General features: G+C 71.9%; 48 protein-coding genes and 1 pseudogene (1 of these 49 running past the window's edge). 22 read left to right on the plus strand and 27 right to left on the minus strand.

The window, feature by feature from the left end; genetic code table 11:
* Positions 1–132: 132 nt before the first annotated feature.
* On the minus strand, positions 133–966 hold the full coding sequence (locus OFY01_RS02255; protein WP_266595776.1) for a helix-turn-helix transcriptional regulator: 834 nt from the start codon (positions 964–966) through the stop codon (positions 133–135).
* A gap of 150 nt (positions 967–1,116) precedes the next feature.
* On the opposite strand from OFY01_RS02255, the gene OFY01_RS02260 reads away from it, so the two are divergent.
* Positions 1,117–1,998 (plus strand): NAD-dependent epimerase/dehydratase family protein, encoded by an 882-nt coding sequence (locus tag OFY01_RS02260; protein WP_266595778.1) that lies wholly within the window; start codon positions 1,117–1,119, stop codon positions 1,996–1,998.
* A gap of 70 nt (positions 1,999–2,068) precedes the next feature.
* Here OFY01_RS02260 and OFY01_RS02265 read toward each other — a convergent pair whose 3' ends face one another.
* Together OFY01_RS02265 and OFY01_RS02270 are read right to left on the minus strand one after the other, a co-directional pair.
* Positions 2,069–2,338, minus strand: coding sequence for a protealysin inhibitor emfourin (locus tag OFY01_RS02265; protein ID WP_266595780.1), 270 nt, complete (start codon positions 2,336–2,338; stop codon positions 2,069–2,071).
* Between the two features lie 36 nt (positions 2,339–2,374).
* Positions 2,375–3,460 (minus strand): M4 family metallopeptidase, encoded by a 1,086-nt coding sequence (locus tag OFY01_RS02270; RefSeq protein WP_266595782.1) that lies wholly within the window; start codon positions 3,458–3,460, stop codon positions 2,375–2,377.
* Positions 3,461–3,753: 293 nt separating this feature from the next.
* Here OFY01_RS02270 and leuA point away from each other — a divergent pair, with 293 nt between their 5' ends.
* From leuA to OFY01_RS02285, 3 genes are all read left to right on the plus strand, one after another.
* Positions 3,754–5,484: a 2-isopropylmalate synthase gene (leuA, locus tag OFY01_RS02275; RefSeq protein ID WP_266595784.1), complete on the plus strand. Its 1,731-nt coding sequence runs from the start codon at positions 3,754–3,756 to the stop codon at positions 5,482–5,484.
* Between the two features lie 210 nt (positions 5,485–5,694).
* Positions 5,695–6,390 carry a tellurite resistance TerB family protein gene (locus tag OFY01_RS02280; protein WP_266595786.1) on the plus strand — a complete coding sequence of 232 codons (696 nt, stop codon included), beginning with the start codon at positions 5,695–5,697 and terminating at the stop codon, positions 6,388–6,390.
* 2 nt (positions 6,391–6,392) lie between these two features.
* Positions 6,393–6,644 carry a hypothetical protein gene (locus OFY01_RS02285; protein WP_323135465.1) on the plus strand — a complete coding sequence of 84 codons (252 nt, stop codon included), beginning with the start codon at positions 6,393–6,395 and terminating at the stop codon, positions 6,642–6,644.
* A 3-nt stretch (positions 6,645–6,647) separates the two neighbouring features.
* Here OFY01_RS02285 and OFY01_RS02290 read toward each other — a convergent pair whose 3' ends face one another.
* Positions 6,648–6,917, minus strand: coding sequence for a DUF397 domain-containing protein (locus OFY01_RS02290; protein WP_266595788.1), 270 nt, complete (start codon positions 6,915–6,917; stop codon positions 6,648–6,650).
* Positions 6,899–7,756: a helix-turn-helix domain-containing protein gene (locus OFY01_RS02295; RefSeq protein ID WP_266595790.1), complete on the minus strand. Its 858-nt coding sequence runs from the start codon at positions 7,754–7,756 to the stop codon at positions 6,899–6,901. Before OFY01_RS02295 ends, OFY01_RS02290 begins: the two co-directional genes overlap by 19 nt.
* A 354-nt stretch (positions 7,757–8,110) precedes the next feature.
* Between OFY01_RS02295 and OFY01_RS02305 the strand changes: the two genes are divergently transcribed.
* Positions 8,111–8,326 (plus strand): hypothetical protein, encoded by a 216-nt coding sequence (locus OFY01_RS02305; RefSeq protein ID WP_266595794.1) that lies wholly within the window; start codon positions 8,111–8,113, stop codon positions 8,324–8,326.
* Here OFY01_RS02305 and OFY01_RS02310 read toward each other — a convergent pair.
* Positions 8,323–9,525, minus strand: coding sequence for a M23 family metallopeptidase (locus tag OFY01_RS02310; protein ID WP_266595795.1), 1,203 nt, complete (start codon positions 9,523–9,525; stop codon positions 8,323–8,325). The two genes, OFY01_RS02305 and OFY01_RS02310, sit on opposite strands and share 4 nt — an antisense overlap.
* 73 nt (positions 9,526–9,598) lie before the next feature.
* Here OFY01_RS02310 and OFY01_RS02315 point away from each other — a divergent pair.
* The 4 genes and pseudogenes from OFY01_RS02315 to OFY01_RS02330 all read left to right on the plus strand — a co-directional run.
* Positions 9,599–9,901: pseudogene (locus OFY01_RS02315) on the plus strand (RrF2 family transcriptional regulator); the annotation flags it as partial.
* Positions 9,902–9,916: 15 nt separating this feature from the next.
* Positions 9,917–10,666: a DNA repair protein RecO gene (gene recO, locus OFY01_RS02320; RefSeq protein ID WP_266595796.1), complete on the plus strand. Its 750-nt coding sequence runs from the start codon at positions 9,917–9,919 to the stop codon at positions 10,664–10,666.
* A 37-nt stretch (positions 10,667–10,703) separates the two neighbouring features.
* On the plus strand, positions 10,704–11,555 hold the full coding sequence (locus OFY01_RS02325; protein WP_266595798.1) for an isoprenyl transferase: 852 nt from the start codon (positions 10,704–10,706) through the stop codon (positions 11,553–11,555).
* Between the two features lie 51 nt (positions 11,556–11,606).
* Entirely contained in the window at positions 11,607–12,149 is a 543-nt protein-coding gene (locus OFY01_RS02330; protein ID WP_266595800.1) for a YcxB family protein, read from the plus strand.
* 3 nt (positions 12,150–12,152) lie between these two features.
* Here OFY01_RS02330 and OFY01_RS02335 read toward each other — a convergent pair whose 3' ends face one another.
* Genes OFY01_RS02335 through OFY01_RS02350 form a run of 4 tightly spaced genes read right to left on the minus strand, consistent with a single transcriptional unit; the run spans position 12,153 to position 15,422 of the window.
* On the minus strand, positions 12,153–12,593 hold the full coding sequence (locus OFY01_RS02335) for a Fur family transcriptional regulator (RefSeq protein ID WP_266595802.1): 441 nt from the start codon (positions 12,591–12,593) through the stop codon (positions 12,153–12,155).
* 59 nt (positions 12,594–12,652) lie between these two features.
* Positions 12,653–13,561, minus strand: coding sequence for a metal ABC transporter permease (locus tag OFY01_RS02340; protein ID WP_266595803.1), 909 nt, complete (start codon positions 13,559–13,561; stop codon positions 12,653–12,655).
* A gap of 26 nt (positions 13,562–13,587) precedes the next feature.
* Positions 13,588–14,373 carry a metal ABC transporter ATP-binding protein gene (locus OFY01_RS02345; RefSeq protein WP_266595804.1) on the minus strand — a complete coding sequence of 262 codons (786 nt, stop codon included), beginning with the start codon at positions 14,371–14,373 and terminating at the stop codon, positions 13,588–13,590.
* 38 nt (positions 14,374–14,411) lie between these two features.
* Complete coding sequence (locus tag OFY01_RS02350; RefSeq protein WP_407700264.1) at positions 14,412–15,422, minus strand: metal ABC transporter substrate-binding protein; 1,011 nt, start codon at positions 15,420–15,422, stop codon at positions 14,412–14,414.
* A 145-nt stretch (positions 15,423–15,567) separates the two neighbouring features.
* On the opposite strand from OFY01_RS02350, the gene OFY01_RS02355 reads away from it, so the two are divergent.
* Entirely contained in the window at positions 15,568–16,950 is a 1,383-nt protein-coding gene (locus OFY01_RS02355) for a glycine--tRNA ligase (RefSeq protein WP_266595808.1), read from the plus strand.
* A gap of 87 nt (positions 16,951–17,037) precedes the next feature.
* Here OFY01_RS02355 and OFY01_RS02360 read toward each other — a convergent pair whose 3' ends face one another.
* The 5 genes from OFY01_RS02360 to OFY01_RS02380 form a co-directional block, all read right to left on the minus strand.
* Positions 17,038–17,628, minus strand: a complete 591-nt coding sequence (locus OFY01_RS02360; protein WP_266595810.1) for a TetR family transcriptional regulator — start codon at positions 17,626–17,628, stop codon at positions 17,038–17,040.
* Positions 17,629–17,652: 24 nt separating this feature from the next.
* Positions 17,653–18,711 (minus strand): aldo/keto reductase, encoded by a 1,059-nt coding sequence (locus OFY01_RS02365; RefSeq protein WP_266595812.1) that lies wholly within the window; start codon positions 18,709–18,711, stop codon positions 17,653–17,655.
* 119 nt (positions 18,712–18,830) lie between these two features.
* Positions 18,831–19,394 (minus strand): DinB family protein, encoded by a 564-nt coding sequence (locus tag OFY01_RS02370; protein WP_266595814.1) that lies wholly within the window; start codon positions 19,392–19,394, stop codon positions 18,831–18,833.
* 11 nt (positions 19,395–19,405) lie between these two features.
* The gene (locus tag OFY01_RS02375; protein WP_266595816.1) at positions 19,406–20,005 is read right to left on the minus strand and encodes a dihydrofolate reductase family protein; all 600 of its coding nucleotides are present in this window, start codon (positions 20,003–20,005) and stop codon (positions 19,406–19,408) included.
* 173 nt (positions 20,006–20,178) lie between these two features.
* A complete protein-coding gene (locus OFY01_RS02380; protein WP_266595818.1) occupies positions 20,179–21,684 on the minus strand; it encodes an MFS transporter in 1,506 nt (501 codons plus the stop codon).
* Positions 21,685–21,785: 101 nt separating this feature from the next.
* On the opposite strand from OFY01_RS02380, the gene OFY01_RS02385 reads away from it, so the two are divergent.
* Entirely contained in the window at positions 21,786–22,751 is a 966-nt protein-coding gene (locus tag OFY01_RS02385; protein ID WP_266595820.1) for a helix-turn-helix transcriptional regulator, read from the plus strand.
* Positions 22,752–22,787: 36 nt separating this feature from the next.
* On the opposite strand, the gene OFY01_RS02390 is transcribed toward OFY01_RS02385, so the two are convergent.
* Positions 22,788–24,257 (minus strand): MFS transporter, encoded by a 1,470-nt coding sequence (locus OFY01_RS02390; RefSeq protein ID WP_266595822.1) that lies wholly within the window; start codon positions 24,255–24,257, stop codon positions 22,788–22,790.
* A gap of 167 nt (positions 24,258–24,424) precedes the next feature.
* Here OFY01_RS02390 and OFY01_RS02395 point away from each other — a divergent pair, with 167 nt between their 5' ends.
* On the plus strand, positions 24,425–25,342 hold the full coding sequence (locus OFY01_RS02395; protein ID WP_266595824.1) for a helix-turn-helix transcriptional regulator: 918 nt from the start codon (positions 24,425–24,427) through the stop codon (positions 25,340–25,342).
* 50 nt (positions 25,343–25,392) lie between these two features.
* Positions 25,393–26,583: a tRNA dihydrouridine synthase DusB gene (gene dusB, locus OFY01_RS02400; protein WP_266595825.1), complete on the plus strand. Its 1,191-nt coding sequence runs from the start codon at positions 25,393–25,395 to the stop codon at positions 26,581–26,583.
* 163 nt (positions 26,584–26,746) lie between these two features.
* On the opposite strand, the gene OFY01_RS02405 is transcribed toward dusB, so the two are convergent.
* Both OFY01_RS02405 and OFY01_RS02410 read right to left on the minus strand, forming a co-directional pair.
* Positions 26,747–28,843: an amylo-alpha-1,6-glucosidase gene (locus OFY01_RS02405; protein ID WP_266595827.1), complete on the minus strand. Its 2,097-nt coding sequence runs from the start codon at positions 28,841–28,843 to the stop codon at positions 26,747–26,749.
* Positions 28,840–30,267, minus strand: a complete 1,428-nt coding sequence (locus OFY01_RS02410; RefSeq protein WP_266595829.1) for an MGH1-like glycoside hydrolase domain-containing protein — start codon at positions 30,265–30,267, stop codon at positions 28,840–28,842. Before OFY01_RS02410 ends, OFY01_RS02405 begins: the two co-directional genes overlap by 4 nt.
* Positions 30,268–30,437: 170 nt before the next feature.
* On the opposite strand from OFY01_RS02410, the gene OFY01_RS02415 reads away from it, so the two are divergent.
* Together OFY01_RS02415 and ppdK are read left to right on the plus strand one after the other, a co-directional pair.
* On the plus strand, positions 30,438–31,640 hold the full coding sequence (locus OFY01_RS02415; RefSeq protein ID WP_266595830.1) for an ROK family protein: 1,203 nt from the start codon (positions 30,438–30,440) through the stop codon (positions 31,638–31,640).
* 393 nt (positions 31,641–32,033) lie between these two features.
* Positions 32,034–34,769, plus strand: a complete 2,736-nt coding sequence (gene ppdK, locus OFY01_RS02420; protein ID WP_266595831.1) for a pyruvate, phosphate dikinase — start codon at positions 32,034–32,036, stop codon at positions 34,767–34,769.
* Between the two features lie 129 nt (positions 34,770–34,898).
* Here ppdK and OFY01_RS02425 read toward each other — a convergent pair whose 3' ends face one another.
* The 4 genes from OFY01_RS02425 to OFY01_RS02440 all read right to left on the minus strand — a co-directional run bounded on the left by OFY01_RS02425 (position 34,899) and on the right by OFY01_RS02440 (position 40,711).
* Positions 34,899–36,212: an ML domain-containing protein gene (locus OFY01_RS02425; protein WP_266595832.1), complete on the minus strand. Its 1,314-nt coding sequence runs from the start codon at positions 36,210–36,212 to the stop codon at positions 34,899–34,901.
* A 257-nt stretch (positions 36,213–36,469) separates the two neighbouring features.
* A complete protein-coding gene (gene nirD / locus OFY01_RS02430; protein WP_266595833.1) occupies positions 36,470–36,871 on the minus strand; it encodes a nitrite reductase small subunit NirD in 402 nt (133 codons plus the stop codon).
* Positions 36,868–39,438 carry a nitrite reductase large subunit NirB gene (gene nirB / locus OFY01_RS02435; protein ID WP_266595835.1) on the minus strand — a complete coding sequence of 857 codons (2,571 nt, stop codon included), beginning with the start codon at positions 39,436–39,438 and terminating at the stop codon, positions 36,868–36,870. The genes nirD and nirB overlap by 4 nt, the downstream gene beginning before the upstream one ends.
* A gap of 1 nt (position 39,439) precedes the next feature.
* On the minus strand, positions 39,440–40,711 hold the full coding sequence (locus tag OFY01_RS02440; RefSeq protein ID WP_266595837.1) for an NAD(P)/FAD-dependent oxidoreductase: 1,272 nt from the start codon (positions 40,709–40,711) through the stop codon (positions 39,440–39,442).
* 101 nt (positions 40,712–40,812) lie between these two features.
* Here OFY01_RS02440 and OFY01_RS02445 point away from each other — a divergent pair, with 101 nt between their 5' ends.
* A complete protein-coding gene (locus OFY01_RS02445; RefSeq protein ID WP_266595839.1) occupies positions 40,813–41,199 on the plus strand; it encodes a hypothetical protein in 387 nt (128 codons plus the stop codon).
* A gap of 215 nt (positions 41,200–41,414) precedes the next feature.
* On the opposite strand, the gene OFY01_RS02450 is transcribed toward OFY01_RS02445, so the two are convergent.
* A complete protein-coding gene (locus OFY01_RS02450) occupies positions 41,415–41,954 on the minus strand; it encodes a hypothetical protein (RefSeq protein WP_266595841.1) in 540 nt (179 codons plus the stop codon).
* A 222-nt stretch (positions 41,955–42,176) separates the two neighbouring features.
* On the opposite strand from OFY01_RS02450, the gene cutA reads away from it, so the two are divergent.
* Positions 42,177–42,614 carry a divalent-cation tolerance protein CutA gene (gene cutA, locus OFY01_RS02455; RefSeq protein ID WP_266595843.1) on the plus strand — a complete coding sequence of 146 codons (438 nt, stop codon included), beginning with the start codon at positions 42,177–42,179 and terminating at the stop codon, positions 42,612–42,614.
* Between the two features lie 29 nt (positions 42,615–42,643).
* On the opposite strand, the gene OFY01_RS02460 is transcribed toward cutA, so the two are convergent.
* Together OFY01_RS02460 and OFY01_RS02465 are read right to left on the minus strand one after the other, a co-directional pair.
* Positions 42,644–44,986 carry a molybdopterin oxidoreductase family protein gene (locus OFY01_RS02460; protein ID WP_266595844.1) on the minus strand — a complete coding sequence of 781 codons (2,343 nt, stop codon included), beginning with the start codon at positions 44,984–44,986 and terminating at the stop codon, positions 42,644–42,646.
* A 163-nt stretch (positions 44,987–45,149) separates the two neighbouring features.
* Complete coding sequence (locus OFY01_RS02465) at positions 45,150–45,854, minus strand: SanA/YdcF family protein (protein ID WP_266595845.1); 705 nt, start codon at positions 45,852–45,854, stop codon at positions 45,150–45,152.
* Positions 45,855–46,105: 251 nt separating this feature from the next.
* Here OFY01_RS02465 and OFY01_RS02470 point away from each other — a divergent pair, with 251 nt between their 5' ends.
* The 5 genes from OFY01_RS02470 to OFY01_RS02490 all read left to right on the plus strand — a co-directional run bounded on the left by OFY01_RS02470 (position 46,106) and on the right by OFY01_RS02490 (position 53,428).
* A complete protein-coding gene (locus OFY01_RS02470) occupies positions 46,106–47,071 on the plus strand; it encodes a sirohydrochlorin chelatase (protein WP_407700265.1) in 966 nt (321 codons plus the stop codon).
* Positions 47,072–47,201: 130 nt separating this feature from the next.
* The gene (locus OFY01_RS02475; protein WP_266595846.1) at positions 47,202–48,506 is read left to right on the plus strand and encodes a deoxyguanosinetriphosphate triphosphohydrolase; all 1,305 of its coding nucleotides are present in this window, start codon (positions 47,202–47,204) and stop codon (positions 48,504–48,506) included.
* A gap of 151 nt (positions 48,507–48,657) precedes the next feature.
* A complete protein-coding gene (locus OFY01_RS02480) occupies positions 48,658–49,923 on the plus strand; it encodes an NAD(P)/FAD-dependent oxidoreductase (protein ID WP_266595847.1) in 1,266 nt (421 codons plus the stop codon).
* Positions 49,924–49,982: 59 nt separating this feature from the next.
* Positions 49,983–51,902 (plus strand): DNA primase, encoded by a 1,920-nt coding sequence (gene dnaG / locus OFY01_RS02485; protein ID WP_266595848.1) that lies wholly within the window; start codon positions 49,983–49,985, stop codon positions 51,900–51,902.
* A 128-nt stretch (positions 51,903–52,030) separates the two neighbouring features.
* On the plus strand, positions 52,031–53,428 hold the full coding sequence (locus OFY01_RS02490) for an RNA polymerase sigma factor (protein WP_266595850.1): 1,398 nt from the start codon (positions 52,031–52,033) through the stop codon (positions 53,426–53,428).
* Positions 53,429–53,567: 139 nt separating this feature from the next.
* Here the strand turns inward: OFY01_RS02490 and OFY01_RS02495 are convergent, their stop codons facing one another.
* Together OFY01_RS02495 and OFY01_RS02500 are read right to left on the minus strand one after the other, a co-directional pair.
* Complete coding sequence (locus OFY01_RS02495; protein ID WP_266595852.1) at positions 53,568–55,499, minus strand: ABC transporter ATP-binding protein; 1,932 nt, start codon at positions 55,497–55,499, stop codon at positions 53,568–53,570.
* Positions 55,499–57,173, minus strand: the 3' portion of a protein-coding gene (locus tag OFY01_RS02500; RefSeq protein WP_266595853.1) for an ABC transporter ATP-binding protein. The gene runs 65 nt beyond the window's last position; the window shows 1,675 of its 1,740 coding nt (coding positions 66–1,740); its start codon lies off the right edge, out of view — the gene reads right to left on this strand; it ends in the stop codon at positions 55,499–55,501. The genes OFY01_RS02495 and OFY01_RS02500 overlap by 1 nt, the downstream gene beginning before the upstream one ends.

The raw sequence follows: 57,173 nt of genomic DNA on the forward strand, positions 1-57,173 counted from the left end.
TTCACGTACGGCGGATACCAGACCGAGTGATCAAGTTCGACGCAGCATTCGACGTCGGAGGTTAAAGATCAAGCTAGGCCCGTCCAGGCTCGTCCAGGCCCGTCCTGGGCCGTTCAGGCCCATCCGGCCCGTTCAGCCCCGGTCCGGCGTCAGGTCCTGGAGCCCGACGACCCGCAGCAGCTCAAGGCGCTCGTACGTGGGCGTGCCCGGCCGCGCCGAGTGCACCACGAGCTGCTGGCTCTGCCCGTCGCTGAGCAGCACCTCGCAGTCCAGGTCGAGGGTGCCGACGACCGGGTGCAGGAAGCGTTTCGGTGACGGGCGGCGCACCACGACCTCGTGCGAGGCCCACAGCCGCTCGAACTCCGCCGAGCCCGCGCGCAGCTCGGCCACGAGCGCGGCGGGGCCCGGGTCGTCGGGCCGGGCCGCGGTGACCGCGCGCAGGCTCGCCACGTGCGCCCGGCTGTGCGCCTCGTGGTTCTCGGCGGGGAACAGGGCCCTGGCGGCGGGCTCCGTGAACCACCGGCGGATCAGGTTCACGCCGGTGAGGTCGCCGCTCAGCGCCACCGACATGCTGTTCTGCGCCAGCGCCTCGCCCCAGTCGCTGAGCACCGAGGCCGGCAGGTCGTGCAGCCGGTCCAGGATCATCAGCAGCCCCGGCCGGACATGTCCCGACGACCCGCCGGGCCGCGGCGGCTCCTCGCCGGCCAGGTGGAACAGATGGTCGCGCTCGACGTCCGTGAGCCGCAGCGCGCGGGCCAGCGCGGTGAGCATCTGGCGCGAGGGGTGCGAGCCGCGCCGCTGCTCAAGACGTGTGTAGTAGTCGGTCGACATCCCGGCGAGCTGCGCCACCTCCTCGCGGCGAAGCCCCGGCGTGCGGCGGCGCGGGCCCGTGTTCAGGCCCACGTCGGACGGGCTGAGCCGGGCGCGGGACAGGCGCAGGAAGTCGGCGAGTTCGTTTCGGTCCACGCTTCCAGCCTCCCCCGGCCGCGGGTTCTTATCCAGGGAGTGCTGGTCCCTGGACAACCGCGTCTCTCCCGCCGCGCCGCGAGGCCGCGAAGGCTGGGAGTACGCCGTCGAACGCGGCGGAAACCGGAACGACACCGAGGAGTGACCCCCATGCTGACTTTGGTGACAGGCGCGACAGGCCAGGTCGGACGCCGTTTCGTGCCCCGCCTGCTCCAGCAGAAGGAGCCCGGCGACGAGGTACGGGTCCTGGTGCGCGACGCCGAGCGCGGCGAGCCGTTCGCGCGGCTCGGGGCGCAGGTGGTCGTCGGTGATCTGCGGGACACCGAGATCCTCGGCAAGGCGACGGCCGGGGCCGACGCCGTGGTGAACGTCGCGGCCGCCTTCCGCGGCGTGCCGGACGAGGAGGCGGTCGCGGTCAACCGGGACGCGGCCGCCGAACTCGGGCGGGCCGCGGTGGCGTCGGGGGTCCGCCGTTTCGTGCAGGTCAGCACGGGCCTCGTCTACGGCACGGGGCGGGGCAGGCCGCTGGTGGAGGACGACGAGACGCGGCCGGGCGGCCACCTGTGGGGCGCGTACCCGCGGTCCAAGTGGGAGGCGGAGCGGGCGCTGGCCGGGCTCGACGGCCTCGGCGACCTGCGCATCGCACGCCTGCCGTTCGTGTACGGCGACGGCGACCCGCACCTGGCCGACGCGATGCGCTGGGCGCCGAACTGGCCGGCCACCCAGCGCCTGCACATGGGCCATCACGCGGACGTGGCCCAGGGCCTGCGGCGCCTGCTGTACGCCCCCGGCGCCCCCGGCGTGTCCGGCGCTCCCGGCGTGTCCGGTGTGTACAACATCGCCGACGACGCCCCGGTGACGACGGTGGACCTGTTCCAGCTCAACGGCGTCCCCGTACCGGACGCGCTGTACGACAGGACGGACCCGGACCCCTGGTACGGCGTGATGTCCACCGCCCGCATCCGCTCGGAGCTGGGCTTTCGTCCCCTGTTCCCGTCGGTCTGGACGGCACGGGACGCGGGCGCGCTCTGAGCGGTGGCCCTGCGGCCCGGCGGCCCGGCGGCCCGGCGGCCCTGCGGGGCGGGGGAGGGGGCGGGGAGGCTTACGCTCCCTCCCCCAGCACCCGTGAGACCAGTTGCCGCTGCTCGTCCGTGAGGTGCGGGTCCGCGCAGTAGACGGTGCGGTCGTCGTCCACCGTGATCGTGTACTGGAAGCCGTCCGGCACGCCCTTCGGTGGTGTGCCCCGGCCGTCGGCGAGGGCGCGGTCGGCCAGGGCGTGCCACTGGGGGGCGTCGGCGCGGCCCGACGTGTCGACCTCGGCGTGCCGGGAGAGCCCGGCGAATCCGCCGGTGCGGGTGACGTGGATACGCATGGGCCCTGTCTACTCCTTCGCGTTCGCCGGGGCCCGCTACTTCGTGGCGACCCCGACCTGGGACCACGCCTTGAGGACCCCGTCGAGCTCCGCGCCCTCGCCGTAGCGGGCGCGGGCCGCCCGCACGGTCGCCTTGGCGAAGTCGGTGAACTGGGCGTCCCTGGCGAGCTGCCCGCCGGTCAGCGTGTCGTACCAGATCTGCCCGGCCCGCTCCCAGGCGTTGCCGCCGAGCGCCTCGGCCACCAGGTAGAACGCGTGGTTGGGGATGCCCGAGTTGATGTGCACCCCGCCGTTGTCCCGGTCGGTGTGCACGTAGTGGTCCATGTCGGCGGGCTGCGGGTCCTTGCCGAGCTGGTCGTCGTCGTACGCCGTGCCCGGCGCCTTCATCGAGCGCAGCGCCACGCCCGAGACCCGGGAGGTGAACAGGCCCTCGCCGATCAGCCAGTCGGCCTGCCGGGCGCTCTGGCCCTTGGCGTACTGCTTGACGAGCGAGCCGAAGACATCGGAGAGCGACTCGTTGAGGGCGCCGGACTGGCCGTTGTAGTCGAGGTTCGCCGTGTACTGGGTGACGCCGTGGGTCAGCTCGTGGCCGATGACGTCGAGAGCGATGGTGAAGTCGTTGAACAGCCGTCCGTCGCCGTCGCCGAACACCATCTGCTCGCCGTTCCAGAAGGCGTTGTTGTACTCCTGCGCGTAGTGCACCGAGGCGTTCATGGGCAGCCCGGCGCCGTCGATCGAATACCGCTGGTAGGCCCTCAGGTACAGCTCGAAGGTGGCGCCCAGGCCCGTGTACGCCCGGTTGACCGGGATGTCGTCGACGGCGTCGCCGCCTTCGCCGCGCACCTTCGTGCCGGGCAGGCCGTTGCCGTGGTGCGCGTCGTAGATCGTGCGCTGCTGCGGCTTGTCGGTGCCCTCGGGGGAGGGGGCGGGGGCCGCGGTGCGGGTGCCGGGTCCGGCCGTCGTGGCGCGTGCCGTGCGCAGCCGGGCGTCGTGCTCCAGGGTGCGGCGGGCGCGCTCGGCCAGGACGGTGTCGTCGGCGCGGGCGACCCGGTCGAGGATGTGCGGCGGCACGATGGAACAGAAGACAGCGGGGGCGGCGGTGGGGAAGACGTTGGCGGTCATGACAGGCAATGTGGCACTGAGTAGTCGGCTTGTCACTAGCGGCGACGTGTATTAGTGAAATGGAGCTATTTGTCACCCGTTACCCGTTACCTCGCCGTGATCCCGCATACTGATACGGGCCTGTGCATCCGACGGGACTCGGCTATGGTCGTCCACATCATGCGTTTCGGGCTGCTTCTCCTTAGCTGCCGCGGCGAGGGCCTGTAGTCGAGGCCGACCCCCTCCCCGCGGAGTTTGGCGTTGCGCCGTCGGCCGTCCGCAAGGCCACCTTTCCCAGAAGGGCCCCACGCATCATGCCGAACCATCAGCGTCCCACCTCGATGCCGATTCACAAGTACGGTCGCTACGAGCAGGTGGACATCCCGGACCGCACGTGGCCGGAAAACCGGATCACCAAGGCTCCCCGCTGGCTCTCCACCGACCTGCGTGACGGCAACCAGGCGCTGATCGACCCGATGTCCCCCGAGCGCAAGCGCCGGATGTTCGACCAGCTGGTCAAGATGGGCTACAAGGAGATCGAGGTCGGCTTCCCGTCGTCCGGCCAGACCGACTTCGACTTCGTACGCTCGATCATCGAGGACCCGGACGCCATCCCCGACGACGTGACGATCTCCGTGCTGACGCAGGCCCGCGAGGACCTGATCCAGCGCACCGTCGAGTCCCTGGTGGGTGCCAAGCGGGCCACCGTCCACCTGTACAACGCGACCGCGCCGGTCTTCCGTGAGGTCGTCTTCCGCGGCACCAAGGGCGACATCAAGCAGATCGCCGTCGACGGCACGCGCCTGGTCATGGAGTACGCGCAGAAGCTGCTGGACCTGGAGTCCGGCGGTACGGTGTTCGGCTACCAGTACAGCCCCGAGATCTTCACCGACACCGAGCTGGACTTCGCCCTGGAGGTCTGCGAGGCGGTGTGCGACGTCTGGCAGCCGGGCCCCGGCCGCGAGATCATCCTCAACCTGCCCGCCACGGTGGAGCGTTCGACCCCGTCGACGCACGCGGACCGCTTCGAGTGGATGGGCCGCCGCCTGACCCGCCGCGAGCACATCTGCCTGTCCGTCCACCCGCACAACGACCGCGGTACGGCGGTCGCCGCCGCGGAACTGGCGCTGATGGCCGGAGCCGACCGTATCGAGGGCTGCCTGTTCGGCCAGGGCGAGCGCACCGGCAACGTCGACCTGGTCACCCTGGGCATGAACCTGTTCTCGCAGGGCATCGACCCGCAGATCGACTTCTCGGACATCGACGAGGTCCGCCGTATCGCCGAGTACTGCAACCAGATGGAGGTCCACCCGCGCCACCCCTACGCGGGCGACCTGGTCTACACCGCCTTCTCCGGCTCCCACCAGGACGCCATCAAGAAGGGCTTCGAGGCGATGGAGGCCCGCGCCGCGAAGCAGGGCAAGACCGTCGACGACATCGAGTGGGCCGTCCCGTACCTGCCCATCGACCCCAAGGACGTCGGCCGCTCCTACGAGGCCGTCATCCGCGTCAACTCGCAGTCCGGCAAGGGCGGTATCGCCTACGTCCTCAAGAACGACCACAGCCTGGACCTGCCGCGCCGCATGCAGGTCGAGTTCTCCAAGGTCATCCAGGCCAAGACGGACACCGAGGGCGGTGAGGTCACGCCGAAGGCGATCTGGGACGTCTTCCAGGACGAGTACCTGCCCAACCCGGCCAACCCGTGGGGCCGCATCCAGCTCAAGGCCGGGCAGACCACCACCGACACCGACGGCGTCGACACGCTCACCGTCGAGGCCGAGGTGGACGGCGCCGAGCAGGTGCTGGTGGGGACGGGCAACGGCCCGATCTCGGCCTTCTTCCACGCCCTGCAGGGCATCGGCATCGACGCCCGCCTGCTGGACTACCAGGAGCACACGATGAGCGAGGGCGCCTCCGCCGTCGCCGCCTCCTACATCGAGGTCGCCATCGGCGACAAGGTTCTGTGGGGCATCGGCATCGACGCGAATACGACACGTGCGTCGCTGAAGGCCGTCGTCTCCGCGGTCAACCGCTCGGCCCGCTGAGGCGGTTGAGCAGCACTTTCGTGGCCCCGTACGCCTTTTTCGGGCGTACGGGGCCACGTCGTGTACCGGCCAGGAACCGCCCCCTCCGTGACCTCTGCGTGACCGAGGTGCTGACGCCGCATCATCAATGTGGCTAACATCACGCCCACATGGCAACGATGCCGTGGGGGAGTTACGGAGGTGTGCGGCGTGCTGGCGATCTCGGGACGTATGCGGCGAACCGGAATTTCGCGGGTTCTCGGCGTGCACACCACATGGACCACCGTCGGTGACGGCGAGTTCTTCTGCCCCGGCTGCGGCGGCGACCGCAACTACGAGCGGCGCACGGGCCGCCGCCGCCTCACCGTTCTCGGCCTGCCCCTGCTGCCGCGCGGCGCGACCGGCCCGGTCGTCCAGTGCGCGGCCTGCGCCGGCCGCTTCGGGGCGGACGCCCTCGACCACCCGACCACACACCGGTTCTCCGCGATGCTGCGGGACGCCGTGCACACGGTGGTGCTCGCCGTGCTCGCGGCGGGCGGCACCGGAGGGGTCGGCGGACCACCCTCACGTACGTCCCTCGACTGCGCCGTCGCCACATTGCGGCAGGCCGGGTTCGAGGGCTGCTCGGACGTCCAACTCGTCGCGCTCGTCGAGGCGTTGCTGACGGACGCGGGACGGGTCGCCGAACACGCGGGCCCCGCGGTCTCGCTCGCCATCGAACTCCACGAGGCGCTCGACCCGCTCGCCGCGCACCTGGCCCCCGCCGGGCGGGAATCGATCCTGCTGCAAGGGGCCCGGGTCGCCCTGGCCGACGGCCCCTACGTGGCGGCCGAGCGCGAGGTCCTCGGCACGATCGGCGCGGCGCTGACCCTCGCCGCCGACGAGGTCGACCAGGTGCTGGTCGCGGCTTCCCGTACGCCACGGTGAGCTTGACCGCGTCTTCTCGCGCCCACGCGCCGGAGCCGCACATCGGGGTGCCGCCCCCGGCAGCCACGCCCATGCCCCCAGGCGGCGGCGTCTACTGGGGGCACGGCGGCAGCATGACCGGCTACGAGACCCGTGGCGGTGCCACGGACGACGGCCGGGCCGTCAGCATCGCGGTGACGGTCCAGCCGGACCAGGCGACCATGGACGCCATGTCGGTGCTCGTGGACAAGGCGCTGTGCCCTCGCCGGTCCTGACCGCTACCTGACCCCCGCGACGAAGGCATGCCAGGCGGCGGCGCCGATGACGACGATGTCCCCGTCCGCCACCTTGGAGTCGCGGACGGGGACGACGCCGTCGTAGCCGTCGGCGACTTCGAGGCAGTTGCCGCCCTCGCCGTTGCTGTACGTGGACTTGCGCCAGTTGGCGGCGCCGGTGAAGTCGTACGCGACCTCGACGCAGCTGCCACCTTCGCCGTTGCTGTAACTGCTCTTGCGCCAGCGGGCGTTGCTCAGGTCGTACTCGCGCATTGTCTGTGGTCCTCCGCCGCCGATTCGATCAGGGCCAGGGACGCCTCCGGCGACAGCGCGGCGACCCTCAGCAGATCGTATGCGCGCTGGGCCCGCTTCACCACAGCCGGATCGTCCAGCAGCGTTCCCGAGAACGACGTCTCTGTATAGGCGACCGGCGGGGCGTCCTCGAACTCCATGAGCTGCAGCATCCCGCCCATGGAGGCGCAGGCTCCGGCCGCCTGCGGGATCACCGTCACCCACACCACCCGCTCCCGCATCAGCGCCGCCACGTGTTCCAACTGCTCGGCCATGGCGGCCGGGCCGCCCACCGGGCAGCGCAGCAGGTTCTCGTGCAGGACCGCCCAATACTCGGGCCTTGTAGCGTCGTCGAGGATGTGTGCCCGTTCCAGTCGGGCCGACACCTTCTCCTCGACGTACGCGTCCGTGACGAACGGGTTGGCCGCGATCGTGACGGCCCGCGCGTACGCGGCCGTCTGCAACAGGCCGGGCAGCACCGACGGCGCGAACTCACAGATCTTCGTGGCCGTCCGCTCCAGCTCCACGACCGCCGCGAAGTAATCCGCGTACCGCTTGTCGTCGATGAGCTTGCGCCATGTGCGCTCGAAAAAACCATCGGTTTGCAGGACGGTGTCGATCCTCTGGGCGACATCCAGCTGCGGTTTGCGAATTGCCTGTTCGAATTGGCCGATGTAGCCGCCGGAGACGAATACCCGCGCCCCCAGCTCCACCTGTGTGAGACCGGCCTCCTCCCGCTGCCTCTTCAGCTCCGCGCCGAAGAACTCCCACACCGCCTGCCGCGATCCGTTACCCGTGCCGCCGCCCGAAGCATTGGCCATGGCCAACCCCCAAGTTCTGCCCCGTACTTGTAGTGCGCAGACCCCTCCCCACTGTAGTTCGCGCACGTCACCGTGGGGGTCGAAAGCGTGAAATCGAATCGGGAAGGGGAGCCACGTGACGGGCCACGGGAAGCACGCCGAGCAGTGCGTACAGGAAGCGGAGGAAACGGTGGAGAAATTGCGGGCCGCGCTCGCGAGCGCGGGAATTAAGCTGCCCTCGCTCGGACTGGACCTGGGGTCAATCGCTCGTGAGGCCCCGTGTCCATTGGTGGAATTGGGGCGTTGTTCGGTTGACGTGGCGGCGCGGCTCGCCGCCGCACTTCTCGCGCCAGCGGACGACAGGAGCAGCACTCGATGAAACCGCCGATCGGTTCGTACGCAGTCGACACCAGTACGGGGCGGGTCGGTCGGGTGATGGGGCACGAGGGGCCGTACGTACAGCTGCGGCCGTACGGGGGCGGGCGTGAGTGGGAGTGCCCGCCGGAGACCCTGCGTGTGGCCACGACGACGGAGCGGCTGCGGGCGGCGACCGCGTACGAGAACAGAAGGAGCCGCGGGGAGGTGCCTTAGAGGGGTGTGCCGGGGCGGTGGCCGTCGCGGTCTCGGGCCCTGATCCGCCGCCCGCGGTAGAGGCGTCCCGGCACGTCGGTGAAGCGCAGGTCCAGGCCGACGCCGTCGCGTTCGGCGTGGATGTGGAGGTGAGGTTCGGTCGTGTTGCCCGTGTTGCCGACCTCCCCGAGGAGCTGGCCCCGGCGGACCGTGTCGCCGGTGGCCACCGTGAGCGAGCCGGGGCGCAGGTGGGCGAGTTTGACGGTTTCCCGGCCGGTGTCGAGGAACACGTGGTTGCCGTAGGGCGGTTGGTAGCGGATCGTTCCCGGCCGCTGGTCCTGGACCGTGTCGGCGGCGGACGTGACCGTGCCGTCGCAGGGGGAGAGGACCGGGCGGCCGTACGCGGCGTAGGCGGCAAGGGCGCGGCCGGGCCGGGTGCGGGTGCCGTACCGGCCCAGCTGGACCAGGTCGAGCGCGCCGCGCTGTTCGGGTATCCGGGCGTGGTGGTTCAGCAGGCGGCCGCCGCCTTGGGCGATGTACCAGGCGCCCTCCAGGGGGAAGAGGAGCGGCTGTGAGACGGGGGTCTTCCAGCGGTGCAGGCGTACCGCGGCGACCAGCCACGTGGCTGCCGCCAACAGGGCCGCGCCTGCCGCAAGGCCCAGTACGTCGCCGAGGTCCGCGGGCAGGCGGGGCAGCCGCCCCGCCGAGGCGAGCACGGCGACGGCACCGGCCGCGACCGGGCCACGCAGCGCCAGGGGCTGCTGCGCCAGGACGCCGCTGCCCACCACGAGGACGCAGAACGCGGCGAACGTGGCCGTGTCGCCGAGCCAGGCCGTGCGGGCGGGCGCCGTCCAGGCGGTCAGGACGTTCCACGCGGTGACCAGGAGGAGTAGCGCGGCCAGGGCCACCGGCGCGGGCAGGCGCGGGCGCCGTGGTGGCGTGTAGCGGGCGGGTTCGATGCGCAGGGCCGTCAGCGTGCCGTCGTCCGCGGCGAGGGCCCAGGCGCGTACGCGGCCCTTGTCACCGGAGACGATCAGGCCGTCCTCGCCGTCCGTCACGGTCACTCGGCCGCCGGTCCGGGCGAGCGTGGCGCGGACGATCCGCTCCAGGGCGTCCGTGCCGACGGCCTCGGTCACTCGCGGGGCGAGGCGCGGCCACTCGTGCGGGGCGGCGGTGAGGAAGCGACACAAGGCCCGGGCCTCCGAAGGCTGTTGCTGCATCCCATGAACGTAGCGGGCGCGTCGTACGAGTCGGTTTCGGGCTGCCGCCGTCCGCCCGAAGCCGCGCGGCGGGTTCCGGCTCGCGCGGGACCCGGAGGAGATCACCGTGCTCGACGTGGTGGAGGCGGTCGAAGGGGCGGCGCCACCGTTCGTCTGCACCGAGATCCGGCAGCGCGGCGCGTGCGTGGTGCCCGTCGAACCGTGCACGGGGCCGTGCACCGTGACGCAGGTCATGCACGACGCCGACCGCGCCTGGCGCGACTCGCTGCGTGCGGTGACCGTCGCCGACCTGAGCGACCGGCTGCCGCCGACCGTACGGGCCAGGGGCCGGGCATGGCTGGAAGAGCCGGGTGCGCCGCTGCCTCCGTTCTCGTAAGGGCAGAATGGACGCATGAGCCTGTTCCGCGACGACGGCATCGTGCTGCGCACCCAGAAGCTGGGTGAAGCGGACCGCATCATCACGCTGCTCACGCGCGGTCACGGACGCGTACGGACCGTGGCGCGGGGCGTGCGGCGTACGAAGTCGAAGTTCGGGGCGCGGCTCGAACCGTTCTCCCACGTCGACGTGCAGTTCTTCGCGCGCGGCAGCGAACTGGTCGGGCGCGGGCTCCCGCTGTGCACGCAGAGCGAGACCATCGCCGCGTACGGTGGCGCCATCGTGACCGACTACGGCCGCTACACCGCCGGGACGGCGATGCTGGAGACGGCGGAGCGCTTCACCGACCACGAGGGCGAGCCGTCGGTGCAGCAGTATCTGCTGCTCGTCGGCGCGCTGCGCACGCTCGCGCGCGGCGAGCACGAGCCGAACCTCGTCCTCGACGCGTTCCTGCTCCGCTCCCTCGCCGTCAACGGCTACGCGCCCAGCTTCGGCGACTGCGCCAAGTGCGGAATGCCCGGTCCGAACCGGTTCTTCTCGGTGGGCGCGGGCGGCTCGGTCTGCGTCGACTGCCGGGTGCCGGGCAGCGTCGTACCCTCACCACAGGCCCTCGCGCTGCTCGGCGCGCTGCTCACGGGAGACTGGGAGACGGCCGACGCGTGCGAGGCGCGGTACGTCAGGGAGGGCAGCGGGCTCGTGTCGGCGTACCTGCACTGGCACCTGGAGCGCGGACTGCGCTCCTTGCGATACGTAGAGAAAAGCTAGTACAGCTAGTAAAGCTAGTAGGGGAGAGGCCCGGAACATGGCACGTCGCGGATTCCTCGGACGGACGTCACGCCACGAGTACAGCACGCCCGAACCGCACCCGTCGGGCGCGCGTCCGCCGAAGATCCCCGGCGAGCTGGTGCCGGAGCACGTCGCCATCGTGATGGACGGCAACGGGCGGTGGGCGAAGGGGCGCGGCCTGCCGCGCACGGAAGGCCACAAGGTCGGCGCCGAGCGGGTCCTCGACGTGCTTCAGGGTGCCATCGAGATGGGCGTGGGTGCCATCTCCCTCTACGCGTTCTCGACCGAGAACTGGAAGCGCTCGCCCGACGAGGTTCGCTTCCTGATGAACTTCAACCGCGACTTCATCCGCAAGACCCGTGACCAGCTGGACGATTTGGGCGTGCGGGTGCGGTGGGTCGGCCGCATGCCGAAGCTGTGGAAGTCGGTCGCCAGGGAGCTGGAGATCTCCCAGGAGCAGACCAAGGACAACGACAGGCTGACGCTCTACTTCTGCATGAACTACGGCGGCCGTGCCGAGATCGCCGACGCCGCGCAGGCGCTCGCCGAGGACGTGAGGGCGGGGCGCCTCGACCCGTCGAAGGTGAACGAGAAGACCTTCGCCAAGTACATGTACTACCCGGACATGCCGGACGTGGACCTGTTCCTGCGCCCCAGCGGCGAACAGCGCACCTCCAACTACCTGCTGTGGCAGAGCGCGTACGCCGAGATGGTCTTCCAGGACGTCCTGTGGCCGGACTTCGACCGCCGCGACCTGTGGCGCGCCTGCCTCGAATACGCCTCCCGCGACCGCCGCTTCGGCGGGGCGATCCCCAACGAGGAGCTGCTGGCGATGGAGGGGCGCACCTCCGAGGTGCCCGAGCAGTAGCGCGCCGGGCTAACCTCTCCTCGATCATTGGCGAGATCCAGGGGAGGGCCCGTGGAACAGCAGGTTGAACGGACGGCGGAGGACTGCGTCGCGCTGGAGTACCAGCACACGCCCGACGAGACGAGACAGGCGCTCAGAGCGCGGGCGAAGGTGACGGGCGCCGACCGGCGGATGAAGTACATGGCGATCGTGATCTCCGCCGTCTGTGTCGGAACCTTCGCGGTGTCGCTCGCCGGCGGTGAGCGCCTTGCCGTCGACCTCCAGTCGCTGGTGTTCGCCGCCGTGATGTGCCTGGTCGTCTTCGTGGTGAAGCCCCAGGTGCTCACCCGTCAGCTCCACAGGATGGCCACCCGGCACGGCGCCTGCCGGACCCGGGTCGACGACACCGGCGTCGCCGTCACCAACGCGGGCGGCTCCACCCACCTGAACTGGACCGCCGCCCCGCGCTACACCGAGACCGCCGACACCTTCGTCCTGCTCAGCGGCGACAAGAACGCGTCCTGCCTCATCGTGCTGCCCAAGCGCGGTACGGCGGAGCCCGGGGGCGTGGACGCCCTCCGGGCTCTGCTGGACCGGCACATCAGCCGGATCTAGGGCTCAGTTCGCCCGCTCCGCCTTCTCCGCCTTCGCTGTCGTCTCCGACGCCGCGCAGTCCGCGCACGTACCGAAGATCTCCACCGTGTGGCCCACGTTGACGTACCCGTGCTCCGCGGCGATCGACTCGGCCCACCTCTCCACCGCGGGGCCCTCCACCTCCACCGCCTTACCGCAGACGCGGCAGACCAGGTGGTGGTGGTGTTCGCCGGTGGAGCAGCGGCGGTAGACGGACTCGCCGTCCGTGGTCCGCAGGACGTCCACCTCTCCGGCGTCGGCCAGGGACTGAAGCGTGCGGTACACGGTTGTCAGGCCGACCGAGTCGCCCTTGTGCTTGAGCACGTCGTGCAGTTCCTGGGCGCTGCGGAACTCGTCCACCTCGTCGAGCGCCGCCGCCACAGCCGCGCGCTGGCGGGTCGACCTGCCTCGAACCGGGGCTGCCACAAGTTCCTCCTCGCGTCTGTCTCCGTGCCGTCATTGTGCCAGGCGGCGCGGCGGCCGGGTCAGACCTCGGCCGCCGGTTCGGCCACGCGGTCGGCCGTCGGCCTCTCCGGCGTCGTGGCCTGCCGCGGGAGCGTGCATCCCGTGGCCGCCGCCCGCACGCGGCGCCGGGCCAGTGGTGTGGCCAGGGCCGTCAGGGCGATGAACAGGGCGATGGTGAGCAGCACGATCGTGGCCCCCGGGGGCACGTCCTGGTAGTACGAGGTGATCGTGCCGCCCAGCGTCGCCGAGACGCCGATCGCCACCGCGATCACGAACGTCGCCCTGAAGCTGCGGGTCAGTTGCTGCGCCGCCGCCACCGGCACCACCATCAGCGCCGACACCAGGAGCAGGCCCACCACCCGCATCGCCACGGTCACCGTGATCGCCGCGGTGACCGCGACCAGCAGGTTGAGCGCGCGCACCGGAAGTCCGGTGACCCGCGCGAACTCCTCGTCCTGGCTCACCGCGAACAGCTGCCGCCGCAGCCCCACCGTCACCAGGATCACGAACGCGGCGAGCACGCAGATCGCCGTCACGTCCTGCGGCGAGACCGTCGACAGCGAGCCGAACAGGTACGAGTTGAGGTTGGCGTTGGAGCCGCCGGGCGCCAGGTTGATGAACATGACGCCGCCCGCCATACCGCCGTAGAAGAGCATGGCGAGCGCGATGTCGCCGCGCGTCTTGCCGTACCAGCGGATCAGCTCCATCACCACCGAGCCGACGACGCAGACGAGCGTCGCCATCCACACCGGCGACGTGGACAGCAGAAAGCCGAGGCCGACGCCGGTCATGGCCACATGGCCCATGCCGTCGCCCATCAGCGCCTGACGGCGCTGGACCAGGTAGATGCCGACCGCGGGGGCCGTGACGCCGACGAGGACGGCGGCGAGCAGCGCCCGCTGCATGAAGGCGTAGTCGAGGAAGTCCATCACTCTGTCACTCTCTTCTCACGCACTCAGCTCAGCAGGCCCATGCGGAGCGGTTCGGCGTCGGCGGGGGTGTGCGGGTGGACGTGGTCGTGGCCGGGCAGCGCGTGCTGGCCGACGGCCTTCGGCGGCGGGCCGTCGTGCAGGACGCAGCCGTCGCGCAGCACCACCGCGCGGTCGATCAGCGGTTCGAGCGGCCCGAGTTCGTGCAGGACGAGCAGGACCGAGGCGCCCGCCGCGACCTGCTTGCGCAGGGTGTCCGCGAGGACCTCCTGGCTGGCCAGGTCCACGCCCGCCATCGGCTCGTCCATGATCAGCACCTCCGGCTCGGAGGCCAGGGCGCGGGCGATGAGCACGCGTTGGTGCTGCCCGCCGGAGAGGGCGTCGACGGAGTCCTTCGCGTGGTCGGCCATCCCCACCAGGTCGAGCGCGTGGTGCACGGCCGTCCGGTCGGCCTTGCGCAGGAGCCCGAAGCGGGCGCGGGAGAGGCGGCCGGAGGAGACGACCTCGGCCACCGTGGCGGGCACGCCGCCCGCCGCCGTGGTGCGCTGCGGTACGTAACCGACGCGCGCCCACTGCTTGAAGCGGCGGCGCGGGGTGCCCAGGATGTCGATCTCGCCGCCGGTCGGCGGGACCTGCCCGACGATGGTGCGGATCGCCGTGGACTTGCCGGAGCCGTTGGCGCCGAGCAGCGCGACGACCTCGCCGCGGCGCACGGTCAGGTCGATGCCGCGCAGCACGGGCCGCGCGCCGAGCTCGGCGGTGACGCCGCGCAGGGATATGACGGGTTCGGTCAGGTCAGGTTCGTCGTTCATGGCGGGACCGCCCTCTGTGGTCGCTCGGTGCTTCGTGGTCACTTGGCGCCGAGAGCCTTGCGCAGCGCCTTCAGGTTGGACTCCATGACCTGGATGTAGTCCCGGCCCTTGGACTTGGCGGTGATGCCCTCGATGGGGTCGAGCACGTCGGTCCTCAGGTGGGCGTCGTTCGCCAGGGTCTTCGCCGTCTTGTCGCTGACGAGCGTCTCGTAGAAGACGGTGGTGACCCCGTCGGCCTTCGCCAGCTTCTGGAGGTCCTTGACGCGGGCGGCGCTGGGCTCGCTCTCCGGGTCGAGGCCGTTGATGGCCTCCTCGGTGAGGCCGTAGCGCTCGGCGAGGTAACCGAAGGCGGCGTGGGTGGTGATGAAGACTTTGGACTTGGTGTTCCTCAGGCCCTCGCGGTACTCGGTGTCGAGGTCGCCGAGCTTCTTCACCAGGGCCGCGGTGTTCTTCTCGTACGCGGCCGCGTGGCCCGGGTCGGCCTTCTCGAACGCCTTGCCGACGCCCTTGGCGACCTCGGCGAAGCGGACCGGGTCCTGCCAGATGTGCGGGTCGTCGCCCTCGTGCTCGCCGTGCGTGTGGTCGTGCTCCGGGGCGTGGCCGCCGACCTCGTCGCCGTGCTTCTCCATGCTGGTCAGGGAGGCGGCGTCGATCTTCGTCTTCGCTCCGGACTGGCTGATCGCCTCGTCGACGGAGGGCTGGAGGTTCTTCAGGTAGAGGGCGACGTCGGCCTTCTCGATGTCGGTGCGCTGCTTGGCGCTCACTTCGAGGTCGTGCGGCTCCTGGCCGGGCTCGGTGAGGTCGCTCACGGAGACGTGGTCGCCGCCGATCTCCTGGGCGAGGTACTCCAGCGGATAGAAGGAGGCCACGACGTCCAGCTTGCCGTTCTTGCCGTTGCCGGCGTTCTTGCCGTCCGCGGCCGTCATGGACGAGCACGCGGTCAGGGCCGTGAGGCCGAGGAGCGTGGTGGCGGTGACGGCGGCGGTGGATATCAGGCGGCGGCGACCGGGGCGGCGGCGCGAGGCGTGGCACTCGTTCATGACAGTCATTTTCAACGAAAGTGGAAACCATTGTCAACAAGCTTCGGGTGGGAACCGATTTGGTTCGGGGGACGGTCCCGCCGGTAACCTGAGGCATTCGCTCCCGGAGTCCGTATCCAGCGGGCTTCATCGCCGTCGTAATGAAGAGAGCACCGTGGCCGCCGACAAGATCGACACCATCGTCAGCCTCAGCAAGCGCCGTGGCTTCGTCTACCCGTGCAGCGAGATCTACGGCGGCCAGCGCGCCGCCTGGGACTACGGTCCGCTGGGCGTGGAGCTGAAGGAGAACATCAAGCGTCAGTGGTGGCGCTACATGGTCACCGCGCGCGAGGACGTCGTCGGTCTGGACTCGTCCGTGATCCTGGCCACCGAGGTCTGGCAGGCGTCGGGCCACGTCGCCACGTTCACCGACCCGCTCACCGAGTGCACCTCCTGCCACAAGCGGTTCCGCGCGGACCACCTGGAGGAGGCGTTCGAGGAGAAGAAGGGCCGCCTGCCGGAGAACGGCCTGGCCGACATCAACTGCCCCAACTGCGGTACCAAGGGCGCCTTCACCGAGCCCAAGCAGTTCTCGGGTCTGCTCTCCACGCACCTGGGCCCGACGCAGGACAGCGGCTCGGTCGCGTACCTGCGCCCCGAGACCGCGCAGGGCATCTTCACCAACTTCTCCCAGGTCCAGACGACCTCGCGCCGCAAGCCGCCGTTCGGCATCGCCCAGATGGGCAAGAGCTTCCGCAACGAGATCACGCCGGGCAACTTCATCTTCCGTACGCGCGAGTTCGAGCAGATGGAGATGGAGTTCTTCGTCAAGCCGGGCGAGGACGAGAAGTGGCACGAGTACTGGATGGAGCAGCGCTGGAACTGGTACACCGGCCTCGGCATGAGCGAGGAGAACATGCGGTGGTACGAGCACCCGGCGGAGAAGCTCTCCCACTACTCCAAGCGCACGGCTGACATCGAGTACCGGTTCCGCTTCGGCGGCAGCGAGTGGGGCGAGCTGGAGGGTGTCGCCAACCGCACGGACTACGACCTGGGCGCCCACGCGAAGGCGTCCGGCCAGGACCTCTCCTACTTCGACCAGGAGAAGGGCGAGCGGTACACGCCGTACGTCATCGAGCCGGCGGCGGGCGTCGGCCGCACGATGCTGGCCTTCATGCTCGACTCGTACGTCGAGGACGAGGCGCCCAACGCCAAGGGCAAGATGGAGAAGCGCACGGTCATGCGCTTCGACCACCGCATCGCCCCGGTGAAGGTGGCGGTGCTTCCGCTGTCCCGCAACCCGGAGCTGTCGCCGAAGGCGAAGGGCCTCGCGGCGGCGCTGCGGCAGAACTGGAACATCGAGTTCGACGACGCGGGCGCGATCGGGCGCCGCTACCGCCGCCAGGACGAGATCGGTACGCCGTTCTGCGTCACGGTCGACTTCGACACGCTCGACGACAACGCGGTGACCGTGCGCGAGCGGGACTCGATGAAGCAGGAGCGAGTGTCCCTCGACCAGATCGAGGGCTACCTGGCCGCCCGCCTGGTCGGCTGCTGACGGCTCCACCGGTCGTACGTGCCCGGGCCCCGGCCCACCGGATTCCGTCCGGTGGGCCGGGGCCCGGCTGCTTCTGGGGCGTCGGGGTCAGCGGGGCGTCAGGCCCCGCAGGACCAGGGACGTCACCGCGTCGAACGCGGCGGGCGCGTCGGGGCGGGACCACTGCGGCGCGTACACGGGATCGTGGAAATGGGCCGTGGACTCGAAGACCGCGCGGGCCGTCGCCGCGAGGTCACCCACCTCGAACACCCCACGCTCGACGCCCTCTTGGAGGATCGCCGTCAACTGGCCGGTCAGATCGCCGATGTGCGCGTCGACCGCGGCGCTGTTCTCGTTCGTGAGCACCGTGTACGTGTCGAACAGCTCCGGATCGTCACCCGCCTTGTGCCGCTTGGCGTCGAACAGGGCGGCCAGCCAGTGCCGCAGTTTCGCGGCGGGCTCCTCGGAGCCGGAGGTGACGTCCGCGAGCACGGCGGTGGTCCGGTCCAGCCACCTCTTGGTGACGGCCTCGCGCAGCGCCGCCTTCGTGCGGAAGTGCCGGTACACCGTGCCGTGGCTGACCCCGAGCGCGCGTGCCACGTCGACGACGGTCGCCTTCGCGACGCCGTGCCGGCGCAGAACCTCCTCGGTCGCTTCGAGGATGCGTTCGGGGGTCAGGGCTTCGGTGGGTGGTGCCATGCCAGTGACCGTACCCGGCGCTCGTCAGCGCTCGCTGTCGAGGTGCGCCATCTGCCCGGCAGGGTAGCGCTCGCCGGCCGCCGCGTCGGCGGGCACCGCCTCCTCGATCGAGGCGAGGTCACCGGCGTCGAGCGTGACGTCGAGCGCGCCGAGGGCCTCGGCGAGACGGTCCCGGCGGCGGGCGCCGACCAGCGGCACGATGTCGTGGCCGTGCTGCGCGCCGCGCGCGAGCACCCACGCGATGGCGATCTGGGCGACGCTGACGCCCTTCTGCTCGGCGATCTTGCGCAGCCGCTCGACCAGGTCGAGGTTGTGCTGGAGGTTGTCGCCCTGGAAGCGGGGGCTCATGCCGCGGAAGTCGTTCGCGGCGAGCCGCCGGTCACGGGTGAAGTGGCCGGAGATCAGGCCGCGGGAGAGCACTCCGTACGCGGTGACGCCGATGCCGAGTTCGCGGGTGGTCGGCAGGATCGACTCCTCGATGCCGCGTGAGATGAGGGAGTACTCGATCTGCAGGTCGGCGATGGGCGCGGTGGCGGCGGCCCGGCGGATGGTCTCGGCGCCCACCTCGCTCAGGCCGATGTGGCGGACATGGCCCTTCTCGACCAGCTCGGCGATGGCGCCGACGGTCTCCTCGACCGGTACGTCCGGGTCGAGGCGGGCGATCCGGTAGACGTCGATGTGGTCGACGCCCAGGCGCTGGAGGCTGTAGGCGGCGAAGTTCTTCACGGCCGCCGGACGCCCGTCGTAGCCGGACCAGCCGCCGTCCGGGTCGCGGAGCGCGCCGAACTTCACGCTGGTCAGCGCCTTCTCGCGGGCGGCGGCGGGCGCGGTGCGCAGGGCCTCGCCGATCAGCATCTCGTTGTGCCCCATGGCGTAGAAGTCGCCGGTGTCCAGGAGGGTGATGCCCGCGTCGAGCGCGGCGTGGATGGTGGCGATGGACTCGGCGCGGTCGGCGTCGCCGTACAGCGCGGACATGCCCATGCAGCCGAGGCCGAGCGCGGAGACGGCAGGGCCGGTGGTGCCGAGGGGGCGGGTGGGGACGGAGACGGTCGGGTTCTGCGGGGTCTTCTCGTTCTCGGTCATGGCTCCACCATGCCATGACGAATGACAGATTTCAATATCTGTCATTCGTCATCTGTCACCGGGCGCCTCGCCGGCCGCTCTGCAGGCTCACCGCCCTGTTCGCGGGCTCACCTCTCCGTTCACAGGCCCACCGCTCCGTCGATCCGCTCCCGCAGCAGGTCCGCGTGGCCGTTGTGGCGCGCGTACTCCTCGATCATGTGGATCACGACCCAGCGCAGCGACACCCTGCCCCGCCACGTGTCCGTGCCCTCGATGTCCAGGTCCGGCGCGGAGGCGATGAGCTCGTCCGCGAACGCCGTCTCCGCGCGCCAGGCCGTCCACGCCTCGGCCACGGCCCCCGGTCCGGCGTCCCGCGCGCCGTCGAAGTCGCCGTCCGGGTCGTCCGGGGTCGAATAGCGGGGCGGGGCGTCCTGCCCGGCCAGTACCTCGCGGAACCAGCGGCGCTCGACATCGGCCAGATGCCGTACGAGGCCGAGCAGCGACAGCGTCGACGGGGCGGCCGAACGTGTCGCCAACTCGGCCTCCACGCCCTGGCACTTCAGCTCCAGTGTGGCGCGTTGCGCGGCGAGGAACCCGGCCAGCATCCGCCGCTCCTCGCCGACGGCGGGAGCGGCGAAGCGGGCCTTTGAGGCGGGCGCGGTGAAGAGTTCGGCGCGGCGGGACGCCGGAGAGTCGGTTGTCATACGGCAAGACGCTACGACCGCTCCCCGGCCCTGCGGTACGTGCACACCTGGACGCCCTTGTCGCTGGTGGTCGTCGAGGTCAGTTCGAGCGTGCGCAGGGCGCCGTCCGCCGGGAAGATCGACTTTCCGCCGCCGAGCAGCACCGGCATGATCACCAGCGTGAGCTCGTCCGCCAGGTCGGCGCCGATCAGGGCGCGGGCCAGGGTCGGGCTGCCCATCAGGAGCAGGTCGCCGCCCTCGGCATCGCGCAGCTTGCGCAGGTGGGAGACGGCCTCGGCACCCGGGATCAGCGTGGTGTTGTTCCAGGTCAGATCGGACTCGGTGAGCGTGTTCGACACCACGTACTTCTTGATCGCGTTCATCTTGTCGGCGAACGGGTCGCCCGCCCGCTCCGGCCACGCCCCGGCCATCACCGACCAGGTGCGACGCCCGAACAGCAGCGCCTCCGCCGACTCCAGTTGACCCGTGAACGCCCCGCCGACGACCTCCGGGTCGAAGAACTGGTGCGACCAGCCACCGTGGGCGAAGCCGCCGTCCGTGTCCTCGTCGGGGCCGCCGGGCGCCTGCACGACACCGTCCAGGCTCATGAACTCGCTGATGACGATCCGCATGATGGTCTCCTTGTGGGCTGTGAGGGGGGCTATGGGTCCGTCGGTCCGTCGGTCGGCCCGTCGGGTCAGTACACCCGACGTCCGTTCGTAAGTCTGTCGGTTGTGTGGACCGGACCCGGCCCGAGAACTCATCGGTGTCGTCGGCGTGTTTTTCCGCGAGCGCGCCTCGGCGCCTACTTCACCGTCCGGGGCAGCCGCAGGCTCAGCCCCACCGTCAGGGCCACCGCGGCGAGCTGGGCCAGGAGCGTGGCCACCAGAGCGTCGCGCATGCCCATGCCGGGGACCAGCGAGAGGAACAGGGAGCCCAGCGTGGCCACGCCGAGCGCCAACGCCGCCTGCTGCGCCGTCGTCATCACGCCGCCGCCGACACCCGCCCGCTGCGCCGGTACCTCGGAGAGGATGACCCGGAAGAGGATGGGCAGTTGCAGCGCCTGACCCGCACCGGCGAGCGCCGCGCCCGGGAGCAGCTGCACGGTGCCGAGGTCAGGCCAGGTGCGCCACGCGGCGAGCGCGATCAGCGCCACCCCCGCCGCCTGTGCGAGCCCGCCGACCGTGATCACCCGGGTGCCCCACCGGGCCACCAGGCGCGGACCGGCGAGCGACACCGCGAAGAAGACCAGCGCCATGGGCGCGAGTGCCAGGCCCGCGCGGGTCGCGCTCTGCCCCTCGCCCTGCTGCAACGCCACCGCGATCACGAACATGAAGCCGCTGAACCCGACCGAGAACGGCAGCACCATCACGATGCCCCTGCGCAGGGACGTGAGGCGGAAGAGGGACGGCGGGACCAGCGGTGTGCGGCCCGCGCGGTCCGCCCGGCGCTCCACCGCGTAGAAGGCGTACGAGAGCGGTACGAACGCGGCGAGCGACAGCCACGTCCACAGCGGCCACCCCGCCGACCGGCCCTCCGTCAGCGGAGCGAGGAGCGCGAGGAGGGCCAGGGTGAGCAGCACCGTGCCGGGGCCGTCGACCGGCTCCGGGCGCGGCGAGCGGGTCTCGGGGACCGTACGGCCCGTGAGGATCAGGGCGAGCACGACCACGGGCACGTTGACGAGGAACACCGAGCGCCAGCCCGTGCCGAGCACGTCCGCCGAGACCAGGACGCCGCCGAGTACCTGCCCGGTCACCATCGACAGGCCCGCCGTGGCGCCGTACATGCTCATCGCGCGCGCCCGGTGCCGCCCGGTCGTCGTGGCCTGCACGGTCGCCAGGACCTGCGGCAGCATCGCCGCCGCGGCCGCGCCCTGCGCCACCCGCGCCGCGACCAGGGTCCACGCGGTCGGCGCGAGGCCGCAGGCCAGCGAGGTCAGGCCGAATGCCGCCATGCCCCCGAGGAACAGGCGGCGGCGGCCGAGGAGATCGCCGAGGCGGCCGCCCAGGACGAGCAGAACGGCGTACGCGATGCCGTAACCGGCGACGACCAGTTCGAGAACCGGTTCACTCGCCGAGAGGTCGCGGTCGATCGTGGGCAGGGCGACGTTGACGATGAAGAAGTCGATGAGCGGCAGGGCGGCGCCGAGGAGCACGGTGAAGAGGCCAGGGCCGCTGAGCGTGGTCGTGCCGACCGGCGCGGCGGGTGCGACCGGCGGCCGCTGTGTCGAGGGAGCCGATGAAAGCGAGGACGAGGACGAGGAGGAGGGGGACGGCGAGGGCGAGGACGAGGTGGATGTCGAGGTGGACATGGCATCGAGAGTCCACCACCCCTCAAGGTGGTACCAGAGTGTTCTTATCCTGGTAGAAGTCCTACCTGGAAACAGGACCACCGCTTCGGCATGCTGGCAGCATGACCGTCATGACGCACGACGAGTTCGCGGCGAACCAGACGTACCCGGCGCGGCAGACGGGGCAGACGCAGCAGGCGCGGCACGCGCAGCCGGTGGACACGCCCGCCGAGATCCGCCGCCACGAACTGGCCGGGTTTCTGCGCAGCCGCCGCGAGCGCATCGCGCCCGAGGACGTCGGCCTGCCGCGCGGGCGGCGCCGCCGCACGCCCGGCCTGCGCCGCGAGGAGGTCGCACAGCTCTCCGCGGTCGGGGTCACCTGGTACACGTGGCTGGAGCAGGGCCGCGACATCCAGGTCTCGGCGCAGGTGCTCGACGCGCTCGCCCGCACGCTGCGGCTCGACGCCAGCGAGCGCGCCCACCTGTTCGGCCTGGCCGGGGCGATCGACCCGACACCGGCGGCGAGCTGCACCCCGCTCAGCCCCGAACTGGTCGCCATGATGCGGCAGCTGGAGCCGTACCCGGCCTGTGTGCAGAACAGCCGCTACGACATCGTCGCCCACAACCGCACGTACGGGATGCTCCTGTGCGACCTGGACGAGGTCCCGGCCGAGGACCGCAACTGCATGCTCCTCGCCTTCACGCACGACGCCTGGCGCAGCTCGCTCATCGACCGTGACGAGGTGCTCGCCAACATGGCCGCCAAGTTCCGTGCCACGATGGCCGATCACCTCGGGGAGCCCGCCTGGAAGCTGCTCATCAAGCGGCTCACCGACGACTCCGCCGAGTTCCGTGAGGTGTGGGAGCGGCACGAGGTGCGAGGCTCCTTCCCCAGCAAGGTCAAGCACTTCCGCAACGCGCACGTCGGCCGGGTGGACGTCGTCCACACGGACCTGTGGCTCGGCCGGGACGGCGGCGCGCGCCTGGTGACGTACACGCCGCACGACGACGAGACCCGTGCCCGCCTGGAGAAGCTCCACGACCTCGCCCTCGCGCGGGAGGCCGCGCGGGAGGCCCCGCGGGGCTGAGCGGCCGCTCGGCGGCCGCCGTGTCGCCGCGCGGGCTCACGCCCCCGTCGACGCCCGCGTGGCCGCCGCGTCCTTCGGATCCTCCAGGCCCTCCGCCGTCCGCCGGGCCGTCTCGCGCGCCCACCGGCCGCTGGTCAGCGCGCCGAGCAGCAGCACCGCGAGGCCGCACCCGGCGATGATCCACCAGCAGGCCCGGCTCGCCCCGACGAACGCCTTCACGTACGGCGATCCGGCGATGCCCGAGGCGAGCACCGCGCCGATCACGGCGACGCCGAGCGTCGAGCCGACCTGCCGACTGGTCGAGGCGACGGCCGCTGCCACGCCCGCCTGCGCGCGCGGCATGCCGGAGACGGCGGTGTTGGTGATCGGCGCGTTGACGAAGCCGAAGCCCAGGCCGAACAGGACGTAGCCGAGGAACAGGGTGGTGTCCGACGTCTCCGCGTCGAACGCGGCGAACAGCACCCCGCTCGCCGTCATCGCCGCGCCCGCGACCAGCAGCGGTGTCCGCGGACCCCGGCTGCCGACCAGCCGGCCCGAGACCGGCCCGCACACCAGCGTCATCCCCGCCATCGGCAGCATCCACAGACCCGCGTGCAGCGCGTCCAGGCCCCGTACGTCCTGGAGGTACAGCGTGGACACGAACAGGAAACCGCCGAGCGCCGCGAACGCGCCGATCGCGATGACCGTGGCGCCGCTGAACGGTGCCGAGCGGAAGAACCGCAGGTCGATGAGGGGCTCCTCGCGGCGCGGCTCGTAGCCGATGATGCCGGTCAGCGCGGCGAGGGCCACCGCCGCGAAGACCATGATCCGTACCGAGGTCCACCCCGCGTGCGGGCCCTCGATGATCGCGTACGTCAGCGAGCCCAGCAGCGCGATCATGAGCAGCTGCCCGACCGGGTCGGGGCGGCGGGCCTTGGGGGCGCGGGACTCCGGGACGAACCTCCACGTCAGCAGCAGGGCCGCGAGGCCGACGGGCAGATTGACCCAGAAGATCGAGCGCCAGCCGACGGAATCCACGAGCAGCCCGCCCACCAGCGGGCCCGCGGCCATCGAGAGACCGACGACACCGCCCCACACCCCGATGGCGCGAGCGCGCTCGCGCGGGTCGGTGAAGGTGTTCGTGATGATCGACATGGCGACCGGGTTGAGCATCGAACCGCCGATCGCCTGCACCATCCGGAAGGCGACCAGCGCGTTCAGGTTCGGCGCCAGCGAGCAGGCCACCGAGGCGGCCGTGAACAGCGTCAGACCGATCATGAAGATCCTGCGCCGGCCGATCCGGTCGGCGGTCGACCCGGCCAGCATCAGCAGCGAGGCGAGTACCAGGGTGTAGGCGTCGATCGTCCATTGCATGCCCGGCAACGTGGCGCCGAAGTCCTTCGCCATGGACGGGAGGGCGACATTCAGGATGGTGACGTCGAGGCTGACGATCAGCAGGCTCATGCAGCAGATCGCCAGGACGAGCATCCGCCTGCCGTGCGAGAGCGGGACCACTGCATCGGGCATGTATTCGACGGTATCCCGATCCTGTCCAGGCCGGGAACGTGAGGTCGTGGAGGAGCTGGAGGTCATGGCATCGACCATCGCTCCTCACTCAACCGGGTACCAGAGTCAGCTCATCCTGTTACAGGCAGTACCTGGCAACGGGATGGCGCCGGGAGCATCCTGGTGACATGACCGCCACCGCCCCCACAGCGACGACCGCGGCCGCCGCGGACGAGGCCCGCCGCGCCGAACTGGCCGCGTTTCTGCGCAGCCGCCGCGAACGCATCAGCCCCGAGCAGGCGGGTCTGCCGCGCACCGCCCGCCGCCGCACGCCCGGCCTGCGCCGCGAGGAGGTCGCGCACCTCGCCGCGGTCGGTGTGACCTGGTACACGTGGCTGGAGCAGGGCCGCGCCATCAACGTGTCACCGGGCGTGCTCGACGCCGTCGCCCGCGCGCTCCAGATGGACCCGACCGAGCGGTCCCACGCCTTCGCGCTGGCCGGCGTCAGCGACCCGCGGGCCGAGACCGCGTGCACGACCATCACCGCCGCGACGCTGCGCACCATGCACAAGCTGGCGCCCTTCCCGGCCACGGTGAAGAACGCCCGCTACGACATCCTGGCCTGGAACCAGCCCTACGCCGACGTCTTCGGAGACCCCGCCGAGCTCGCCCCCGAGCACCGCAACGGGCTGTGGCTGATGGCCATGAGCGAGCGCTGGCGCACCCAGTGCGTGGAGCGGGACGTGATGCTGCCCGCCATCGTCGCGAAATTCCGCCAGGCCATGACCGAGCACCTCGCCGAGCCCGCGTGGAAGGAGCGGCTCGACATGCTGCTGGCGGCGTCGGAGGAGTTCCGCGCGCTGTGGGAGCTGCACGACGTCGCGCCGATGACCCCGCACGTCAAGCGGTATCTGCACCCCGACCCGGAGATCGGGATGCTCCGCCTGGAACACCGGCACCTGTGGCTGTCGCCGGACCGGAGCGCCAAGCGCCTGGTCGCGTGCGTGCCCGTGGACGACGAGAGCGAGGAACGCCTGGAGAGGCTGGCCGCCCGGACCGGGGCTGCCCGGACCGGGGCTGCCCGCACCGGGACGCTCGCCGGGTGAGCCACAATGGAACCTTGCCCCCTGCCCCGTACGCTCCGGAGAGCCCCGCGATGTCCGTTTCCGCCCTGACCATCGGCCCCCACCAGGTGCGGCCGCCGGTCGTCCTCGCCCCCATGGCCGGGATCACCAACGCGCCGTTCCGGACGCTGTGCCGGGAGTTCAGCGGCGGCAAGGGACTCTTCGTCAGCGAGATGATCACCACCCGCGCCCTGGTCGAGCGCAACGAGAAGACCATGCGGCTCATCCGTTTCGACGCGTCGGAGAAGCCGCGCTCCATCCAGCTGTACGGGGTCGACCCGGCCACCGTCGGCAAGGCCGTCCGCATGATCGCGGAGGAGGACCTCGCCGACCACATCGACCTGAACTTCGGCTGCCCGGTCCCCAAGGTGACCAGGAAGGGCGGCGGCTCCGCCCTCCCCTACAAGCGGAACCTGCTGCGCGCGATCCTGCGCGAAGCCGTGTCAGGGGCGGGTGACCTGCCGGTCACGATGAAGATGCGCAAGGGCATCGACGACGACCACATCACGTACCTCGACGCGGGCCGCATCGCGGTGGAGGAAGGCGTCACGGCGATCGCGCTGCACGGCCGTACCGCGGCCCAGCACTACGGCGGCACGGCCGACTGGGACTCCATCGCTCGCCTGAAGGAACACGTCCCGGAGATCCCGGTCCTCGGCAACGGCGACATCTGGTCGGCGGACGACGCCCTGCGCATGGTCCGCGAGACCGGGTGCGACGGGGTGGTCGTCGGCCGCGGCTGCCTGGGCCGCCCGTGGCTCTTCGCCGACCTCGTCGCCGCGTTCGAGGGCCGCGAGGAGCGGATGCGGCCCACGCTGCGGGTGGTGGCCGACGCGATGGTGCGGCATGCGACGCTGCTCGACGAGTGGCTGGAGAGCGGAGGGGCGGCCCACGGGGCCTCCGCCGAGGGCGATGGTGGGGGACGGGAGGGCGAGTCGCGCGGCGTCGTCGACTTCCGCAAGCACGTCGCCTGGTACCTGAAGGGGTTCTCGGTCGGCTCGGAGATGCGCAAGCGGCTGGCTGTCACGTCGTCGTTGGCCGAACTCCGTTCCGGCCTCGACGAGCTGGACCTCGACCAGCCCTGGCCCGACGGCGCGGCGGACGGCCCGCGCGGGCGGACCTCCGGCAACAATCGGGTGGTGCTGCCGGACGGGTGGCTCCGGGACCCGTACGACTGCGCCGGGGTGTCGTCGGACGCGGAGCTGGACTCGTCCGGGGGGTGAGGGGAGGCCGCCCGCCCGGGAGTGTTTCGCTGCCGGGTGCGGCGGTGGTCGTGGCCGGTCGCGCGGTTCCCCGCCACCCTGAGGGGCGGGGGGCCGCGCCGATATGCGGCTCCGCCGTGTGGGCCCGAGCACGCCACGACGGCGCGGCGGCCGACCCGATCGCTCAACCACCCACGGCGCTCAGCAACGCCAACGGCGCCGCGGCCGACCGCGACTCCCGCGCACACGCGTACGGATGCGGCACCGGCACCGGGTAGGCGGAACGTTCGTACCCGGCCAGAACCTCCGGCAGCCGTCCGCCGCAGGCGACGGATGCCGCCACCACACCCCGCGCCACAACCCTCGCCTCGTCGCGCAGTCCGTAGCGCGCGAGCCCGCTCACGATCAGCGCGTTGTCGTGCGGCCACACCGACCCCCGGTGATACGACAGCGGGTGATACGCGGCCTGCCCGGCCGCGACGGTCCGTACGCCCCACCCCGAGAAGAAGTCCGGCGCGAGGAGCCTGCGGCCCACCGCCTCTCCGTGCTCCTTGTCGAGCAGCCCCGACCACAGCAGATGCCCGGCGTCGGAGGCGAGCGCGTCCACGTGCCGGCCCTCGCCGTCGAGCGCCAGGGCCACGAACTCCTGCTCCGGCATCCAGAAGTCCCGCTGGAACCGGTCCCGCAGATCCGCCGCGGTCTGCTCCAGGAGCGCCGCGTGGACCTCGTCGCCCCACACGGCGCGCGCGAGCCCCGCGGTGCGCACCAGCGCGTCGTACGCGTAGCCCTGCGCGCCCGCCGCCATCACCGGGCCGGTCGGACGGCCGCCGTCCGCGCCGCAGATCGCGCCGGGGGAGTCCTTCCAGTTCTGATTGGCCAGGCCGCCGCGGTCGGCGCGGTAGACGAGATAGCCGCGCGAGGTCAGACCGCCGTGGTCGAGCATCCAGCCGACCGCGGCCCGCGCGTGCGGCTCAAGACGCCGGGCCAGTGACAGGTCACCGGTCTGCTCGGTGTACGCGCCGAGCAGCACCAGGAAGAGCGGGGTCGCGTCGACCGAACCGTAGTAACGCCCGTACGGCACCTGCCCGAAGTGCGCCAGCTCGCCGTGGCGCACCTCGTGCACGATCTTGCCGGGCTGCGCGACGGGCTCGTCCGTCGCCTCGGTCGCCTGCGTCGCGGCGAGCACCGGCAGCGTCGCGGCGGCCAGCTCGGGACGGTACGGCAGGGCGAACAACGAGGTGAGCAGCGCGTCGCGGCCGAGCAGCGTGAGGAACCACGGGACGCCCGCCGCCGGAACCAGGTGGCGCTCACCGTCCGGGCCCGCCGCGGGCACCCGGAGCGCCGCCAGGTCCGCGAGGCCCTGCGCGCAGGCCGCCGTGAGCTCGGGCCACGTGTCGGGCAGCTCGACGTCGGCCACGAACTCCCGTACCCGCGCGGCGATCTCGGCCGACGCGGCGGCCGGGCTCGCGGGAATCCGCACCGCCCGGACGCCGTGCGGGCGGGCGGCCACCCGCAGCGTCAGCCCGGTGTGGCCGTGCGCCGGTACGTCGAGCGTCCACACCAGGCGGCGGGCGCCGGTTCCGGTCTCCTCGACGGCGTCGGGCGCGGGCTCCGCGGTGACGGTCGTCGCGGCCCGCCAGTCGCCGCGCCGGTAGGTGAACTCCACGCCGTCGTCTAGGACTTCACGCCCGCGCACCGCACCCGGTTTCGCGTACGTTCGGTGGTCGTCACGCAGCTCGAACTGATCGGCGAAGTCGGCGTCGACGGTCAGCGCGAGCAGCACCGTCGTGGGCACCGAGTGGTTGGAGGCGACGCGCAGCTCCTCGACGAACGACCCGTCCCCGACGGCCTGTTCACGGAAGAGCGTGTACGCGGGCGGCTCCTGGCGCCCGCCGCGCGGCACCAGCACGCAGCGGGCCACGCCCTCGTCCTCGACGGCCTGCGGGGTGAGCACCTCCGGCGCGGCCCCGTCGACGGTCAGCTGCCAGCGCGACAGGTGCCGGGCGTCGCGTACGAACAGGCCGTCGGGCGAGGCGCCGCCGCGCACGGCGGTCAGCGCGCCGGACGGGTCCGTCGAGACGAACGTGCCGCCCCGTACCAGGAGCCGCCGCCCGTGTCCGTGTCCCTGCCCGTGCCCCTGCACGTACCCGTACCCGTGGCCGTACCCGTACGCGTGGCTGTGCGCCTGTCCGTGCGGCTGTCCGTGTGCTTGTCCGGGCGTCTGCCGGGGTGTCTGTCCGGGTCCGTTCGGCTGGGCGTACACGCGTGCTTCGGTCGTCATCGGGCCCCTGCTCCCGTCTCTTCCGTCTCGTGTTCCGTGTCGTCTCGGGGCGGCGCGCCGGCCTGCGGGCCCGCGGGGTCCAGCAGGTCGAGGGTGAGCGCGGCCGTCCAGCCGAAACCGCGCGCGCCACAGCCCTCGCCGGTGTACGGGTCCACGTACTCCGCGAAGTCCGTCGCGGCGGCCACGTCGAGCAACGCGGCACGCAGCCGCGCCGCCTGTGCGCGCTCGCCGTGCAGCCGCAGGCCGCGTTCGAGCAGCCAGTTGGTGTTGAACCAGGCCGGGCCGCGCCAGTAGCGGTGCGGGTCGAAGGCCGGGCCGCGCAGGTCGTAACTGGGCGCGAGCCGCACCCCGCCGCCGAGGCCGAAGCGCGGGCCGCGAGCGGTACGGACGAGCGCGGCGGCGACCTCGCGCGGCAGCGCCGGGAGGATCAGCGGGATCAGCCCCGAGACGCCGTACTCCGTGACGAGGGCGCGGGAGCCGTCGGGACCCCGCGGATCAAGCGAGTCCGACGCCCGCAGATCCCGGCAGAAGAACATCTCGGCCTCCGGGTCCCACAGCCGTTCCACCAGCGCCGCCGTCAGCCGCTCCGCACGCGCGTGCCGGGCCGTTCCCGCCGCGCCGAGCTCGCGCGCGATGTGGGCGAGAGCGTGCTCGGACGCGGCGAGCAGCGCGTTGAAGGACGGATCCTCGACGGCGAACTCCCGCCGCCCGCACGGCCCGTCCGCGTACCCGCCGTCCCGGTAGTCCGCCGCGAGGCGCACGTACCGCCCGTAGTCCAGGTCCGTCGGCCGGTCGCCCGCCGCGCCGTGTTCCAGGTCGCGGCGGCGGAAGGCTCGGGCCGGGGCGGGGGAGACGCGGGCCAGCGGCGCGTCCCAGCACGGGCTGTTGTCCATCCCCTGTTCCCACGGATGCACCACCGAGACGAGCCCGCCGCCGCCGAGGTCGCGGCGGTGCAGCAGATACCGGTGCCAGGCGGCGAGCGCCGGGTAGACCCGGGAGAGGAACCCCCGTGCGCGGGAGAGCCGGGGGTCCGCCCGATGCACCAGCCACGCGGCGAGCGCGTGCACCGGCGGTTGCACGATCCCGGAGGTCTGCACGCCCGCCGGGGCGCCGGCGCCCCGGCCCGCCGTGGCCGAGCGCCAGAAGGCGGGGCCGGGGAAGTACGCGTCGGAAGGGACGGCGGGGTTGAAGACGATGTGCGGGACGCGGCCGTCGCCCCACTGGGCGGCGAGAAGCGTCTCCAGTTCGGTCTGGGCGCGCAGCGGCGCGACGTGCCGAAGGCCGATCGCGATGAACGCCGAGTCCCACGACCACTGGTGCGGGTACAAGGTGCGTGAGGGCACCGTGGACGTGCCCGTCCAGTTCCGGTCCAGGACCCGGGCGGCGCGCTCCCCCAAGGAGCCGTGCTCGGTCGTGTGCTCCACAAGCTCTCCCGAGGGACGCCGGTTACGCGCACCGAAGCTTAGAGTTACGCCTACTTAACACGCAAAACCTAGAATGTAACGCCTAGTTGACGGGCGCAAGACACAGGCAAAGACATGGGCAAAGATGCAGGCAGAGATGCAGGCAGAGACGAACGCAGGGGAGTTCGGCCATGGCGGGGAACCTGGCGAGCGCCGGAGAGCTGCTGCAACTGGTCCGCAGCGGCAAGGCCACCACGCGGGGAGCGCTCCAGGACGTCACGGGGCTCTCGCGGGCGACGGTCGGGCAGCGCCTGGACCGGCTGTTCCGCGCGGGCTGGTTGCGCGAGGGCGCGGCGGGCCCGGTCAGCTCGCGGCTCGGCGGCCGTCCGTCCGTGCGCCTGGAGTTCGACGACGGGCACGCGCTGGTGCTCGCCGCCGTCCTCGACACCCGGCACGCCCGCGCCGCCGTGCTCACTCTGTCGGGCGAGGTGCTCGCCGAGCACACGGACGCGCTGACCGTCGGGGACGGGCCGGAGGCGGTGCTCGACCGGCTCGGCGTCTGGTTCGGCGATCTGCTCAAGGAGACCGGCCGGGCCGCCGCCGAGGTGTGCGGGATCGGGCTGGCGGTGCCCGGCCCGGTCGACACCGCCACCGGCCGTGTCGTGCAGCCCCCGATCATGCCGGGCTGGGACGGCTACGACATAAGGGGCCGCCTCGCCCGCGCCGCCGCCGAGCACGCGGCGACCGGTCCCGCCGTCCCCGTACTGGTCGACAACGACGCCAACCTCATGGCCTACGGGGAGCAGCGCGCGGCCCACCCGCACTGTGCGGCCTTCGTCCTGGTCAAGGTCTCCACGGGGATCGGCGCGGGCGTCGTCGTGGACGGCGCGATCTACCGGGGCGTCGACGGCGGGGCGGGCGACATCGGGCACATACGGGTGCCGGGAGGAGAGGACGCGCGGTGCCGCTGCGGCTCGTACGGCTGCCTGGCCGCCGTCGCCAGCGGCCGGGCCGTGGCGCGGCGGCTGACCGAGGCGGGGGTGCCCGCGGCCTCCGGGTCGGATGTGCGGGAGTTGCTCGCGGCGGGCCATCCGGAGGCCGTGCGCCTGGCGCGCGAGGCGGGGCGCGGCGTGGGCGAGGTGCTCGCCACGGTCGTGACGCTGCTCAACCCGGGCGTCCTCATGATCTCCGGGGATTTGGCCGGAACGCCCTTCCTGACAGGCGTACGGGAGTTGCTGTACCAGCGGGCGCTGCCTCGCTCGACCGCGCACCTGGAGGTGGTGGCGTCGCGGCTCGGTGAGCGGGCGGCGCTGGCCGGGGCGGGAGCGCTGGTGGTCGAGGAGCTGTACGCGCCCGCGCGGGCGGAGGAACGGCTCGCGGAGCTGGGCGTCTGAGGCGTCCGCATGCTGACACCGGTCCGTCCGATGGCGGTGCGGGAAGGCGTGATTCTCGCCACCCTTGATAGGGGTTGCGCTCAGATGAGCGCAAAATCGGTGACTGCACTTCTCCAAGTCGTGGCACTGAGTGCCTTTGCGCGATCATTTGTGAAGTGAACGCAAGTGAGCCGTGAGTGTGCTCATGTGAGCGATAATCGGGCTCTACGGGGGTTGCGTCTTCAAGAAGTGAAGTCATCTTTGCGGACGGCTTTACTCGCGAGTCACTTTGGATCTCCTGGCGGACGGGTGGTTAAGGCCGCATGACCGCTGAGTGGACGTACCCAGATGCCTTGGATCTGGGTATGTTCCTCGCCGTCAGGGCAGCCACCGAGCCTCGAGGAGTCGAGACCCGTGTCGGAAAACAAAGATCCTCAGGTAGCCAATCAGGGCGCGAAGTTCGTTTACGACTTCACCGAGGGAAACAAGGACCTCAAGGACCTCCTCGGCGGCAAGGGGGCCAACCTCGCCGAGATGACCAACCTGGGTCTCCCCGTCCCTCCGGGCTTCACCATCACCACCGAGGCATGCAAGGTCTACCTCGACAGCGGCGACGAGCCGGTGGCACTCCGTGACGAGGTGACGGCCCACCTCGAAGCCCTTGAGCAGAAGATGGGCAAGAAGCTCGGCCAGCCCGACAACCCCCTTCTGGTGTCGGTGCGTTCGGGCGCCAAGTTCTCCATGCCGGGCATGATGGACACCGTCCTCAACATCGGCCTGTCCGACAAGTCGGTGAAGGGCCTGGCCGACCAGGCCGGCGACGAGCGCTTCGCCTGGGACTCGTACCGGCGCCTCATCCAGATGTTCGGCAAGACCGTCCTCGGCGTCGACGGAGACCTCTTCGAGGACGCCCTGGAGAAGGCCAAGGCCGCCAAGAAGGTCGCGGTCGACACCGACCTGGACGCCGCCGACCTCAAGAAGCTCGTCACCCGCTTCAAGAAGATCGTCAAGACCGAGGCCGGGCGCGACTTCCCGCAGGACCCGCGCGAGCAGATGGACCTCGCCATAAGGGCGGTCTTCGACTCGTGGAACGGCGACCGCGCCAAGCTGTACCGCCGCCAGGAGCGCATCCCGCACGACCTCGGCACCGCCGTCAACATCTGCTCGATGGTCTTCGGCAACCTCGGCCCCGACTCCGGCACCGGCGTAGCCTTCACCCGCGACCCGGCCAGCGGACACCAGGGCGTCTACGGCGACTACCTGCAGAACGCGCAGGGCGAGGACGTCGTCGCGGGCATCCGCAACACGGTCCCGCTCGCGGAGCTTGAGCAGATCGACAAGAACTCGTACGACCAGCTCATGCAGATCATGGAGACCCTTGAGAACCACTACAAGGACCTCTGTGACATCGAGTTCACCATCGAGCGCGGCCAGCTGTGGATGCTCCAGACGCGGGTCGGCAAGCGCACCGCCGGTGCCGCCTTCCGCATCGCCACACAGCTCGTCGACCAGGGCCTGATCGACGAGGCCGAGGCGCTCCAGCGCGTCACCGGCGCCCAGCTCGCCCAGCTGATGTTCCCGCGCTTCGACGACGAGGCGAAAACCGAGCTGCTCGGCCGGGGTATCGCCGCGTCACCCGGTGCCGCGGTCGGCAAGGCGGTCTTCGACTCGTACACCGCCATCAAGTGGTCGCGCTCCGGCGAGAAGGTCATCCTCATCCGCCGCGAGACCAACCCCGACGACCTCGACGGCATGATCGCCGCCGAGGGCATCCTCACCAGCCGCGGCGGCAAGACCTCGCACGCCGCCGTCGTCGCCCGCGGCATGGGCAAGACCTGTGTCTGCGGCGCCGAGGACCTCGTCGTCGACACCAAGCGCCGCCGCCTCACCGCCGGTGACGTGGTCGTCGAGGAGGGCGACGTCGTCTCCATCGACGGCTCCTCCGGCAAGGTCTACCTCGGCGAGGTGCCCGTCGTCCCGTCCCCGGTCGTCGAGTACTTCGAGGGCCGCATGCACGCGGGCGCCGACGACGCCGACGAGCTGGTCGCCGCCGTCCACCGCGTCATGGCCTACGCGGACCGCGTACGCCGCCTGCGCGTACGCGCCAACGCCGACAACGCCGAGGACGCGCTGCGCGCCCGCCGGTTCGGCGCCCAGGGCATCGGCCTGTGCCGCACCGAGCACATGTTCCTCGGCGACCGGCGCGAGATGGTCGAGCGGCTGATCCTCGCCGACACCGACGCCGAGCGCGAGGAGTCCCTCACCTCGCTCCTGCCGCTGCAGAAGCAGGACTTCGTCGAGCTGTTCGAGGCGATGGACGGCCTGCCCGTCACCATCCGGCTCCTCGACCCGCCGCTGCACGAGTTCCTGCCCGACATCACCGAGCTGTCGGTGCGCGTCGCGCTCGCCGAGGCCCGCGAGGACGCCAACGAGAACGACCTGCGCCTGCTCCAGGCCGTGCACCGCCTGCACGAGCAGAACCCGATGCTCGGCCTGCGCGGCGTCCGCCTGGGCCTCGCCATCCCCGGCCTGTTCGCCATGCAGGTACGGGCCATCGCGGAGGCCGCCGCCGAGCGCAAGAACGCCAAGGGCGACCCGCGCGCCGAGATCATGATTCCGCTCGTCGGCACCGTCCAGGAGCTGGAGATCGTCCGCGAGGAGGCCGACCAGATCATCGCCGAGATCGAGGCGCGCACCGGCACCCACCTCAAGCTCGCCATCGGCACGATGATCGAGCTGCCGCGCGCCGCCCTGACCGCCGGTCAGATCGCGGAGGCGGCGGAGTTCTTCTCCTTCGGCACGAACGACCTGACGCAGACGGTGTGGGGCTTCAGCCGGGACGACGTGGAGGCCAGCTTCTTCACCGCGTACCTGGAGAAGGGCATCTTCGGCGTCTCCCCGTTCGAGACGATCGACAAGGACGGTGTCGGCTCGCTCGTGAAGTCCGCCGCCGCGGCGGGCCGCGCCACGCGCCCCGACCTCAAGCTCGGCGTCTGCGGTGAGCACGGCGGCGACCCGGAGTCGGTCCACTTCTTCCACGAGGCCGGACTCGACTACGTCTCCTGCTCCCCGTTCCGCATCCCGGTCGCGCGCCTGGAGGCGGGCCGTGCGGCGTCCGCGTCGAAGGCGTCGGGCAGCGACCACCGCTGACGCCACACAGACTCCGGAGCCGCCGTGGGTCCCCGACCCTCACCGATCCGCGGCGGCTCCGGAACCACGAGAAGGCGGCACCCCTGTGCGGGGGGTGCCGCCTTCTCGGCGTCTTCCTCGCGGCCGGTCCTACGGCCGGGTCACGTCCTCGGTGCTGCGCCGCCGCCGCACCACGTACACGGCACCCGCGCCGAGCGCGACCGCCGCGCCACCGCTCAGCCCGATCCGCGGCAGCGCGGACGAGGAACCGGTGTCCGCCAGCGTGCCGGAGGCCACAGGAGTGGCGGACGTGGCGCCCTGCGGCACCGGCTTGTCGGCGGGCGCGACCGGCTTGGCCGCCCCGGACGGGGCCGTGGCGCCGGACGGCAGGATCCGGAACGAGTAGGCGGCCAGGCCCTCGCTGCCGCCGCACGAGCCGTCACGGCCGTAGGAGTCGCCCGCGACGAAGCTGACGCCCTCACCGGCCGGGGCCGACGCGTCCACCGTGAGGCGCAGCGGCAGGTCGACGTGGGTTCCCGGCTTCACGTTCTTGAACGAGCCCGCGTACTCGGCCGCCCGGACGGGCTGCCACGCGCCGCCGCGCTTCGCGCGCAGGTGCAGCTTGCCGGAGACGTCCTCGGTGCGGGACGTGTCCGTCGCGCGGACGGCCACGAACGCCCGCAGTTCGTCCAGGGCCCTGCCCGTGCCGTTGGTCAGTCGCAGCGTGAAGTCGACGGTGGAACCGGCGGTGACGCTGCCGGGCAGGCCGGGCACGGTCGCGGTGAGCTTCGAGGACGCGTCGCACACCGGGTCGTGGTCACTCTTGCCGTCGTCCCCGCCCTTGGCGGGGTCGTCCTGCCCGGCCTTCGCGGCGGCGAGTGCCTTGTCGGCGGCGCGCTTCTCGGTGAGGGCCTTGTCGATCGCCTTCTGGGCCGCGCCGACCTGCCGGCTGATGTCGACCTCCCAGTCGGCGAACGCGGACGCGGCCTTCTTCAGCGCGGCGTCGGCCGCGTCCTTGGCCGCCCCCGCGGTCGCGGCCTCGGTCCGGGCGGTGTGCAGGGTCCGGAGCCCGGCGACCCGTTCGTCGTCGGTGGAGGCCGGGTCGTCGAGAATCGCACCGACCGTCTTCTCGACCTCGGCCGCGCGGGCGTCGGCCGTCCGCTTGGCGGCCGCCGCGTCGTCCGCCGCCTTCTTCGCCTTGTCCCGGGCGACCTTGGCGGGCAGGTCGGCGGGCGGGTCACTGAGCAGGCCGATCAGCTGCCGCTTGTGTGCCACAGCGGCGTCGTACGCCTGTTGCGCGTCCCGCGCCGCCTTCTCCAGGCGGGCCATGGACGACGCGGCCGTCGTCTCGGTCGTCGACGACGACGGCGCGGCGTCGGCGTGAGCGGGCGATACGGAGAAGAGCGCGACGGGCGCGGTGACGGCGGCCACGGCGGCCGTCGCGAGGACATGGCGGATCTGCACGGAAAAACCTTGTTCCTTGGTCAGAGGAAAACGTTCGCGACTGCGACCCGTAGATCGTAGGGCGGGGCCAAGGCTCCGAGCGGGCGCTGAGCGGCCCCGCACCGACCGGGGCGGGACACGTACCACCGGGAAACATGAGCAAAACCGGACAGTTGCCCCCTATCGCTGTGTTTCACCTGTGAGTCATGTCATCGTCGTCGTGGCCGGAGGGGCGAGCGGAGCCGACAGCCCCGCACGCCCGCCTTCCGCCTGTACGGCTACGCGGCCCGCACCTCGAACGCCGCCACGGCCACCCCGTCCTCGTCGAGGCACCGCCCCGTCTCCAGGTCGAACCGCTGCTTCAGCAGCGGCGACGCCACGAACGGACGGCCCTGGTCCGAGCCGAACAGGCCGCGCGAGAGCACGCTGGCGCCGGTGAACGGGTCCGTGTTGTCGACCGCGTAGAGGCGGCCCGCGCGGTCGCGGAAGACGGCCGCCTGCCGCCCGTCGGGCAGCAGCGCCGCGACGCCGCGCCCGGGGATGAGGACGCTCAGCGGGCAGACGTCCAGCCAGTCGCCCCCGACGGCGAGTTGCACGGTGGCGGTGGCGGTGGCGGTGGCGGAGGCCGCGGTGGCGGAAGCGGTGCCTTCGGTCGTGGGGGCGAGCGTGGTGGTGGTCATCGTACGGAGAGTCCTTCCAGTTCGATCAGCGGCGACTCGGACGGCTCGGGCGGCGCGGGCTTGATCTGGTCGCGCTCCGGAGCGAAGCGCACCGTGGGGTCGGGGATGTCGGGGGCGTTGACGAAGGAGACGAACCGGGCGAGGCGCTCGGGGTCGTTGATGGTCTCGGCCCACTCGTCGCTGTAGTGCGCGACGTGCTCGCGCATCAGCGCCTCCAACTCGTCGCAGATACCGAGCGAGTCGTGCACGACGACGTCCCGCACGTGGTCGAGCCCGCCCTCGATCCGCTCCAGCCAGGCCGCCGTGCGCTCCAGGCGGTCGGCGGTACGGATGTAGAACATCAGGAACCGGTCGATGAGCCGGACCAGTTCCGCGTCGCTCAAGTCCTGCGCCAGCAAGTCAGCGTGACGAGGCGTCATCCCGCCGTTCCCGCCCACGTACAGGTTCCATCCTTGGGCGGTGGCGATCACGCCGAAGTCCTTCGACTGGGCCTCCGCGCACTCGCGGGCGCACCCGGAGACCGCGGACTTCAGCTTGTGCGGGGCGCGCAGACCCCGGTAGCGCAGCTCCAGGTCGATCGCCATGCGGACCGAGTCCTGGACGCCGTAGCGGCACCAGGTCTGGCCCACGCACGACTTCACGGTCCGCAGGGCCTTGCCGTACGCGTGCCCGGACTCGAACCCAGCGTCCACCAACCGTGCCCAGATCAACGGTAGTTGGTCGACGCGAGCCCCGAACAGATCGATCCTCTGCCCGCCCGTGATCTTCGTGTAGAGCCCGAAGTCGCGCGCCACCTCGCCGATCACGATGAGCTTCTCCGGCGTGATCTCACCACCGGGGACGCGCGGCACGACCGAGTACGAGCCGTTCTTCTGCAAGTTGGCGAGGAAGTGGTCGTTGGTGTCCTGCAGCGCGGCCTGCTCGCCGTCCAGGACGTACCCGTCCGCGCCGATCGACGGCGCGAGCGAGGCGATGACGGAGCCGACGGTCGGCTTGCAGACCTCGCAGCCCTCGCCGCCGCGCGCCGTCTCCCGCCCGTGCCCGTCCAGGAGCCGCCCGAACGACGTGATCCGCTTGACCCGCACGATCTCGTACAGCTCCTGACGGGTCAGGGCGAAACAGCCGCACAGCCCGCCGTCACCGCTCTTCGGCAACAGCTGCTCGATGACCTTGACGCAACTGCCGCATCCGGTACCGGCCTTGGTGCACTTCTTCACCTCGGGCAGCGAGGTGTGCTCGCAGATCGCGTCCTTGGTGACGTTGTGGCACGAGCAGACGACCGCGTCGCCGGGCAGCGCGTCCGGGCCGAGCTGCGCCGGAGCCCCCGCGCCCGCCGGCAGCACCAGCTGTTCGGGCGCGAGCGGCGGCACCGAACCGGTCAGCGCCCGCAGCGTCCCGTACGCCTCCGCGTCACCGACGAGCACACCACCGAGCAGCTCGCCCGCGCCCCCGATGACCAGCTTCTTGTACGTGCCCGAGCGCGAGTCCGAGTAGACGACGTCCAGGCAGCCCTCGGTGGTGCCGTGCGCGTCGCCGAACGAGGCCACGTCCACACCCAGCAGCTTCAGCTTGGTCGACAGATCGGCGCCGGTGAAGCCGTCGGCCGCGTCGTCCTCGGCGATGGCCGCGGCGGCCGTCTGCGCCATCTCGTAGCCGGGCGCCACAAGCCCGTACACCCGCCCGTCCGAGGCGAGCGCGCACTCGCCGATCGCGAAGACGGCCGGATCGCTGGTGCGGCACCGCTCGTCGACGGCGATCCCGCCGCGCTCGCCCACCCTGAGCCCCATGTCGCGGCCGAGCTGGTCGCGGGGGCGTACACCCGCCGAGAAGACGACCAGATCGGTGGCGAGTTCGGCGCCGTCCGACAGCTTCATGGCGCGCACGGCGCCGCTCGCGGACCCGTCCGTCGTCACGATCTCCTGCGTGCCCACGCCCGTGTGCACGGCGAGCCCCATGTCGGTGATCGTCTTCAGGAGGGCCGCGCCCCCACCCTCGTCGACCTGCACGGGCATCAGCCGCGGCGCGAACTCCACGATGTGCGTGGCGAGTCCGAGCCCTTGCAGCGCGCCCGCAGCCTCAAGCCCCAGCAGGCCGCCGCCGACGACGGCGCCGACGGAGGCGTTGTTCTTGGCGTACTCCTCGATCGCGTACAGATCGTCGATCGTGCGGTACACGAAGCAGCCGGTCGCGTCCTTGCCCGGCACCGGCGGCACGAACGGGTAGGAGCCGGTCGCCAGGACGAGCGTGTCGTAGGTGAGCGTCAGCCCCGAGCGGGCGCGTACGGTCCGGGTCTCGCGGTCCACGGCCACGGCCGGGTCGCCGACGTGCAGCTCGATGCCGTGCTTCTCGATGAACTCCGGGTCCGTCATGGACAGTTCCTCAGGGGTGGTCCCCGAGAAGTAGGAGGTCAGACGCACGCGGTCGTAGGCGGGCCGCGGCTCCTCGCACAGCACGACGACGCGGTGCGACTCGGTGAGCCCGCGCTCGGCGGCGGCTTCGAGGAAGCGCTGGCCGACCATGCCGTGGCCGACGAGAACGAGAGCGGGCAGTGCGGTGTCGGTCGCCATGTCAGAGGCCTCCGTCGTGAGTGAGCAGGTGGAGCAGTGGCGCGCCGCCGCCGTCGTCCCCGGCGGGCAGCGATTCGTCCGACTCCCAGGCGTGGGCGAGCGCGCCGACGGCGGCGAGCTCGCCGACCAGGACGCCGCCGACCAGGCGGTCGCCGCGGACCACGACCTTGCGGTACGTGCCGCGGGTGGCGTCCGTGAGCTGCACGACGTCGTCGCCGGGCAGCGCCTCGGTCTCGCCGAACGCGGCCAGGTCCAGCGGACCGGCCTCGTGCGGCAGGGTGAGCCGGGTCAGGGTGCGGGTACCGGTGTACGCCGTTGTCCCACCGGTGAGCAGGTCGGCGAGCGCGTCGGCCTGTTCGAGCGCGGGAGTGGCCAGGCCGTAGACGGCCCCGGCGTGCTCCGCGCAGTCACCGACCGCGTGGATACGCGGATCGGAGGTGCGCAACTCGTCGTCGACCACGACACCCTTGCGGACGGCGAGCCCCGCCGCGTGCGCGAGCCCGGCGCGCGGCCGGACGCCGCACGCCAGAACGGTCACGTCGGTGCCGAGCACGTACCCGTCGTGCAGTTCGACGCGCCGGACGCGCCCCTCCACGACACCGACGCCGCGCACCCGGCACTCGGTGTGGATCTCCACACCCAGCGCTTCGAGGTGCCGCCGCACCAGCGCGGACGAGCGCGGATCGAGCTGCCGTTCCATGAGCCGTTCGGACTGCTGTACGAGGACGACCTGCGCGCCGCGCCGGGCGAGCGCACGGGCGGCGGAGACGCCGAGCAGGCCGCCGCCGACGACGACGGCACGGCTGCCGGGGGCGGCCTCGATCTCCCTGCCGAGTGCGAGGCAGTCGTCCATGGTCCGGAAGGCGTACACGCCGCCCGGCAGCGCGGTCGCCCCCGGCGCGAACAGGCCGCGCAGCGGCGGCAGTACGGGGTTGGAGCCGGTGGCCAGGACGAGCCGGTCGTAGGTGACCTCGGCACCGTTCTCGCACTGCACGAGGCGCCGCCCGCGGTCGATCCGCACGGCACGAGTGCGAAGGCGCGCCCCGGAGGTGCCCGGCAGGGCGATCACGTCCGGGCCGTACGTCCCGGCCAGGACCTCGGCGAGCAGCACCCGGTTGTACGGGGTGTGAGCCTCCTCCCCGATCAGCACGGTGTCTTCTCCGCACCCGCCCAGACGCTGGGCCAGGCGGGTGCCGGCGAGGCCGGTGCCGATGACGACGACGCGCTCGGCGTGCCCGGTGCGCTCGGCGTCGTGCGGGTGAACTGCGGTCATGCCCCGCAGCCTGCGACCTGGGTGTTACCCGGTGGCGTCCCGTCGGTTTCCCGGGGGGAACGGTGCGCTCAGCGGGGCGGGCGGCGGGCTGTGAGGGCAGGATGGGCGCGCGCCGCGTCCACGCGGAGTCGTTCCGGCCAGGCGCGGACGCCGGCCAGGACAACACGGATGGCCCGGACGGCACGGACATCCCAGGTGACCCGGACGGCGTGAGGCTCGTCCGGGACAACTCGGCCGACGCCGACGCCGACACCGAGCAGAAGTCGCTCACGTACAACCATGACGCGAACGGCAAACTGACCACGATCGGTGACACCTCCTCCACCGCGTCCATCGACACGTACGACATCGCCTACACCGGCCTCAACCAGGTCCAGAAGGTGTCGGCCCGGACCGGCCGCCAGATGACCTGCGATCACCGGGTGGAGCCCGGCGACCCGATCGGTCGCACGGTCCAGGTCCAGGTCCAGGTCCAGGTCCGGGGCTGAGGCGCTGAGGCCGGGTCGCCACGCGTCCGTCGAGACAACAGGCAGACGGCCCCGGACGCCGACGTCGGCGGGTCCGGCATGACGTACATCACAGGTGCTCGGATCGCGTAAGCCCCTCCCCTCCGGTCCGCGAGGGGCTGCGGTCGGAGGGGAGGGGCTGGCGGTACCGGTGGACGGACGGGCTCTCACACGGCGGAGGGAGCCCGGAGGGCCCGTCAGATCCCATCGCCTCTCGCCCGGCGATGCAGGAGCCAGGTACCGCCCGCGGCGGCGACGGCCAGAGCCGCCACGCCCGCCGCGGTTCGTACGGGGTCGGAGCCGAGCGTGCCGCCGCCGACCCCCGTCTTCACTTGCTGACCGGCCTGTACGGCCGTCCCCGCGGGCCCCGGCGCGCCCGCCGCCGCGGCGGGGGACACGATGAGGTCGCCGGTCACCTCGGTGCCGTCGAGGCAGCGCGCGGTGATCTCGTACGTGCCCGGCTGCGCGGATCCCGGCACCGCGAACCGGCCCAAGGCGCCGGGTCCGCCCGCGTACGGCGTGAGCGTGAACCTGCCCGCCCCGACCGTCCCCGTCTCGCCGGCCGCCGAACCGTGCGCCCCGCACGCGGTGGTGGTCACGGTGACCGTGGAGCCGGGGGTGGAGGTCGCCGGGCGGACGTCGAGGCCGCCCTGCGTGGCGTCGGCGGGCCCGGCGGCGAGCCCCGCGAAGGCGATGACGAACGCCGCTGCGGTCAGCGGTCGGCCTGTGCGTCGCATCGTCCATGCTCCTCCGCGGGCGTCGGGCGCGCCCTGCACAGTCGAGGTAAGTACCAGACTGCGCGCCACGCCTGCTGAGACAGCGTCAGAAACCTTGTCCGCCATGCCCTCCTGACGCATCGACGGGAGCGTTTCAGCAGGTCAGCCGCGTGCCCGCGGGAACTGTCCGAAGGGCGGGCCCCGACCTGCGACCGGGTGACCCGCGCCGCCGTCCGAGCCACAATGGGGACCGTGCAGCAGCCATCGCAGCCATCGCAGCCATCGCAGCCAGACCACGTAAACCGGACCGAGCAGACCGAGCCGGGCCTCTCCGGCCTCCTCACCGTCCTCACCACCACCGACACGCCCGACCGCGCGGACACGCTCGCGCGGGGTGCCGTCCAGGCCCGGGTCGCCGCGTGTGCGCAGGTCTCCGGGCCCGTCACCTCGGTGTACCGCTGGAAGGGCGCGGTGGAGACCGCGCAGGAGTGGCAGGTGCTGCTCAAGACCACGCAGGAGCGGTACGCCGACCTCGAAGCGTGGTTGACGGAGCATCACGACTACGACACGCCCGAGATCATCGCGACCCCGGTGCGGGGGAGCGCGGCCTACGCGGACTGGGTGCGGGCGGAGACGGGCGACACGGGCGACATGGGCGAGACAGGTGAGTCGGCCCTCTGAGTCGGCCCCCTGAGCGGGCGCCCTGACGGTCAGTCCGACTGCTCCGCCGCCCGCTCCACCCGCACCGCGCACACCTTGAACTCCGGCATCCGCGACGTCGGGTCGAGCGCCGGATTGGTCAGCGCGTTGGCGCGGCCCGCACCCGGCCAGTGGAACGGCATGAACACGGTGTCCGGGCGGATGTTTCCCGTCACCCGCGCGGGCGCCACCGCCCGGCCGCGCCGCGACACCACGGCGACGTCCTCGCCCTCCGCCACGCCGATCCGCGCGGCCAGCCGCGGGTGCAGCTCCACGAACGGGCCGGGCGCCGCCTTGTTCAGCTCGTCCACCCGCCGCGTCTGCGCCCCGGACTGGTACTGGGCGACGACCCGGCCCGTCGTCAGATGCACCGGATACGCGGCGTCCGGCTCCTCCGCGGCGGGCCGGTGCGTCACCGGCACGAAACGGGCCCGCCCGTCCGGCGTGGCGAACCGGTCGAGGAAGAGGCGGGGTGTGCCCGCGAGGCCGTCTTCCGCTGGACCCGGCACCGGCTCCGGCGTCGGCGCATCGGCTGACGGCTCGTCCGTCGGAGGCGCGTCCGGCGCCGAGTCCTCCCCGTCGAGGACGCTGTCCGTGTTCTCGCCGCGTCGGCCGTTCTGGCCGTCTTGGCCGTCTTGGCCGTCCTGGCCGTCCTGGGTGTTCCGGCCGTTCTGGGTGTTGTGGCCGCTCACGGTGTTCTCCGCCGGGCACGGCCAGAACACCCCGTCCTCCGCCGCCAACCGCCCGTACGAGATGCCGGAGTAGTCCGCCGGGCCGCCGGCCGACGCGCGACGGAGTTCGTCGAATACCTCCTCCGGGTCGGCCGGGAACTTCTTCTCCAGGTCGGGCGCGAGCCGCGCCGTCAGCTCCCGCAGCACCTCCAGGTCGGAGCGCACACCCTGCGGAGGGTCGATCGCGCGGCGCCGCAGCAGCACCCGCCCCTCCAGGTTGGTCACCGTGCCCGTCTCCTCGGCCCACTGCGTCACCGGCAGGACCACGTCCGCCAGTTCCGCCGTGTCCGAGAGCACCACGTCCGCGACGGCCAGGAAGTCGAGCGAACGCAGCCGGTCCTCCACGTGCGCGGCGCGCGGCGCCGACACCACCGGGTTCGAGCCCATCAGGAGCAGGGCGCGCACATCCCCGCCCAGCGCGTCGAGCAGCTCGTACGCCGAACGGCCGGGGCCGGGCAGCGAGTCCGGGTCGACGCCCCACACCCCGGCGACGTGGGCCCGTGCCGCCGGGTCGGTCAGTTTGCGGTAACCGGGCAGCTGGTCGGCCTTCTGGCCGTGCTCGCGGCCGCCCTGGCCGTTGCCCTGCCCGGTGAGGCAGCCGTAGCCGGAGAGGGGGCGTCCTGGGCGGCCCGTGGCGAGCGCCAGATTGATCCACGCGCCCACCGTGTCCGTGCCCTTGGACTGCTGTTCGGGCCCGCGCGCGGTGAGGACCATGGCGTGCTCGGCGTCCGTGAACAGGTCGACCGCCGCGCGCAGCCGCGGCACGGGCACCCCCGTGACCCGCTCCACGTACTCCGGCCAGTGGGCCATCACCCCGGCCCGCGTCTCCTCCCAGCCGCTGGTCCGCTCCCGTACGTACGCCTCGTCGACCCGCCCCTGCGCCACCACCAGGTGCAGCATGCCGAGCGCGAGCGCCAGGTCGGTGCCGGGGCGCGGCGCCAGATGCAGATCGGCCTGTTCGGCCGTGCGGGTGCGGCGCGGGTCGATGACGATCAGCTTGCCGCCGTTCGCCTTGAGCTCGGTGAGGTAGCGGAGCGCCGGGGGCATCGTCTCGGCGAGATTGGAGCCGACCAGGATGACGCAGTCCGTACGGGCCACGTCCGCCAGCGGGAACGGCAGCCCCCGGTCGAGCCCGAACGACCGCTGTCCGGCCGCGGCGGCCGAGCCCATGCAGAACCGGCCGTTGTAGTCGATCTGCGACGTGCCGAGCACGATCCGGGCGAACTTGCCGAGCGCGTACGCCTTCTCGTTGGTCAGGCCGCCCCCGCCGAAGACGCCGCACGCGTCGGTGCCGTGCGCGGCACGCGCGCGTGCCAGGCCGGTGGCTACGGCGTCCAGGGCCTCCTCCCAACCGGCCGGTTCAAGGCGACCCGTGGTGGTGTCCCGCACCAGGGGTCCGGTCAGCCGCACCCGCGAGGAGAGCAGCGTCGCCGCGCTCTGTCCCTTGCCGCACAGCGCCCCCTGGTTCACCGGGAACTCCGCCCGCCCGGTGACCTCGACCCCCACCTCCCCGTCGCCCGTCAGGACCGGGGTGAGCCGCATGCCGCATTGCAGGGCGCAGTACGGGCAGTGGGTCGCGGTCGGAGGGAGTGCGGCGGTGGCGGCAGCGGAGGCGGTGTGCATACCGGCCAGCGTGCGGGCGCGTTGTTACGCGGCGGTGGGCGAGGCGGTTACGCACCGGGTACGCGGACCTCCCAGGCTCCGGTGCCCGGCCGTGAGGTCACCGCCACCGCCACCGCCACCGCCACCGCCACGGCTATGGCCACGGCCATGGCCACGGTCACCGTCACGGGTGACCGCCGCCGCGCAAGGCGTCGCGGATTCCGTGCTCGCGTGCGCCGAGGAAACGCGGCGCGGGCCGGAACACGGCCTCCAGCGCCGCCTTCCCGGCCGCGAACACCTCCCGCGCGCCGCCCGCGTACCAGGTCACGTCGTGCGGCTCGTCGACCCCGACGCCGTACGAGGTGACACCCGCTGCCTCGCACAGAGCCACCGCGCGGCGCACGTGGAAGCCCTGCGTGACCAGGATCGCGCGGTCGACGCCGAAGATCTTCTTGGCCCGTACGCACGAGTCCCAGGTGTCGAACCCGGCGTAGTCGCGCACGACGACCCGGGCCGGGACGCCGTGGCGCGTCAGGTAGGCGCGCATGGCGTCGGGCTCGTCGTAGTCGGCGCGGCTGTTGTCGCCCGTGACCAGGAGCGCGCGGACGCGTCCGGCGCGGTAGAGCGCGGCCGCCGCGTCGAGGCGGTGGGCCAGGTAGGGGGAGGGCTCCCCGTCCCACAGACCGGCGCCGAAGACGACGGCGACATCGGTGCGCGGGGCGTCCTCGGTGGTCCGCAACCGGCCCGAGGCCGTCAGGAACAGCCAGGTCGCTGGCAGCAGCGCGAGCACGCAGACCGCCATGACGCACTGCACGGCCTGCCGTCGGCCCTTGCGGGTGCGGGGCAGGCGCGGCGGACGTGGCAGGCGCAACCGACGCCGTACGGACATGGGTACCCCCGGGGGAGGACGATCGCTTTCCGCGACGAGGACGCGCGGCGGGGCCCGAACGGTTCGTGCCCGGGCGCCGCGGATGCTCGCGCTTCGTCGGCGACCGCGCGTCGTGGTCGCTTCGCGCGCGGTTCCCCGCGCCCTTGGGCGCGGCCCCGCGCACACGGACCGGCACCGCCCCGTGAACCCCTGGCAACCACTCGTCACCGCCGCGCAACAGCGTGGCAATCCGCGTCCCGCAGCATCGGTGCATGACGGACGACGAGTCGTACGGCACCACTACGCACCTCGGCACCACTACGCACCTCGGCACCACCACGCACCTCGACAGCACCACGCACCTCGACAGCACGGCGGGACTGCTCACCATGATCGGACACCAGCTCGGCAGCCGGCTCGGCAGGGTCGCCCCTCCCAGCCGCCGCCCCGCCACCCCGAACCGCCCCGCCCTCGTCCTGGTCGCGCACGGCAGCCGGAACCCGCTCGCCCTGGCCACCGTGACCGCGCTCGCCGAGCGGGTCCGCGCACAACGGCCCGAGCTCGACGTCCGGCTCGGACACATCGAGCTCAACGAGCCCCTGCTCAGCGACACGCTCGCCGACCTGCCGCCCGGCCACGGAACCTCCACGGACGCCGCCGCCTTCCCGGACGCGATCCTCGTACCGCTGCTCCTCTCCCGCGGCCACCACGTCAAGCACGACATACCCGAGGCCGCGGCCGCCGCCGACCACCTGGTCACCCGCGTCGCCGCCCCGCTCGGCCCGCACCCGCTGCTCGCCGAGGCCCTGCACGACCGCCTCACCGAAGCGGGCTGGCCCGCGGCTCCCACCCGCCGCACCGGCGTCGTGCTCGCCGCCGCGGGATCCCGCGACCCGGACGCCGCCACCGACACCCGCCGCACCGCCGCCCTGCTCGCCCGCCGCCTCGGCGTCCCGGTGGTCCCCGCCTACGCCTCCGCCGCCACACCTGACGTCCGTACGGCCGTCCGTGCCCTCGCCGCGCGCGGCCGCACCCGTACCGCGGTCGCCTCCTACTTCACCGCGCCCGGCCGTTTCGCCACCGAGACGTCCGCCGCCGCACCGGGCGTCGCGGCGGCCCCGCTCGGCGACCACCCGTCCCTGGCCCGCCTGATCCTGCACCGCTACGACAGCGCCCTGGCCGGAGTCCACGCCGCCGCCACGAGCACCGGCCCCGCCCCCCGGCTCGCCACCGCCTGACCCGAACCCGCGAACTGCGAACCCTCGAACTGCGACCCCCCGAACTGCGACCCCCCGAACTGCGAACCCCCGAACTCCGAACCCGAGCCCACAAGACCGTTTCCGCCTCGACTTGTCCTACTGTCGGTACATGGACGACAGCAGCGGCATCTACGACGAGGACGCGGTCGAACGCTGGGCGCCCGAGCCCGACAAGCGGCCGGGCCGCACCGCGTTCCAGCGCGACCGCGCGCGTGTGCTGCACTCGGCCGCGCTGCGCAGGCTCGCGGGCAAGACCCAGGTCGTCACGCCGGGCACCCGCAGCAGGCACTGGGACGCCAGCCCCCGTACCCGGCTCACCCACTCACTGGAGTGCGCCCAGGTCGGCCGCGAACTCGGCGCGGCCCTCGGCTGCGACCCCGACCTCGTGGAGACCGCCTGCCTCTCCCACGACCTGGGCCACCCGCCCTTCGGGCACAACGGCGAACAGGCGCTCAACGAAGTGGCCCAGGACTGCGGCGGATTCGAGGGCAACGCCCAGTCGCTGCGGCTGCTCACCCGCATCGAACCCAAGAGGTTCACCGTCGCCCCGGACTCCGGTGAACCCGTCAGCGTGGGGCTCAACCTGACGCGGGCCGCGCTCGACGCCGCCACCAAGTACCCGTGGCCGCGCGGCGAGCACCCCACCGACCCCGCCTCGCCCAAGTTCGGCGTCTACGAGGACGACCGCCCCGTCTTCGACTGGGTCAGGAAGACCGCGCCCGGCCGCAGCACCTGCTTCGAGGCGCAGGTCATGGACTGGTCGGACGACGTCGCGTACTCCGTGCACGACCTGGAGGACGGGCTGCACGCCGGGCACCTCGACCCCAACATGCTGCACGCCGAGCCCGAGCGCGCCGACATCTTCGCCGTCGCCGTCGGACGGTACGTCCCGCACGACACCGACCCCGCCGAACTCGCCGCCGCCCTGGACCGGCTCCTCGACCAGGAGTGGTGGCCGCACGGCTACGACGGCACGGCCGTCGCCCAGGCCCGCCTCAAGGACGCCACCAGCCAGCTCATCGGCCGCTTCTGCCTCGCCGCCGAGGGCGCCACCCGGCAGCGGTACGGCTCGGGCCGCCTCACCCGGTACGCCGCCGAACTCGTCGTCCCCCGCGAGGCCCGCCACGAGTGCGCCGTGCTCAAGGCCGTCGCCGACCGGTACGTCATGCAGCGCCCCCAGCAGGAGGCGCTCCGCGCCGACCAGCGCATCGTCGTCGCCGAGTTGGCGCAGGCGCTCACCGCCCGCGCGCCCGACGGCCTCGACCCGCAGTTCCGCGCCCTGTACGACGACGCGCCCGACGACCGCACCGCCAAGCGTGTGATCGTCGATCAGATCGCCTCGCTCACCGACGCGTCGGCGCGCTCCCTGCACGCCCGCCTCGCCGGGAGCCCCACCGGGCAGCGACCAGGGTAAAGATCACCAAAACCGGGGAAACGGGGCCTTCGGCCCTGGGGCGACCACTCGGCGTGACGAAAAGATGTCCGGATGGGGGCACGCCCTCTTCCCGCACTACGCTGCGTGCGGGACGCTCGCATATGACGGCTTGCCAACGAGGAGGCATCACGTGGTCGACGCGGACCTGACGTTCGTCATCGTCGGAGGAGGGCTCGCCGGTGCGAAGGCCGCCGAGACCCTCCGCGCCGAGGGCTTCACAGGGCGGGTGATCCTGCTCGGCGACGAACGGGACCACCCCTACGAACGCCCGCCCCTGTCCAAGGGGTACCTGCAGGGCAAGGAGGACCGCGACAGCGTCTTCGTCCACGAGCCGACCTGGTACGCCAACCACGACATCGAGCTCCACCTCGGCCAGCCCGCCACCGCCGTCGACCGCGCCGCCAAGACGGTCCAACTCGGCGACGGCACCGTCATCCGCTACGACAAGCTGCTGCTCGCCACCGGCGCCGAACCGCGCCGCCTCGACATCCCCGGCACCCAGCTCGCCGGCGTCCACCACCTGCGCCGCCTCGCCCACGCCGAACGCCTCAAGCACGTCCTCGCCTCACTCGGCCGGGACAACGGCCACCTGGTGATCGCCGGGGCCGGCTGGATCGGCCTGGAGGTCGCCGCCGCCGCGCGCGAGTACGGCGCCGAGGTCACCGTCGTCGAGCCACAGCCGACCCCGCTGCACGCCGTGCTCGGCCCCGAGATCGGCCAGATCTTCACCGAGCTCCACAGCGACCACGGGGTCCGCTTCCACTTCGGCGTCAAACTCACCGCCATCAGCGGCCAGGACGGCATGGTCCTCGCCGCCCACACCGACGACGGCGAGGAACATCCCGCCCACGACGTCCTCGCCGCGATCGGCGCCGCCCCGCGCACCGCGCTCGCCGAGGCCGCCGGACTCGACCTGGTCGACCGCGCCCACGGCGGCGGCATCGCCGTCGACACCTCGCTGCGCACCAGCGACCCGGACATCTTCGCCGCGGGGGACGTCGCCGCGCTGCGGCACCCGCTCTTCGCCGACCGGCTCCGCGTCGAACACTGGGCCAACGCGCTCAACGGCGGCCCGGCCGCCGCCCGCGCCATGCTCGGCAAGGACGTCACGTACGACCGCGTGCCCTACTTCTTCTCCGACCAGTACGACCTGGGCCTCGAGTACTCCGGCTGGGCGCCCCCGGGCTCGTACGACCAGGTGGTGATCCGCGGCGACGCGGGCAAGCGCGAGTTCATCGCGTTCTGGCTCAAGGACGGGCAGGTCCTCGCCGGGATGAACGTGAATGTGTGGGACGTCACCGAGCCGGTCCAGCAGCTGATCCGCTCCGGCGCCCGCCCCGGCACCGACCGCCTCGCCGACCCGTCCGTCCCCCTCACCGATCTCGTGACCGAGTGACGGGAGGAGCGAGCCACGGGAGGGGCGGGAGTGTCCGACCGCCCCCGTAGAATCGCCGTGTGGCAGGCAGGATCAATGACGAGGACGTGAAGGCGGTTCGGGACGCGGTCCCGATCGACGCCGTGGTCTCCGAATACCTGCAACTGCGCAACGCGGGCGGCGGCAACCTCAAGGGCCTGTGCCCGTTCCACGACGAGAAGTCCCCGTCCTTCCAGGTCAGCCCCAGCAAGGGTCTCTTCCACTGCTTCGGCTGCCAGGAAGGCGGCGACACCATCACGTTCGTGATGAAGGTCGACCACCTCTCCTTCTCGGAGGCCGTCGAGCGCCTCGCCGGACAGGCCGGCATCACGCTCCGCTACGAGGAGGGCGGCTACAACCCGACCCACCAGCGCGGCGAGCGCATCCGCCTGGTCGAGGCCCACAAGATCGCCGCGCAGTTCTACGTCGACCAGCTGGAGTCACCGGAGGCCGAGATCGGCCGCGCCTTCCTCGCCGAGCGCGGCTTCGACCAGGCCGCCGCCCAGCACTTCGGCGTCGGCTACAGCCCGGCGGGCTGGGACCACCTCACCCGCTTCCTGCGCGGCAAGGGCTTCAGCGACAAGGAGCTGATCCTCTCCGGCCTCTCCCAGGACGGCCGCCGCGGGCCCATCGACCGGTTCCGCGGCCGCCTGATGTGGCCCATCCGCGACATCGGCGGCGACGTCGTCGGCTTCGGCGCCCGTCGCCTGCGCGACGACGACAACGGCCCGAAGTACCTGAACACCCCCGACACCCCGATCTACAAGAAGTCGCAGGTCCTGTACGGCATCGACCTCGCCAAGAAGGAGATCGCGAAGTCGTCCCGCGCGGTCGTCGTCGAGGGCTACACCGACGTCATGGCCTGCCACCTCGCCGGAGTCCCCACCGCCATCGCCACCTGCGGCACCGCCTTCGGCGGCGACCACATCAAGATCCTCAGGCGCCTCCTCATGGACAACGGCAGCGCCCGCGTGATCTTCACCTTCGACGGCGACGCGGCCGGGCAGAAGGCCGCGCTGCGTGCCTTCGAGGACGACCAGAAGTTCGCCGCCGAGACGTACATCGCCATCGCGCCGGACAACATGGACCCGTGCGAGCTGCGCCTCGCCAAGGGCGACGAGGCCGTCGCCGACCTCGTCGAACCCCGCACCCCGCTCTTCGAGTTCGCGCTCCGCCAGATCGTCGGCCGCTACGACCTGGAGACCCCGGCGGGCCGCGCCGCCGCCCTCGACGAGGCCGCGCCGATCGTCGCCCGCATCAAGAACAGCGCCTCGCAGCACGAGGTGGCCGTGCAACTCGCGGGGATGCTCGGCATCCTCGACACCCAGTTCGTGGTCAAGCGTGTCGCGCAGCTGGCCCGGTGGGCGCGCGAGCGCGGCGGCAGGGGCCCCGCCCCGGCTCCCGCGCCCGGCACACGGGCGGGGCAGGTGCCGGGGCCACAGGCGTCCGGGCCCGCCCGCCCGTTCGGCGGCCCGGCGCTCACCCTGCGCAACCCGGTGTACACGACCGAGCGTGAGCTGCTCAAGCTCGCCCTCCAGTACCCGGAGTTGGTCTCCCCGGCCTTCGACGCCTACGGCATCGACGAGTTCACGGCCCCCCCGTACGCCGCCGTGCGCCAGGCCATCCTGGAGGCGGGCGGCGCCGAACAGGGCGTGCACGACCCGCAGGCGTACCTCGTGGCGGTCCGCGAGGCGGCCCCCGACGACCAGGTCCGCGCCATGGTGACCGAGCTCGCCGTCGAGGCCATCCACCGCAGGACCGTCGACGAGGCGTATGCGGGCGAGCAACTCGTCACCGTCCGCAAGAGAGCCGTCGACCGCCGCATCCACGAGGTCCAGGGCACCCTCACGCGTCTCGGCTCGGGCGGCGACCCGCAGCAGCTCGCGGCCGTGCAGAACGAGCTGTGGGTGCTCCAGCAGTACGGCCAGGCGCTGCGCGAACAGGGCCCCGGCGCGCTCTGACCGGCGCCCCGGCGCCGTCGTGAGGGGAGGCCGGGGACCTCTCGGTGACCGCGCGTCATGCGGCGGACTCAAAAAGTCATCGCACGCCCCTCGTGGCAGCAGTGTGTCGTACTCCACACTGGGGTGCGGTGCCTGAGTCCTCGGAGCGCGGCCGCAGCCCGGTCATCGGGTTGTCCGACATCCCCGCGGTTCCGCTCGACGCGTACGGGACGGATGGCGGCGCGGCCGCCGACCCCGCCCCCCTGCCGCACGCCTCAGCCGCGATCACCCTGGAGGTCGCCCCCGTGCAGACCCAGACCCTCACCCACAGCGACAGCGCAGCGCACACCGTCACCGACCCGGACACCACGGCCGAGGACGACGTGCTCAGCTCGGTCCCGACGCAGAACAGGGCCGAGCACCATCCGGAGGCGAGCACGACGACTTCCGCCCCGACGGGCACCGACACCCCTGCCGACTCCTCTGACTCGGCCGCTCCCTCTGGCTCCTCTGGCTCCGCCGACTCTTCTGGCTCGGCCGATCCCTCTGGCTCCGCCGACTCCTCCGAGAGCGCGGAACCACCTGAACCGGTGCGCGGCGCCGTCCGCGCCGACGCCTCCGGCCCCTCCTCCGACCTGTTCCGCCAGTACCTGCGCGAGATCGGCCGCATCCCGCTCCTCACCGCCGCCGAGGAGGTCGAGCTCGCGCGGCGCGTCGAGGCGGGCCTGTTCGCCGAGGAGAAGCTCACCACGGCCGACGCCACCGCCCCCGACGGCCTGGACGACCAACTGGCCCTCGACCTCGACCGCCTTGTGGTCATGGGCCGCATGGCCAAGCGCCGCCTCATCGAGGCCAACCTGCGCCTGGTCGTCTCCGTCGCCAAGCGCTACGTGGGGCGCGGACTGACCATGCTCGACCTCGTCCAGGAGGGAAACCTGGGCCTGATCAGGGCGGTCGAGAAGTTCGACTACGCGCGCGGCTACAAGTTCTCCACGTACGCCACCTGGTGGATCCGCCAGGCCATGTCCCGCGCCCTCGCCGACCAGGCCCGCACCATCCGTGTCCCCGTCCACGTCGTCGAGCTCATCAACCGCGTCGTCCGCGTCCAGCGCCGCATGCTCCAGGAGCGCGGCTACGAGCCCACGCCGGACGAGGTCGCCGCCCACCTCGACCTGTCGCAGGAACGCGTCAGCGAGGTACTGCGCCTGGCCCAGGAGCCGGTCTCCCTGCACGCACCCGTCGGCGAGGAGGAGGACGTCGCGCTCGGCGACCTCATCGAGGACGGCGACGCGGCCAGCCCCGTGGAGTCCGCCGCCTTCCTCCTCCTGCGCCAACACCTGGAGGCCGTCCTGTCCACGCTCGGCGAGCGCGAACGCAAGGTGGTGCAACTGCGCTACGGCCTGGCCGACGGCCGCCCGCGCACCCTGGAGGAGATAGGCCGCATCTTCGGCGTGACCCGTGAACGCATCCGCCAGATCGAGTCCAAGACCCTCAACAAGCTGCGCGATCACGCTTTCGCCGACCAGCTCCGCGGTTACCTGGACTGACGAGGAGGACAGGACTACCCGACGGCGGGCGAGGACCGAAGGGGCGCGGGGAACCGCGCGAGCCACCGCATGAGCCCGGCACCCGGCAGAAAACCCCGCACCCCTCCCCGCCCCCTACGGCCCCCGCCGCTTACAGGCTCTAGTCGACCTCCGCGACAGCCTCCGCGAACTGCGCCTCGTACAGCCGCTGATACGCCCCGCCGGAGCCGACCAGCTCATCGTGCGAGCCCTGTTCGACGATCGCCCCGTTCTCCATGACGAGAATCGTGTCGGCGTCGCGGATCGTCGAAAGACGGTGCGCGATGACGAACGAGGTCCGCCCCGCGGCGAGCCGGGCCATGGCCTTCTGGATGAGCACCTCGGTCCGGGTGTCGACGGAACTGGTCGCCTCGTCGAGCACGAGGATCACCGGGTCCGACAAGAACGCCCGAGCGATGGTGATGAGCTGCTTCTCGCCCGCGCTCACCCCGGTCCCCTCGTCGTCGAGGACGGTGTCGTACCCGTCCGGCAGCGTCCGGATGAACCGGTCCGCGTGCGCGGCCTTCGCCGCCGCCTCGACCTGCTCACGGCTGACGTCCTTCGCCGAGCCGTACGCGATGTTCTCCGCGATGGTCCCGCCGAACAGCCACGTGTCCTGCAACACCATGCCGATCCCGGCCCGCAGGTCGTCGCGGGTCATCTTCGCGATGTCCACGCCGTCGAGCGTGATCCGCCCGCCGGTCACCTCGTAGAACCGCAACAGCAGATTGACGAGGGTCGTCTTTCCGGCCCCCGTCGGCCCGACGATGGCCACCGTGTGGCCGGGCTCGGCGGTCAGCGACAGGTCCTCGATGAGCGGCTTGTCCTCCTCGTAGCGGAAGGCGACGTGCTCGAACTCGACGTGCCCGCGCAGCGGATCCGGCTTCTGCCCCGGCGCGGGGTCCGCCGACTGTTCCTCGGCGTCGAGCAGTTCGAAGATCCGCTCCGCCGACGCGACACCCGACTGCACCAGGTTGGCCATCGAGGCGAGCTGCGTCAGCGGCATCGAGAACTGCCGCGAGTACTGGATGAACGCCTGTACGTCACCGATGGACAGCGACCCGGACGCCACCCGCAACCCGCCGACCACGGCGACGAGCACGTAGTTCAGATTGGAGATGAAGAACATCAGCGGCTGCATGATGCCGCTGTTGAACTGCGCCTTGAACGACGCCTCGTACAGCGCCTGGTTCTGCTCCGCGAACTGCTCGGCCGACTCCTTCTGCCGCCCGAACACCTTCACCAGGGCGTGCCCGGTGTACATCTCCTCGACGTGGGCGTTGAGCGCGCCGGTCGTCCGCCACTGCTGCACGAACTGCGGCTGCGCCCGCTTGCCGACCTTCGCCGCCACGAACACCGACAGCGGCACCGTGACCAGCGCGACGAGCGCGAGAATCCACGAGATCCAGAACATCATCGTCAGCACGCCGATGACCGTCAGCAGCGAGTTGAGCATCTGGCCCATCGACTGCTGCATGGTCTGGTTGATGTTGTCGATGTCGTTGGTGGCGCGACTGAGCACCTCGCCGCGCTTCTGCCGGTCGTAGTACGACAGCGGCAGCCGCTCCAGCTTGGCCTGCATGTCGGCGCGCAGCCGCGCCACGGCCAGGTTGATCAGCCGGTTGGCGAGCCGCGTGCCGATCATCATAGCCAGGCCCGCGCACGCGAACACCGCGAGGCCGAGCAGCAGCACCTCACCGATGTGCCCGAAGTCGACGCCCTTGCCCGGCGTGAAGTCGACGCCGCCGAGCATGTCGGCGACGCCGCCCTGCCCCCGGGCGCGCAGACCGTCGATCACCTGCTGCTTGGTCTGCCCGGCCGGCATCCGCCCGCCGATGATCCCGCCGAACAGCAGGTCGGTCGCGCGGCCGAGGATCTTCGGCCCGACGACCGAGAGGCCGACGCTGACCATGACGGAGACCAGCACGCACGCCACCGCCGCGCGGTGCGCCGCGAGCCGCTTGAGGAGTCGCTTGCCCGACCCCTTGAAGTCCATCGAACGCGAACCGGGGCCGCCGCCCGCCGCCATCCGCGCCGCCGCAGGACCCGCCATCAGGCCGCCTCCGCTTCCGTCAGCTGGGAGAGCACGATCTCCCGGTACGTCTCGTTGCCCGCCATCAGCTCGTGGTGCCGGCCCGTGCCGACGACCTTGCCCTCGTCGAGGACGACGATGCGGTCGGCGTCCCGGATCGTCGCGACGCGCTGCGCCACGATCACCACGGTCGCGTCGGACGTCTCCTCGCCGAGCGCGCGGCGCAGCGCCGCGTCGGTCGCGTAGTCGAGCGCCGAGAACGAGTCGTCGAACAGGTAGATCTCCGGCCGCTGCACGAGCGTGCGCGCGATGGCGAGCCGCTGGCGCTGCCCGCCGGACACGTTCGTGCCGCCCTGGGTGATCGGCGCTTCCAGACCGCCCTCCAGCGCGCTCACGAACTCCTTGGCCTGGGCGACTTCGAGTGCGTGCCACAGCTCGTCGTCGGTGGCGTCCGGATTCCCGTAGCGCAGATTGGACGCGACGGTGCCGGAGAACAGGTACGGCTTCTGCGGCACGAGCCCGACCGTCCGCGCCATCAGCGCCGGGTCGATGCTCTGCACGTCCTCGCCGTCCACGAACACGCCTCCCGCCGTGGCGTCGTAGAGGCGGGGCACGAGACCGAGCAGCGTCGACTTGCCGCTACCGGTCGAGCCGATGATCGCCGTGGTCTCGCCGGGCTGCGCGACCAGGTCGACGCCGCGCAGGACCGGCTCCTCGGCACCCGGATAGCCGAAGTCCGCCGCCACGATCTGAAGGTGCCCGCGCCGTCGCAGCTCGCGCACGGTCGCCTCGGGGGCGGGCGGCACGACGCTCGTCTCGGTGGAGAGCACCTCCTGGACGCGCTCGGCGGACACCTCGGCGCGCGGTACCTGCATGAACATGAACGTGGCCATCATCACGCTCATCACGATCTGCATGAGGTACGCGAGGAACGCCGTCAGGTCGCCGATCTGCATGCCGCCGCTGTTGATGCGGTGGGCGCCGAACCAGACGACCGCGATGGACGTGACGTTCACGATCGTCATGACGAACGGGAACATCAGCGCCATGATCCGCCCGGTGGCGAGCGAGGTCTCGGTCAGGTCGAGGTTGGCCCGCCCGAACCGCTCCTTCTCGTACGCGTCCCGGACGAACGCGCGGATCACACGGTTGCCGGTGATCTGCTCACGCAACACCCGGTTGACCGTGTCGAGCTTCTTCTGCATGGACCGGAACAGCGGCCGCATCTTACGGATGATGAGGGTCAGCACGATCGCCATGACCGGCAGCACGGCGAGCAGCACGCCGGACAGCGGCACGTCGAGGCCGAGGGCCATGACCACACCACCGATGCACATGATCGGCGCCGACACCATGAGCGTGAAGCCCATCAGCACGACCATCTGGACCTGCTGCACGTCGTTGGTGGTCCGGGTGATCAGCGAGGGCGCGCCGAACTGCCCGACCTCCCGCGCCGAGAACGACTGCACCCGGTCGAAGACGCCCGCGCGCACGTCCCGGCCGAGCGCGGCGGCGGTCCGGGCGCCGAAGAACACGGCGCCGGTGTTGCACACGACCTGCACGACGGTGACGCCGAGCATCAGTGCGCCGTAGCTCAGGATGTAGCCGGTGTCGCCCTTGACGACACCGTTGTCGATGATGTGCGCGTTGAGGGTGGGCAGGTACAGCGAGGCGCAGGTCTGCAGGAACTGCAGC

Source organism: Streptomyces beihaiensis, from assembly GCF_026274175.1.
Lineage (GTDB): Bacteria > Actinomycetota > Actinomycetes > Streptomycetales > Streptomycetaceae > Streptomyces > Streptomyces beihaiensis.

Excerpts from the sequence above, each read along its gene's own strand:
- OFY01_RS02260 (WP_266595778.1), top strand. The coding sequence starts at position 1,117 with ATGCTGACTTTGGTGACAGGCGCGACAGGCCAGGTCGGACGCCGTTTC.
- OFY01_RS02265 (WP_266595780.1), bottom strand. The coding sequence starts at position 2,338 with ATGCGTATCCACGTCACCCGCACCGGCGGATTCGCCGGGCTCTCCCGG.
- OFY01_RS02270 (WP_266595782.1), bottom strand. The coding sequence starts at position 3,460 with ATGACCGCCAACGTCTTCCCCACCGCCGCCCCCGCTGTCTTCTGTTCC.
- leuA (WP_266595784.1), top strand. The coding sequence starts at position 3,754 with ATGCCGAACCATCAGCGTCCCACCTCGATGCCGATTCACAAGTACGGT.
- OFY01_RS02280 (WP_266595786.1), top strand. The coding sequence starts at position 5,695 with ATGCGGCGAACCGGAATTTCGCGGGTTCTCGGCGTGCACACCACATGG.
- OFY01_RS02290 (WP_266595788.1), bottom strand. The coding sequence starts at position 6,917 with ATGCGCGAGTACGACCTGAGCAACGCCCGCTGGCGCAAGAGCAGTTAC.
- OFY01_RS02295 (WP_266595790.1), bottom strand. The coding sequence starts at position 7,756 with ATGGCCAATGCTTCGGGCGGCGGCACGGGTAACGGATCGCGGCAGGCG.
- OFY01_RS02305 (WP_266595794.1), top strand. The coding sequence starts at position 8,111 with ATGAAACCGCCGATCGGTTCGTACGCAGTCGACACCAGTACGGGGCGG.
- OFY01_RS02310 (WP_266595795.1), bottom strand. The coding sequence starts at position 9,525 with ATGCAGCAACAGCCTTCGGAGGCCCGGGCCTTGTGTCGCTTCCTCACC.
- recO (WP_266595796.1), top strand. The coding sequence starts at position 9,917 with ATGAGCCTGTTCCGCGACGACGGCATCGTGCTGCGCACCCAGAAGCTG.
- OFY01_RS02325 (WP_266595798.1), top strand. The coding sequence starts at position 10,704 with ATGGCACGTCGCGGATTCCTCGGACGGACGTCACGCCACGAGTACAGC.
- OFY01_RS02340 (WP_266595803.1), bottom strand. The coding sequence starts at position 13,561 with ATGGACTTCCTCGACTACGCCTTCATGCAGCGGGCGCTGCTCGCCGCC.
- OFY01_RS02345 (WP_266595804.1), bottom strand. The coding sequence starts at position 14,373 with ATGAACGACGAACCTGACCTGACCGAACCCGTCATATCCCTGCGCGGC.
- OFY01_RS02350 (WP_407700264.1), bottom strand. The coding sequence starts at position 15,422 with ATGACTGTCATGAACGAGTGCCACGCCTCGCGCCGCCGCCCCGGTCGC.
- OFY01_RS02360 (WP_266595810.1), bottom strand. The coding sequence starts at position 17,628 with ATGGCACCACCCACCGAAGCCCTGACCCCCGAACGCATCCTCGAAGCG.
- OFY01_RS02365 (WP_266595812.1), bottom strand. The coding sequence starts at position 18,711 with ATGACCGAGAACGAGAAGACCCCGCAGAACCCGACCGTCTCCGTCCCC.
- OFY01_RS02370 (WP_266595814.1), bottom strand. The coding sequence starts at position 19,394 with ATGACAACCGACTCTCCGGCGTCCCGCCGCGCCGAACTCTTCACCGCG.
- OFY01_RS02375 (WP_266595816.1), bottom strand. The coding sequence starts at position 20,005 with ATGCGGATCGTCATCAGCGAGTTCATGAGCCTGGACGGTGTCGTGCAG.
- OFY01_RS02380 (WP_266595818.1), bottom strand. The coding sequence starts at position 21,684 with ATGTCCACCTCGACATCCACCTCGTCCTCGCCCTCGCCGTCCCCCTCC.
- OFY01_RS02385 (WP_266595820.1), top strand. The coding sequence starts at position 21,786 with ATGACCGTCATGACGCACGACGAGTTCGCGGCGAACCAGACGTACCCG.
- OFY01_RS02390 (WP_266595822.1), bottom strand. The coding sequence starts at position 24,257 with ATGCCCGATGCAGTGGTCCCGCTCTCGCACGGCAGGCGGATGCTCGTC.
- OFY01_RS02395 (WP_266595824.1), top strand. The coding sequence starts at position 24,425 with ATGACCGCCACCGCCCCCACAGCGACGACCGCGGCCGCCGCGGACGAG.
- dusB (WP_266595825.1), top strand. The coding sequence starts at position 25,393 with ATGTCCGTTTCCGCCCTGACCATCGGCCCCCACCAGGTGCGGCCGCCG.
- OFY01_RS02405 (WP_266595827.1), bottom strand. The coding sequence starts at position 28,843 with ATGACGACCGAAGCACGCGTGTACGCCCAGCCGAACGGACCCGGACAG.
- OFY01_RS02415 (WP_266595830.1), top strand. The coding sequence starts at position 30,438 with ATGGCGGGGAACCTGGCGAGCGCCGGAGAGCTGCTGCAACTGGTCCGC.
- nirD (WP_266595833.1), bottom strand. The coding sequence starts at position 36,871 with ATGACCACCACCACGCTCGCCCCCACGACCGAAGGCACCGCTTCCGCC.
- nirB (WP_266595835.1), bottom strand. The coding sequence starts at position 39,438 with ATGGCGACCGACACCGCACTGCCCGCTCTCGTTCTCGTCGGCCACGGC.
- OFY01_RS02440 (WP_266595837.1), bottom strand. The coding sequence starts at position 40,711 with ATGACCGCAGTTCACCCGCACGACGCCGAGCGCACCGGGCACGCCGAG.
- OFY01_RS02445 (WP_266595839.1), top strand. The coding sequence starts at position 40,813 with ATGGGCGCGCGCCGCGTCCACGCGGAGTCGTTCCGGCCAGGCGCGGAC.
- OFY01_RS02450 (WP_266595841.1), bottom strand. The coding sequence starts at position 41,954 with ATGCGACGCACAGGCCGACCGCTGACCGCAGCGGCGTTCGTCATCGCC.
- cutA (WP_266595843.1), top strand. The coding sequence starts at position 42,177 with ATGGGGACCGTGCAGCAGCCATCGCAGCCATCGCAGCCATCGCAGCCA.
- OFY01_RS02460 (WP_266595844.1), bottom strand. The coding sequence starts at position 44,986 with ATGCACACCGCCTCCGCTGCCGCCACCGCCGCACTCCCTCCGACCGCG.
- OFY01_RS02465 (WP_266595845.1), bottom strand. The coding sequence starts at position 45,854 with ATGTCCGTACGGCGTCGGTTGCGCCTGCCACGTCCGCCGCGCCTGCCC.
- OFY01_RS02470 (WP_407700265.1), top strand. The coding sequence starts at position 46,106 with ATGACGGACGACGAGTCGTACGGCACCACTACGCACCTCGGCACCACT.
- OFY01_RS02475 (WP_266595846.1), top strand. The coding sequence starts at position 47,202 with ATGGACGACAGCAGCGGCATCTACGACGAGGACGCGGTCGAACGCTGG.
- OFY01_RS02495 (WP_266595852.1), bottom strand. The coding sequence starts at position 55,499 with ATGGCGGGTCCTGCGGCGGCGCGGATGGCGGCGGGCGGCGGCCCCGGT.